Origin of the sequence: Pantoea sp. DY-5 (assembly GCF_019795955.1) — a bacterium.
In the GTDB taxonomy this organism is placed as follows: Bacteria; Pseudomonadota; Gammaproteobacteria; order Enterobacterales; family Enterobacteriaceae; genus Pantoea; species Pantoea leporis.
Genome location: NZ_JAIMIE010000002.1, coordinates 515,207 through 571,872 on the forward strand (window position 1 = coordinate 515,207; position 56,666 = coordinate 571,872).

A 56,666-nucleotide genomic window follows, 5' to 3' on the forward strand; every position below is an offset into this window, starting at 1 on the left:
GCTGGAACGGGGCCGCGTGCTGCTGGAGGCCGCCGATAAGCTCACCACCGATGCCGAAGCGCTGGCGCGCGGTTGGGAAACGCATCTCACCATTGTTGCCGAGGCGCTGGTGCCTTCCGAGCGTTTATTCCCGCTGGTTGAGAAGCTGTCAGAAAAAGCCAATACGCAAATTTCTCTCATCACGGAAGTATTAGCCGGTGCCTGGGAAAGGCTGGAACAGGGCCGCGCCGATATCGTGATTGCCCCGGATATGCACTTCCGCGCCTCAACCGAAATCAACACCCGCAAGCTGTACAGCACGATGAGCGTCTACGTTGCCAGCCCGGATCATCCAATTCATCAGGAAGCTGAGCCGCTGTCAGAAGTGACGCGCGTGAAGTATCGCGGTATCGCGGTGGCGGACACCGCGCGCGAGCGCCCGGTGTTGACGGTGCAGTTGCTGGATAAGCAGCAGCGTCTGACGGTAAGCAGCATGGATGATAAACGCCGCGCGCTGCTGGCCGGTTTGGGTGTGGCGACCATGCCGTATCCGATGGTGGAGCAGGATATCGCCGAAGGTCGTTTACGCGTGGTGAGCGCCGAGTATACGCGCGAAGTGGACATTATTATGGCGTGGCGCCGCGACAGCATGGGCGAAGCCAAAGCCTGGTGTTTGCGTGAGATTCCGAGGTTACTGGCGAAACGCGGGTAGATTGTGCGGGGTTTCCCCCTCCTCGGTCCTCCCCCATAAATGGGGGAGGAAGATGCTGCCACATGTTAGTGATGAAGCTGCATCTCCTTCCCCCGCTTGCGGGGGAAGGCCGGGATGGGGGACAGCACGCACAACCCTTACAGCCGACTCAAACAATCGATCGCTACCGCTTTAAAACTGACAAAATCCGTGCAATCACGCAGCCGCGTCATCGCCCTTTCGCGCAGGAAGGTGACGAACAGATCGTAAATCGCCATCGCCTCTTCGTATTCACTCTTGCTGATCGCCAGCAGGAAAATCACCGATGCTGTCTCCTCGCCCCAGCTTACGCCATGGGGCGCCAGCACCGTGTAGACCACGGTTTTCTGCGCCAGCAGTCCGAGTGAATGCGGCAGCGCGATGCCTTCGCCGAGCAGGGTGCTGACAATCGCTTCGCGCTCCTCAACCGACGGATAGAAATCCGCATCGACAAAACCTTCGCCCTCCAGCTGATCGCACAGCAGACGGAACAGCTCTGACTGCGCCATCGGCTTATCCAGCACCATAAAGTGCTGCGCATCGAAGTACTTCTCCAGCATGTACGGGCGCGTGCGATCCACCAGCACCAGCTTGCCGAGCTGCTCCAGCTGGAACTCAGTTGGGAACGGCGACATCACCGCAATCGGCTTGTTCTTCTCGCTGAGCCGCGCGGTGGAGATCACGAAGTCTTCATCAATATGCTCACGCAGTTCATAGTCGCGCTGCGACAGCCGCGCCGTCACCACCAATTGCGGGTATTTGCGCAGCAGCAGCGCCTCAATCATGCGCAGCGTGGAGTTGCCGCTGTCACACACCAGCAGCACCTGCGGATGGCGCTGATAGCCGACGTCGTAATGCCTCTCCAGCCCGACGCCAATGTGCAGCACCAGAAAACCGATCTCGTTCTCACTGATAGTGTAAGGGGTGTATTTACCCCAGCTGGTCACCGCCGCCAGCGTCACATCGTAGGCCATTGGATAGTGCTGTTTGATGTTGCTCAGCAGCGGATTGGGGATATGGATTTGGTAGCGCACCCGCGTGATCATGGTTTTGATATGGGTGAGCAGATCGGCGCGCAGCTGCTCGTCGTGCTGCAGCCGATAGTTATAATGCGTGTTGATGTAGTTCAGCAGGTAATCGACCAGCGCATCGGCGTCGTCGGCGTTAATGGTGCTCGGTGCCAGCGCCTGAATCTGGCGCGCGGCGATGTTGACCCGCAGCCAGTTCTCTTCCGCCTGTGAAATCGGTTTGCCGACCAGCGGACGCATCAGATTAATCAGGTCGTGCGCCGCTTCGCGCACTTCCTCGCCCACATCTTCCGCACCCGGATCGTTGAGCGGGAAACCTTCGCTGATGCGTCGCACCGCCACCGCGCAGTAGATTTGCAGATAGCGATCGCCCTCATCGCTGAGACGAATGGCGTGCTGGGCAAAGCACTGTTGCAGCAAAGGTTCGAGCTGCGCCAGGATGCCGCTGTGCAGCGCTTCTACCGTCAGCAGCGGGCTGTCCGGCGTCTCCTGATCGATCTGCCACAGCAGGTCGGTTAAGCAGGTGCGGATCGCCGCCTCGCTGCCGAACAGCTTCATGCCGTAATGCGGTTTGGTTTCGATATTGAGGTGATAGCGGCCCAGCCATTCGCGCACCTCCGCCATATCACTTTGCAGCGTGGCGCGACTGACAAACCACTCTTCCGACAGATCTTCCAGCTTGATCGAATACGCCGCAGTAAGAAAGCGCGTCAGCAGATAGCGCACGCGCTCCTGCGAGGTACGCGGCACGCGCAGCGGCGTGGCGCTCTCTTGCTGTAAGCGGCCAAAGCGCGCCGCATCGTCAATTTTGAGTTGATATCCCGCGCCGCGCGCCAGCACAAACTGCGCGCCGTGCTGTTCCAGCAGCGCGTTCAGCGCGGTGATATCGGTGCGCACCGTGCGCGTTGAAACGGAAAAGCGACGTGCCAGCTCATCCTGCGGCAGCGTTTCATTTTGCAGCGCAGCGAAAAGCTGAGTCAGACGCTGATTGGGAAATCTCACGGAGCCTCACCTGTTACTCATTTGTTACAGCAGTTTCTTGCACGTTGCCAGAAGCTGACGTACATCGTCAATGCGCGTGTCGCCGCTTGCGCTATCGATAATCGAACTGTAAACGTGCGGGATCACTTTGCTAACGCCTGCATCGAGCGCAATACGCACAATCTCTTCGAAGTTATTGAGATCGATGCCGCCGGTGGGTTCCAGCCAGAAGTCGTGACGCGCGCAGGCTTCCGCCACCGCGCGATACTCATTTACCGCTTTCAGGCCGCCCATCGGAAAGTATTTCACCGAGCTGCCGCCCATGTCCTGCAACATGGCGATGGCGCTGTCGATCGGTACAATCGCGTCGGCGTTCTTCGAGCTGCGCGGTCCGGTGGAGATTTTCACCAGGCCCGGCGTGCCGGTCGGTGAAATCAAACCATTTACCACGGTTTGATTCTGGCCGAGCAGCGCACGGCTGGTCGCCACGCCGGTGAAGACCTGATTGACGTGCTGCGGTTGCAGCACCGCCGAGATCTCACTCACCATCGCCGACTGGTTGGGATCGCCCGCGCCCAAACCCACGGATAACGCATTGTCGATCAGCGCCGCATACTCGCGCATATCGGCAATGGCTTCTTCGTTGCTGGCGTAGTTTTTTGACAGCACGCCCACCAGCACATGGCCTTCAGCCGCCTGCCAGATCGCTTTGGCGTTCTGCTTCGAACCGGCCAGCACGTTAAGGCACAGGCGATCCTGATAGAAATTCGGGTTCAGACTCATGCGTGTTTTCCTCCGCTGATCAACGCCTGAATAGCGCTAAAGATGATGTGCAGCTGATCGGCGCTAACGCTGCGCACATCGGCTTCGATAATGCCTTCGTTGGCTTTGTAGCCACGGAAATAGATGGCGATGTCGCCAGTTTTCAGCGCCTGCACCAGTTCGCCAGTCGGCCAGCCGGTGACCGCTTCATCAAACTTGATCTCGGCACGCGCAATATCGCGTCCGGCGGCATCCCACACCACGCGGGCGGTGACGCCGTTCAGCTTGTTAAGGTTGTCGATAAACGGCGTCATGTTGGCCACCATCTCGGCACCGGTGGTTTTTGGCTGCACCAGATAGTTTTCAATCGCCTGCGTCAGCCCGAGAATGCCCTCTTTGCCGACTTTCATCGCGCGGCCAATGCCGTTGCTCTGGCGTTTCACCCACTCAACGTATTGCGTACGACCAATCACTAAGCCGCTGGTCGGCCCTTCAATCGCCTTGGCGCCGCTGTAAATCACCAGATCCGCGCCCATTTGGTAGTAGCACTGCAAATCTTCTTCCGCTGCCGCATCAACGATCAGTGGAATGCCGTGCTTGCGCGCCACTACCGCTGCCTGCTCCACGCTAAGATGGCTTTTCTGCACGCAGTGGTGCGATTTGATGTACATCAGCGCCGCTGTGGTCGGCGTGATTGCCGCCGCCAACTGCTCTGGCGAACATTCGTTGCTGTAACCGACTTCGATCAAACGCCCGCCGCCCAGCGCCACCATCGTGCCAACCGGCGCGCCGAAGTTCACGTTGTGCCCTTTTGGCACCACGATATCGTGCGGCACGCTGAGCGGTGCGGCGTGCAGGTTCTCCAGCAGCCAGTCGTTATCTTTAACAATCACCGCCGCCACGCTCTGCGCAATGCCCGCCGAGGCGCACGCCACCACCACCGCGCTCTCCACGTCCAGCAGTTTGGCGATGTAAGCGCCGGTCTTGTTGACCAGATCTTTCATCTCGAAATAGTGATTCAGACCGTAGCTGACGGTATCCACCACATCCGCAGACGGCGTGGAGACGCCGAGAATGGTCATGCGGCCCGAGGCGTTGATGACCTGTTTCAGGTCATATTTTTCATAGATCGAAGACATGATTCGCTTTCCCTTCATCAGTCAGATGCCAGTGACCGGCGATAACCACGGCCAGCGGCAGAATATGTTGTTCACCTAATACCCGTTCGCCTTCAGCATCAACGAACGGGCAGGCTTCCTCTTTGACGGTAAAAATGGTCAGGTCGGCGTCATAACCGGCGGTCAAGCGCCCTTTGCCCGCCAGACGCAGGCCAGCAGCGGCATTAACGGTGACGCACTCGACGATTTGCGGCAGCGTCATGCCAATGCTGAAGAATTTCGACATCACGTGCGCCAGGCTATGCACCGGGCCGTTGATGCGGTTACGACAGTAAATGTCGGAGCTGATGGTGTCGGGCAGAATGCCCTGCGCAATCGCCTGACGCGCCACCTCAAAACTGAAGCTGGCGCCGCCGTGGCCGATATCCAGCTTCACGCCGCGCGCGATGGCATTTTTCACCGCTGCTTTCAGTTCGCCCTGCGGTGACAAGATACGGTTCGGCTTGCCGTTAAAGCAGTGGGTAATGATGTCGCCGGAGGTCAGCAGATCGGCGATCTCTTCCAGCACTGGCGGATTGTTGCCAATGTGCACCATCAGCGGCAAGTTTCCGGCTGCCTGCTGAATCGCCTTGGCCCGCACCAGCGGCTGAATGCCGTTCTCGCCCACCACGCTGCTGCTCATGCGCGCTTTCAGGCCAACGATAAAGTCGGGACGGCGTTTCACCGCCTGCACCACCGCATCGCCATCAATCTGCGCCATATCGGCCAGCTCGTTTTGCGTCACAATGCCGGTGCGTGAAATGTTGATTAGCGCGCGTACTTCGGTGGTAGCCGAACGCGTGAGCTGATAAAAGTCGTCGATGTCGTCAGCGCCGGTGCTGCCGGCATCCACCACCGTGGTGACGCCTTGCGCCATGCCAATGGTGTCGGCGTCGTCGTGATAAATCGGGGATTTGGGATAACAGTGCACGTGGCTGTCAATCCAGCCAGCGCTGACGTAGTAACGTCCCGCGAGATCGCGCTCCTGCTGTGCCGGGCCGCTCACCTCGCCGACGGCGGCAATTTTGCCGTGCTGGATGGCAATATCCACCAGCAGTTCGTCGCACAGACGTGCGCGGCGCAGAATCAGATCAAACATGCTTACTCCTTACTCATTAAGGTGCGCATAAATGCGCACCCTACGAAAATCGCTCCAATCCGCCGTAGAGTCGCCATTCATGGCAACCGTCCAGCATCAGAGTGAGATTGGGAATATCGCACCCAACACCATCGCGCCCAAAATCGCGCCGCCGGTAATAGGCTTATTCCACAGGTAGAACAGCAGCGCGCCCACCAGCGAACCGAGACCAATTGGAATCGACGCCGCCATGGCCGACAGGATAATCAGCGGCCCGAGGAAACGGCCCGATGCGTTACCCGCGCCCATCATCACGTCTGCGCCGTAGGTTGAGTCGCTCTGGTTGATGGTGAACTTACGCGCCAGGATGATCAGATAACCTATCGCCAATCCCACCACCAAACCCGTCGCCAGCGAGGCAGCAAAGTTGGCGACCGGGAACACGATGCCCGCACCAAGCAGCAGCGCAGGCACGCCGAGGCCGACGCCGGTCTGGATCGCGCCGCCAATATCGAGAATCCCCACCAGCGAGCCTTCGATAATGCGTGCAAACAGGAAGCTGGCACCAAACGCCGCCACTGCGCCATACACGCCGGTTTCCATACCGGAGCGCAGCATCGAGACAAACGCCACTTCGTTAAAAGCACCAATGCCGTACAGGTAATACATGTGCGTACCGGCAAATACGCCGGAAGAGAGCAGGCCAACAAAAATCGGGAAAGACCAGTCGGCGTACCAGAACCCTTTGTTTTCGTTCTCGTTCATGCTGATGGCTCCTTATTTGCCGCTGACGCTGTTGTGGATCATATCCAGCCAGCCCGGAATACCCAGCTGGAAGGATTGCAGCAGTTTCAGATCGAAACCGCGGAAGAAGCCGCTCAAGGCAAACAGCAGCACGATGGCAAACATCATCACCTTGGTGACTTTGTTCCAGCCGCTCTCTTCCACACCCTTACCGATCAGGATGCCCAGCACCAAACCCGGTACGGCGTTACCCATGATCAGCTGCGCCAGACCGCCAAAAATGGTGGCCCAGAAGCCAGATTTCTTACCGGCATCAATCGCTGCCAGCCAGAAGATCACTGGCATCACGGTATTCACCAGCAGGTTAGCCGCCGGCACCAGCACTTTTACTGCGGTAACCTGCAGCGCCGCCGGAACTGCAGACGCTGTGCTGTTAAGGAAGGCCACCACAATCATGCCGATGATGCCGCAGGCAATCGCCATGCGTTTCGGGTTGTGCAGCGTTTCCGCCACGTTGCGGTTTTTCACCATCAGTGCCGCCGCGCCCCAGTTCGGCAAAATGCGGTGATCGACGTCCTGCGTGAAGGAACCCGCTGCCACGGATGATGCCCAGGCGTTAAAGAAGAAGCCGAGACCAAAGGAGAAGTGCGATGCCGGATCGCCTTCACAGGAATTGAGTTCTCCCAAGGTACGGAACGCGCCCATACCTTGTGTGGTCGGTGCGTGGAACATGCGCGCTGCGCCCGCTCCCACCCCGACGCCAACCAATCCGCCAATGATTAACGACTTAAACAAAATGATTAAAAACATATTGTTGACCCTTTGTTGTCGTTTTTACCCTACACAGTGCGATGTCGGGCGGTTCTATGGGGTCGCTGCGAATTCCACCTTGTCGGTATCGATCACAGTGACGCTAACAGTAATGTCCAGCTCAACGCTGTAATTCCGTCGCTCACGCGCGAGGAAGAAGAACAGAAACTTCTCCTTTCGCACGCTCTCCTGCGCGCGCAGCACCCGCACATCCATGGGTTCAATGCGCAACAGAATCTTTTGGCTGGTGCGCAGCACTTGCTGCTGCACCTTGCTCAGCGCATCGGCAAAGGCTTTTGCTTTACTGTCGCCTTTGCCCTGCACCGTTACCTGCGTCTCGTATTGCTGTTTCATACTTAGCTGCCGTGTTTTTTAGTCCAGGCCTGCACCAGACGCTCACCCAGCTCTTCTTTATCCATAAAGCCGAAGCCCAGCACGGTGGCACCTTCATTGATGGCGGTAACGCCTTCGTCAATCGAACGCATCCCGTGTTTGGCTTTGTAGCCATATTTGTTCTGCGCGGTAATCGCACCGGCACCGCCGCTGCCGCAGAAGGAGATGCCGAAATCGGCGTTTTCCGCTTTCATCACGTCGCCCAGCTTCATGTCGGCTGCCACGCCCGGCACCACCACCGCACGACCACCGGCTTTCTCGATGCCCGCTGCTACTTTCTGACCTTTACCCAGACGATCGCCAATCACTACAGTTACCATGTTCAATTCCTCGCAATTTATGCTTCGTTCGATTTCGCCACTTCGATATGGACGGACAACAACCAGGCTTCCTCTTTGGGCAGATTGCCAAACAGATCCACCACCTGCTGCGCCAGCGCCATGGTTTCCGGCGAGATATCTTCAAACAGCTCAGCTTCTACTTCCGGTAGCGCTTCACCCGTTAAAGAGCGCGATGCCATCGCCCGGACATGCGAAGCCAGCATCTGCTGCTGCACGGCATTGGCTTCGATGTGATGTGCGGCGTAGATCGCTGCAATTTGGCTTAACACCTTATCCGCCAGCGCCTGAATCGCTTCCGGCGTGCTCTGTTTCAGCGGGACAGCTTCACTCCTCACCTTGTTACTCCTGTTTACAGCGGACAATTACAGATATTTCTCGTTGATAAGAAAGTACGCTTTCGCCTTGAGGCTGTTGAGTCGCAACTTTTCCACCTCAAAGTGGAAATCCCGCGGGCGAGTGTGCGCCAGATCTCAGGACGCACGAAGTGTGCGAAAGCGGTCACAAAATGCGAGAAGTGATGGATTTAGGCGGATTAAAACGGAGAGAAAGCAAAGAGGAATAAGGCCAGCCACGGGGCTGGCCGGGTTATCAGCGGAATTTCTTATGGTTGGCGTTGCGAATATCTTCCAGTTTCTTCGCTTCGGCCTTGGCTTCGTCCAGCTTGTTGGCTTGCGCCAACTGATCAACCACATCGATCTGGGCAATCAGCGAATCCAGACCGGCGTGATAATCCTTGATCTGCGCGCTATCGGCCGCCTGACCTTCCAGTTTTTCCGGCGTGGATTGCTTAGCATCCGTTGCCGCCTGGCGCATCTTACCCAACGCGGTATGCATTTCCTGCGCGTCAGAGGTTTTCTTCACCACGCTCAGACCATCCTTGAGCGTATCCATATCTTTTTCTAAATCGGCTGCAAACACGCTAGCCGAGGAGAACAACAGCGATAACGACAACACTGCAATCACATGCTTATTACGCATTGGTATGTCCTTTTATTATTGTCGGGCCAAAAAAAAAGCAGCCTTGCGGGCTGCTTTCAGAAAGCGATGACTCTTATTGTCCGGCGATTTTCATCTCCGGCAGCAGCACCGATCCGCATTGTATATTGCTGCGGGTTTCAATGTCGTTACCGACGGTTACCATATTGAGCCACATCTCCTTGAGGTTGCCGGCGATTGTGATCTCGCTCACAGGATATTGAATCTCACCGTTTTCCACCCAGAATCCGGATGCGCCGCGTGAATAGTCGCCGGTCATGCCGTTGATGCTGGAGCCCATCATCTCGGTTACCACTAAACCGGTGCCCATCTGCTTCAGCAGGTCGTCAAAGCTGTGGCCCTGACCGGCAATACGCCAGTTGTGGATGCCGCCTGCGTGGCCGGTGCTCTGCAAGCCGAGCTTGCGCGCCGAGTAGCTGGTCAACAGCCAGTTCTGCAGCACGCCATCTTTAATGATGTCACGCGATTGGGTGCGCACGCCTTCGCTGTCGAACGGCGTGGATGCCAGGCCTTTCAGCAGGTGCGGATGCTCTTCAATGGTCAGCCACTCCGGCAGAATCTGCTTACCGAGCGAATCAAGCAGGAAGGTCGATTTGCGGTACACGCTGCTGCCGCTGATCATGCCCACCAGATGACCAAACAAACCGGTCGCCACTTCTGGCGCGAAGATCACCGGCGCTTTCATGGTCGAAAGCTTGCGCGGTGCCAGACGCGACAGCGTGCGGCGGGCGCACTCGGCGCCAACCCATTCCGGGCTTTTCAGATCGTCAAAAGCGCGGCCAATGGTATATGCGTAATCGCGCTCCATATTGCCGTCCTGCTCGGCAATCACACAGCTGGAGAGCGAATGGCGGCTGGAGCAGTAGCTCTGCAACATGCCGTGGCTGTTACCAAACACTTTGATACCAACGTGGCTGTTGAAGCTGCCGCCTTCGGTGTTGGTGATGCGCTTGTCGGCCTGCAACGACGCTTGTTCCGCCTGAGCGGCCAGTTCGATAGCGCGATCGGCATCGATCTCCCACGGATGGTAGAGATCGAGATCCGGCGCGTCAAACGCCAGCAACTCGGGATCGGCCGGTGCGCCAAATGGATCCACCGAGGTGTAGCGCGCAATGTCGATCGCCGCCTGCACGGTGCGTTTGATCGCGTCCGGGCTGAGATCGGTGGAGGAAGCGCTGCCTTTACGGTTTTGATGGTAGACGGTGATGCCGAGCGCACCATCGCTGTTGAATTCGACGTTTTCCACTTCGCCATAGCGGGTACTGACGCCGATGCCGGTGGTTTTCGTGACCGCCACTTCAGCGCCATCGGTGCTGGCTTTTGCCAATTCCAACGCCTGCGCGACAGCCTGTTCCAACACTTTACGTTGTTCTGCAACCTGAGTAGATACGTTCATCGACCTGCCGTCTAATCTTAAGTATGAATGGATTGAGTCTATCAGACTCAGAGAACAATTTCGCAGTCGCCCGATAAACTGGTAGGATTAGCCTCTTTTTTTTAGGGAGCCAAGAGATGACCAAGCAGCCCGAAGACTGGCTCGACGATGTGCCGGATAATAATGACGAAGAAGATGAAGAGATTATCTGGGTCAGCAAAAGCGAAATTAAGCGCGATGCCGAAGAGCTAAAACGCCTTGGCGCCGAGCTCGTTGAGTTGGGAAAAAACTCCCTCGACAAAATCCCTCTCGACGAACAACTGCGCGACGCGATTGAACTGGCGCAGCGCATCAAGAAAGAAGGTCGTCGCCGTCAGCTGCAGCTGATCGGTAAGATGTTGCGTTCACGCGATGAAGATCCGATTCGCCAGGCGCTGGATAAGCTGAAGAACCGTCACAACCAGCAGGTTGCGCTGTTCCATAAGCTGGAGATTTTGCGCGATCGTTTGATCGAGCAAGGTGATGACGCGGTCGCTGAAGTGTTTAACCTCTATCCGCATGCCGATCGTCAGCAACTGCGCAGCATGATCCGTAACGCGCAGAAAGAGAAAGCCACTAACAAGCCACCAAAGTCCGCCCGCCTGATTTTCCAGTATCTGCGCGAGTTGGCAGAAGCTTAAGCTTTCTGCGGACATGAAAAAGGTCGGCATGAATGCCGACCCTACGATGTGCCGTTGTAGGGTGGCCATTGATGGCCACCGCACAATCAACGCCCTAACCGCTCCAGCAGTTTCTGGTGAATCCCACCAAACCCGCCGTTGCTCATCACCAGAATCGAATCGCCTGGCTGGGCTTTCTTCGCCACCATTTCCACCAGCGTATCGATATCCGCGCTCCACTGCGCCGGCTGAATGCACGCCTCGGCCACATCGGAAACCTGCCACGGAATATGGTGCGGCTGGAACAGGAACACTTCATCTGCGCGGCCCAGCGATGGCGCTAACTCGTTCTTGCTCACGCCCATCTTCATGGTATTAGAGCGCGGCTCCAGCACCGCCAGAATGCGTGCCGTGCCGCCCACTTTGCTGCGCAGCGCCGCCAGCGTGGCGAGAATCGCGGTAGGATGGTGAGCAAAATCGTCGTACACCTTGATGGCATTCACTTCACCACGCAGTTCGAGACGACGACGCGCATTGATGAAGCTGCTCAACGCTTCACCGGCATCCACCGGTTTCACCCCAACATGACGCGCCGCCGCAATCGCCATCAGGCCATTGTGCATGTTGTGCTCGCCCACCAGCGCCCAGTTCACTTCGCCGACTTTCTCGCCGTCGAGCCAGATCTCCCAATGTGAAGAGTCCGGCGTCAACTTTTTCGCCTGCCATTGACCGTTATCGCCCACGGTTTCCTGCTCGCTCCAGCAGCCCATCGCCATCACTTGCTTGATGTTGTTGTCGTGCTCCGGCAGCAGGATCTTGCCCTGGCCCGGCACGATACGGATCAAATGATGGAACTGCTTCTGGATGGCGCGCAGATCGTCAAAGATATCCGCGTGATCGAATTCGAGGTTGTTGAGGATCAGCGTGCGCGGGCAGTAATGCACAAACTTGGAACGCTTGTCGAAGAACGCGCTGTCGTACTCATCCGCTTCGATGACGAAGAATGGACTTTTTCCTAATTTTGCCGAAACCTCGAAGTTTCCTGGCACACCACCAATGATAAAGCCCGGTTCCAGGCCGCAGGCCTCGAGAATCCACGCTGCCATGCCGGCTGTGGTGGTTTTGCCGTGGGTTCCCGCCACCGCCAGCACCCAACGATCGCGCAGGACGAAATCGTGCAGCCATTGCGGGCCAGAGAGGTAAGGAATGTTGCGTTCCAGTACCGCTTCGACACAAGGATTGCCGCGCGTCATCGCGTTACCAATGATCACCAGATCCGGTTGCGGATCGAGCTGGCTGGCATCGTAACCTTCAGTCAATTCAATGCCTTGCTGTTCCAGCAACGTGCTCATCGGCGGATAGACATTGGCGTCTGAGCCGGTCACTTCGTGTCCCAGCGAGCGCGCCAGCATCGCCAGTCCGCCCATGAAAGTGCCACAAATCCCGAGGATGTGAATACGCATAAAGAGATCCATTACTCAAAAGTTCGGCGCACAGTGTAACGCCGAGTTGAGAGGGAAGAAACGGATTAGGACTATGGTTTTTAAAGTTCAATCGGCTAAACTGCGCTCATACGTTGGTAGCTTGTTACAGCTGCTGCCACTCCATCGTAGATGCAGGGAATGTGTTATGAAAACGTTAGGCGAATTCATCGTCGAGAAGCAACACGACTTTCCACACGCCACAGGTGAACTGACGGCGCTGATTTCTTCCATTAAGCTTGGCGCTAAAATTATCCACCGCGACATCAACAAAGCGGGTCTGGTGGATATTCTGGGTGCCAGCGGCGTGGAAAACGTGCAGGGTGAGCAGCAGATGAAGCTTGATCTGTTTGCCAACGAAAAGCTGAAAGCCGCCCTGAAAGCACGCGGCGTGGTGGCCGGTATCGCGTCGGAAGAAGAAGACGAGTTCGTTATCTTCGAAGGCTCAGAGAATGGCAAATACGTTGTATTAATGGATCCGCTGGACGGTTCTTCAAACATCGACGTTAACGTTTCCGTCGGCACCATTTTCTCTATCTACCATCGCATCAGCGAGCCGGGCACGCCAATCACCGAAGCCGACTTCATGCAGCCGGGCAACAAGCAGGTTGCTGCGGGTTACGTGGTTTACGGTTCTTCGACCATGATGGTTTACACCACCGGCGTGGGCGTGCATGCGTTTACTTACGATCCGTCGCTCGGCGTATTCTGCCTGAGCCACGAGCGCATGACCTTCCCGGAGAAGGGTTACACCTACTCGATCAACGAAGGTAACTACATTCGCTTCCCGCAGGGTGTGAAGAAATACCTGAAGTTCTGTCAGGAAGAAGATATCGCCACCAAGCGCCCGTATACCTCGCGCTATATTGGTTCACTGGTGGCCGATTTCCACCGTAACCTGCTGAAAGGCGGCATCTATCTCTATCCAAGCACCGCCAGCCACCCGAAAGGCAAGCTGCGTCTGCTGTACGAATGCAACCCAATGGCCTTCCTGGCGGAGCAAGCGGGCGGTAAAGCCAGCGATGGTGCCAATCGGATCCTCGACATCCAGCCAGAAACGCTGCATCAGCGCTGCCCGTTCTTCTGCGGCAACGACGCAATGGTAGGCGACGTTGAACGCTTTATCCGTGAATATCCGGACGACCATTCAGTGTAATACTTTTCCGCTTTACCAAGCCCGCCTTAGTGCGGGCTTTTTGTTTTCATATTTCTGATTTTGGCCTGGCGATCAATTAACGCGCCATCTTCCGCATAATAACGACTCGGCCAAATTTCTGCGGGTGAAATACCAATCGCTTCGGCAATTAATAATTCTCCTTTTGGCCAAGGCCGCACTAATGCATTGGCGAGCGTGGTTGAGCATAATCCAGATTGCCGCGACACCGCCGCCATTGAAGTTCCTTTCTTTCGTAGAGCAGCAATAATATCGGCAGGATGCCAGTCTTGTTTTGCATTATTCACGTAACTCTCCTTAGTCCGCTTATCTGTTCTATTTACGATACTACGTTACTCGTAGTATCTGACAAGCAGTAAATCTACGATTCTCGTAGCCATGAAATCGACCTCCTCTCTCCAGCTAACCTTCCAAAGACGCTTGAAACAAGCACGTCTGGCTAAAGGTTTATCGCAAAAAGGATTGGGGATTGCGGCGGGGATCGATGAGTTTGTTGCCAGCACGCGAATTAATCGTTACGAGAATGGAATTCATCAGGTTGATTTGGATACAGCGCAGCGATTGGCGGACGTATTAGAAATACCCGCAGCCTATTTTTATGCCGAAGACGATGCGCTAGCCGAAATCATTCGCACGCATAAGAATAATTAATTTCCGGCTAAATAATTCACTGCGTCTAAATACGTGCTGCGATAAATTGATTATTGGGTCGCTATTTATAGCGACCCAACTTATTTCACACCTATTAACTTCATTACGCTGCAGATACGCGGAATTGCGCCATCGAATCCTGCAACTGCTGCGACTGCGCTTCCAGCGATTGGGTTGCAGCGCTGGCCTCTTCGACTAATGCGGCGTTCTGCTGCGCGGCTTCATCCATCTGCGTCACCGCCTGATTCACCTGTTCGATACCGCGACTCTGCTCTTCTGAGGCGATAGAAATCTCTTTCATCAGCGTGGTGACGCGCATCACTTCACTGGAGATCTCATCCATGGTTTCGCCAGCGCGCGTAGCCATATCGCTGCCTTCTTGCACCCGCGTCTGCGATTCTGCGATGAGCTCGCGGATCTCTTTGGCGGCGGTGGCGCTGCGACCAGCCAGCGTGCGCACTTCATTAGCGACCACGGCAAAACCGCGCCCTTGTTCACCGGCACGCGCGGCTTCAACCGCAGCGTTCAGTGCCAGGATGTTGGTCTGGAAGGCAATGCCATCAATTACGCTGAGGATGTCGCCAATGCGATTGGCGCTTTGGGTGATCTCCTGCATCTTCTCCATCACGTAGCCGACCACTTCGGCACCGCGATCGGCGCTGTCGGAGACATTGCTGGCGAGCTGATTGGCCTCTTTGGCGTTGCTGGCATTGAGACGCACGGTAGCGGTGAGCTGCTCCATGCTGGCGGCGGTTTGTTCCAGCGAAGCGGCGGACTCTTCGGTACGCTGCGAGAGATGCACGGTGCCTGCCGCTAACTCGCGGCTTCCCACATCAATCTGCAAGCTGGCTTCGCGCACCTGACTTACCGAACTGCTGAGCGCCAGCTGCATATTCCCCAGCGCCTGATTGAGACGGCCTAACTCGTTCTTTCCGGCGGCTGGCAGCGGCTGGGATAAATCGCCCGCCGCAATTTGCTCCAGATGCAGAATCGCGCCGTCGAGTGGACGCAGCAGCAGACGACGCAGCAGTTGCCAGGCAATGACGATCAGCAGTAGCGTCAACGCCATCGCCACACCAATCATGATTTTCATCTGCAGTTCATTGCGTGCAGCTTGCGCCAGGCGCGAAGCTGAGACTTCATCAGCATAAACGCCAAAATCATGCACTGCTTTCGCGTAGTTGCTTGCCAGCGTTGAAAGATTGCCTTCCAAAACCTGATAATATTCATCGGTATACTGCTTTTGTAACGCATCCATCATCGGCACGATGGCGCCCTTGTGATAGGCAGCGAACGAAGTAGCCACGGCATCGGCGAGGATTTTACCCTTAGCCGTTACCGTTCCGGCATCAATAAAGGCTTTCAGATGACGCTGGGAGCTGGTGACATCCTCCTCAGCTTGTTTGGTGACGCTGGCGCCATCATCCAGTAATCCGATTTCGATTTTGCGCACGGCCAATGCGGCGCTGCCGCGCGCGCGCATGAGATCGGCGTTGCTTTGGTACAAACTGTTCAGTTCGATTCCCTGAATGCGGTTTATGGCATCCAGTGATTGATTGCCTGCGTTGATGGCAGAAATGCCCATCGCGCTGACTGCCAGCAGCAGCAGCGTCATAAAAGCCAAAAGCGTGAGTAATGCAGTACGAATTGATAGCTGTTTGAACATGATTATCCCCGTTTGCAAGAAAAGGCAGAAATCCGCTGGCCCTAAAACGGAAAGATTATCGGCAGTTGATCGGGGAAACTTTATCCATTGTTGATGGTCAATTGGCTGACGATCACCCAGACTTCACTTTTACTGAACTCTGCCTCAGCAAAATTTAAGGATTGAAACGATGAAAAAATGGCTCCCGATGGCGTGTTTGTTGGTCAGCGGTTTTGCGGCGGCGCAACAAAACCCTATCGATCAGCAGCTCGATCAGTGTCTGAATAAGGAATCCAGCACCGCCGGTATGTCTCAATGCTACGGCACCGCCAATAAAGCCTGGGATAAAGAGATGAACGCGCAGTACACCCAAGCGATGAAAAAATTAACCGGCGCGCCTAAAGACAAATTGCGCAGTGCTCAGCGAGCGTGGCTGACCTATCGCGACAGTTGGCTGGATGCCAGCCGCAGCTATTTTGTTAGCAGCCAGGGCACGATGGCCGCGTTGTCAGTTGGTGCGCAGGGCGTCAGTCTGGTGCGTAATCAGGCGCTGATGTTGCAATCAATTAACAAAGGCAGTTGCGCCAACCCCGACGATTGTTGATTAATGTAAGCGTTTAATACGCTTAGCGCTGGCATCGGCCAGCGCGCCCATTGATCTGCAGGGAGAAACCATGGCTGCTTATGCCTCCACCATCATTCTTGTTTGCCTCGCCGTCCTCAGCTATTTCGTTCATAACAGCGCCGTTACCATCTCGATTCTGATCCTGCTGGCGATCAAGCTCACCCCGCTGTCGCAATTCTTTCCCTATGTGGAAAAACAGGGCATTCAGATTGGCATCATCATCCTCACCGTTGCGGTGATGGCGCCGCTGGCCAGCGGTACGCTGCCGGCTTCTTCGCTGTTGAAATCGTTCGCCAACTGGCAATCGATTATCGCGATTGTGGTGGGGATTTTCGTTGCCTGGCTGGGCGGACGCGGCGTGAACTTTATGAGCGTGCAGCCGTCGGTGATTGGTGGGCTGTTGATTGGTACGGTGATTGGCGTGGCCTTCTTCCGTGGTGTGCCGGTTGGACCACTGATTGCGGCGGGGATCGTCTCGCTGTTTGTCACGGCGAAGTAGCGGGTTGGAGCATTCCGAAACGCCAAAAAGGGGGCATACTTTCAGAGTCAGTTGGCTATAATAGCCGTCACTCAACATATGACTAATGAAGGAAAGCCAGATGAGTTTGAACCAGGTGCCTGCAGGTAAAGAGTTGCCAGAAGATATCTACGTTGTCATTGAGATCCCGGCTAACGCCGATCCGATCAAATATGAAGTCGACAAAGAGTCTGGCGCCCTGTTTGTAGACCGTTTCATGTCTACCGCCATGTTCTATCCGTGCAACTACGGTTACATCAACCACACGCTGTCTCTGGATGGTGACCCGGTTGACGTGCTGGTGCCAACCCCTTATCCGCTGGTGCCGGGCTCAGTGATCCGCTGCCGTCCCGTTGGCGTGCTGAAAATGACCGATGAGTCTGGCGAAGATGCCAAACTGGTTGCGGTTCCGCACACCAAGCTGAGCAAAGAGTACGATCACATCAAAGATGTGAACGACCTGCCAGAGCTGCTGAAAGCGCAGATCACCCACTTCTTCGAGCACTACAAAGATCTGGAAAAAGGCAAATGGGTGAAGGTTGATGGCTGGGACAACGCAGAAGCGGCTAAAGCTGAAATCATCGCCTCTTACGAGCGTGCGCAGAAGAAATAAGATTCTTTTCTGCCACGCATAAAAAAACACCGTCCAATGGACGGTGTTTTTATTTATGCCTCTGTTTCGCCATCTCGCCTTAACCAGTCACCGCTCGCGATATGCGTGCGACCCGCGACTGAACGCTGATAGACATACAGCCAGGCACTGCCGTAAGGCGTCTGAATAAGCTGGCGTTTGTATTCGCCATTTTTGGTGCGCAAGGCATCCAGTTCGCCGAGCGTGCTGGCGTCAATGCGATACACCTCGCAATAAACGCTGCCTTCTCCTTCCACCACGCCCGGATAGTGACCCAGATTGTAGAGATCAAACCCCACAATCTGATGGTCGCCGAGCCACTGCGCATTCGTCATCCAATGACTGTTTCCCTGTTTGCGCCGTAAACTGCCATAGACAATTATTCGCATTGCTAAAACTCAAACTGATAGAGCAGATCCAGTGCCTGATCGAGACCCGACACGGCTTCTAAATAGAGTTTGGGCATCAGGCGATAACGCAAGGTTAAGGTCGCCAGTGAATCAAATATGCCAACACCGTATTTTACTTGTAGACCCGGCAACACGTAACCACTCACCTGCACCTGCTGGCTATCGCCTACGCCAGCGGTATCAACCGCGAGATTACTGACACCGAAGGTCTCGCCGATTTTACCCACAACCTGACCACTTTGCGCAACCCCCAATCCCACCAGCGCGGAAGTTAATGCGTTGCTGTCGCCATCGCTGTTGAGTCCCTGACCACGTAACAGGTAAGAAAGCGCTTCCTGCTGTGACATCGCCGGATCGGAGAACACTTCCACTTTCGGCTCATCCGCCAGCCCGGTTACCCGTAATCCGGCGGTGACATCGTCTTCAGTGGCCTCAGGATTACGGATCGCCTCGAGATTGACGTAAGGCTGGTCCGGCGGTCCGGCGAATTGCAACTCACCTTTACGTACCAGCAGATCCTGACCATAAGCGTGGAAGCGGCCGGATGGGATGTTGATCTGGCCATTCAAGCCGAGGCCGTTTTTATCCTGCACCAGTTTGAGATCGCCATTCAGCTTAGCTTTTAGGCCAAATGCCGAGAGCCGAACATCATTACCGACGTGGATCACCAGATTGCTGTTGATCGGAATCGCCGCCGTTTTCGGCTGAATCGGCTTGAGATTTTGATCCAGCATCACTTCATCAGAGGAGACGCCGGTGGCGCTTTCCGGCACTTCCTGCACGGTAATGCGTGCCCACGGAATATCCACTTTGCCGTCGAGACTGAACGCGGCCGGCGTGGCTTCAAACACCAGATCCGGCGAGACATCCATGCGCACCATTGGCGGCACGGTAACGCGGATGCGGCTACCTTGCGCAGCCACGCGCGCGCGCCAGTTATCCAGCTGGCTCCAGTCGGCGTTACCGCTCAGGTTAAGATTGCCCTGCGCCGTCTGAATCATGCCGTTGAGCGTTGAGCTCATGCCGTTGAACACCATGTTGAGGTTGGCAGCGGTGAGATCAACCGGCATAAAGCTGCCGTCGACATCCACATCGCTCAGCCCCAACTGACCAAACACCTGCGGCTGCTGCAGCGTGCCGCCAAGGCGCAGGTTGCTGTTCAGGTTGCCTTTGATCTTCTCGCCCTGCATCAGCGCCGGATTCAGCATCGCCAGCGAAATATTGCTGATGCCGATGTTGCCCGACAGCTGACGCCGATTCTCAGGATCGGCGATCTGCACATTGCCGCTCAGCTGGCCGTTGTTGACGATATGGATCAACCAATCAAGCTGGGCGCGACCGTTACGCAGCGCCGCATTCAGGTTCAGCGTGTCGAAGGCGATAGGCAAACTGTTGCCCTGCACGTCTTGCTCCACTTTCACGCCGCTGCCTTTCAGCGCTAAGGTGCCGGTTGGCAGCGCGCCGTCGGCGGTCCAGTTAACGCGCGCATCACCACTGAACACACCGTTCAGTTTGGTGGCATCGGTGAGGAACGGTTTGATCATCGCCAGATCGAAGCGATTGAGCACCACATGCGCATGTCCGCTGGCACCGGCTTCAATCGGTTCCGGTACGCACAGCTGCGCGTTCGGGTTCTGCCAGCAGTGCGGCCCAATGGTGGCGGTCTGCTTGCTGTTGAGGTAATCAATCGCCATCGCCCGCGTCAGTCGCCATTCGCCTATCGGCGTGTCGAAACGCGTGTTGTTGAGATTGCCCTGCCAGCGCTCGGTTTTGCGATCGAAGCTGCCGTTCAGCGCCAGCTGACCGGAAACCGGTTCGCCCTGCACGTCGAGCTTCAGCTGATGCTGCTTTTCGTTGCCGTCAGCGTTCAGCGTTAACAGATTCACTTTCAGCGCGTCCTGCTGCAGCTGTTCCACACGCAGTTGCAGCTTACCGGCGATCTGATCGCTGGATTTCACATCGCCCTGCAACGCCACGCGACGGATTTGCAGCTGCTGCCAGCGCAAACCGGTAGCCGTGAGATCGGCCAGCAGCTGCGGCGCCTGTAAGGTGCCGCGCGCTTTAATGGTGCCTTTGGCGACGCCGCCCAGGCCCGGCAGCGCGTTATCCAGATATGGCGCATCAATGTTAGCGTCGAGATTGAGCGTGTCACCCAGCTCGCCCTTCACGTCCAGATGGTTGCGACCCAGCGCAATGTTAAGGCCGGGCACTTTCCACTGGTTGTAGCTGTTGCCGGTCAACGTACCTTTGGCGCTCACCGCGTTCTGCTTAACATTTCCTTTCAGCTCCAGCTGCGGCACGCTCAGCTGCCAGGTTCCGCCGTACAAGCTGCCGCGCGTGGCAATTTTGCCCTCCAGCTTCGCTGGCCAATCCGGATACTGTTTGGCGGTGTTGATGCCGGACAGCGTCAATTCGCTGCGCCAGCTGATGGCTTTGCTCCAGTCCACCAGCGCCGTCAGATCGATATTGCCCTGCAGCGCCGCCACGCGCAGCTTATCAAGATTGAACTGCTGCTCGTTGCCTTTGCCGTCCAGCGCAATGCTGGCAGGCGGCACGCCTTCGCCTTTTACCGCAGTGCGCAGCGACATCACGTAATCGGTGGCTTTGCCTTTGAACTGATAATCGAGATTATCCGCCTGATACTGCACCGCGCCGGTGAGCGGCCAGCGCAGCTGCGGGCTGGTGAGTTTTAGCGCCAGCGGCAAACCGGCGACCGCAGGCTGCATGGTCGCATCCAGCTGCGCACGCACCGGACCGGAAAGATTCAGCCCGAGCTTCAGCTCGTCACGCATCGCGCCTGCAAGGTTCATTTTGATCTTCTCGCCCTTGATCGGGTCGAGATTGAGCGTGCCGTTCAGCGCAAAATTCACCGGCCAGTTATCGGCCAACGTTGCTTCACCGCTGGCATTCACCTGCCCTTGCGGCGAATCGACATCGAAGGTTTCCAGTTGGAGATGACGATCGGCGGTTTTGGCTTTTAACAGCAGACGCGTGATTGAGATGTCGGTATCGCCGGTGATGCGCAGCTGCTCACCCAGCAGTTCCTGCACGGTGATATCCAGCGGCAGCTGGAAGTCCGGCATCTCTGGTAATAGCGGCTTAGCGAACATCGCCTGCAGCGTTTCGCCCAGCGGCTGTTCATCCGGCTGCGGCTGCTGCACTTTTGGCTGCACCACTTGCTCATCAACCACTTTGGCCGCTTTCGGCAGCGCGATCAGCAGGCTTTGGATATGGGTTGGCGTCAGCGTCAGTGCGCGATCCTGCCACTGCAGGCCGCTGGTGAAGTCGAGCAGGGAAATTGCGGTGTCATCCACTTTTACGTTGATGTTATGCAGGCCGACTTTGCTGAGCGTGATGGGATACGGCGTGCTGAGATTGGTGCTGCCGCTCTCCTCTTCCGGCGGCGGTGCGCTGGCCGGTGCCATTTTTTTGCTATCGACCACCACGCTGACATCCTGCAGCGCGATGTCATCGACACACACCGACGAATGCAGCAGGCAGTTGAGATTCAGCGCCAGGTGGAAACGTCCGGCATCCACACTGACGCCCGGCATTTCATACTTCACGCCGCTTAGCGTTAGATCGCGCCAGCCACCTTCCACCTGTTTGATCGACAAACCTGGCACCCAGCGATCGGCGCCTTTCAGCAGCAGATGCAAACCCGGCGTGGTGCCCACCAGAAACGCGATGCTGCCCAACAGCAGCACCAGAAAAATACCGATGCCAATCAGGACCTTTTTCCACAGCTTCATAGTTCAGGCCCCAATCCTACATAAAATTGCAATCCATGCTCCTTGTCGTCGCCAATCGGCCGCGCGATATCAAACTTGATCGGCCCGACCGGAGAAGACCAGCGCACGCCGAAGCCGGCGCCGGTTTTCAGGTTGCTCTGCTTGATGTCGTTGACCGCTTCACCGGAATCGACGAACACCGCGCCCCACCATTTGCCGGTCACGTTGTATTGATATTCAAGCGAGCCGGTGGCCATTTTCGAGGCGCCGGTCAGCTTGCCGTTATCATCACGTGGCGATACGTCTTTGTATTTGTAGCCGCGAATACTGCGATCGCCACCGGCGAAGAAGCGCAGATCCGGCGGCACTTTGTCGAAGTCGTTGGTTTCGATCCAGCCCACATTGCCGCGCGCCACAAAGCGATGCTTATCGGCGAGCGTGCGAATCCAGACGTTTTGCGCCTGCATGATGACGAAATCAACGTCCGAACCCCATGTGGTATCCGACACGTCGACCGAGTAGCGCTGCGAATCGCCCCACGTCGGCATCAGACCGCCGCGCGAACGGGTGCGGTTCAGGCTAACGCCCGGATAGAGCAGCATAGTGGTGTTGGTCACGCTGGCCTGGGTAAAGTGATCGAGGCTCCAGCGCAGGTTGATTGCCTTCTGCCAGCCGCTGCTGCTGTCCCAGTTTCGCGACATCGCCAGCGTGGTGGTATCGGCTTTGGTGTCGTTGAGATCGGTACGCTTCACGCCGCCGGAGAAGGTGTAATACTGCTCCAGCGGACTTTTCAGCAGCGGGACTTTGTAGCTGAGATCGAGCTGCTGCTCCGGCGCAGAAACGTAGGCGCTGGCGGCCAGGCTGTGGCCGCTGCTGTTAATCCACGGTTTTTTCCACGTGCCTTTAATGCGCGGCCCGACATCGGTGGAGTAACCGACGCCGGTTTCAATGGTGTTTTCCACGCGTGGCGATACCACCGCATTCAGCGGCAGCACTTTGCTTTGACGGCCTTTATCAAACTCAGGCGCGACCACCACCGAGTTGAACCAGCCGGTCGCCGACAAACGGCGGTTAAGTTCGGCCAGATCGCGCGAGCTGTAGTAATCGCCCTTTTTGAACGGCACCAGATTTTGCAGATAGGCTTCGTCGATTTGCGAGCCCTGGAAACCGACATCACCAAAACGGTAGCGCGGGCCGCTGTCGTAATTGATGTCCCAGAAGGCTTCGCGCCGTTCAACCGAAACGCCAAGCTGGCTTTGCTTAAAGTCACCGTCGAAGTAACCATTACGCAATGCCAGGCTGGAGAAGCCGTTTTTAAATTTGTCATAGGCGCCGTGATTCAGCTGGGTGCCGACTTTCGGCGTGCCCTGTTTGACCCAGGCTTGATAATCCTTGTCGGTGCGGGCTTCACCTTCGATCACAATGGTGCTGCCGCCGATCTTGACCGGTTCGCCGGGCTTAACGTGTGCGATCAATACCGGACGACCACCTTGCGGCGGTGCCGGGCGCGATTCAAAATCGATCTCCGGTTCGTAATAACCCAGCGCCCGCAGGCCTTCTTTGATCGCTTCCGCAACGCGCGCGCGGAAACGGCCGTCGTTCGACACCTCGTCACTGCCGATGGTGGACAAGCGTGCCCTGACGTTCTTTTGCAAATCCCCGCTAAGACCGTCCAGCTGCAAGCGCACTTTGGCTGCCTCAACGGCAGGTGCAGCAAGCAACAGGCTGGCCAAACAATAAATATGAAATCGTGGCACACGTACTCCTGTTAATAATGCCGGCCCCTATTCCGCAGGGGCGTTTATTCTCTGGAAGGGTATCACCAGCGCGCGTTTACCCATCAGCATAGCCGCTCTTTTCCCCCCACTGGCGCAAATTCAGCGACTAAGCCAAATTGTGACCTATTGTGGGTAAATGTGCTAAACGATACAACAACCAAGGCGATTCTTAAGCTCGCGAATGACGCTCACTCAGATTAATCCGACCCCCTAATGCGCGCCTATAGCGGCATGATAAGCGCTGCTGCTATAATCAGCGACCAGCAGGCCTCGCCTGCACCCTTTTCTGCCCCGACGTTAACCTTATCTTGTCGAAATGGCGCAGACATTTTTGGCACGGATAGCCTGTTTGACTGGCAAGTACCGGACGTACGCCCATTCCCGCGCTGCCCAGGCCAAAAATGACAAGTGATTAACCCAACGGACCTTTTATGCTCGATAGCTTGCTTGTCATTCTTTTACTGATAGTCATCAGTTCATTTTTCTCCCTTTCGGAGATCTCGCTGGCCGCCGCCCGTAAGATCAAACTGAAGCTGCTGGCTGACGAAGGCAATATCAATGCCCAGCGCGTGCTGAAGATGCAGGAACAACCTGGCATGTTCTTCACCGTGGTGCAGATTGGCCTGAATGCCGTGGCGATCCTCGGCGGTATCGTCGGCGATGCGGCGTTTTCGCCCGCCTTTAATAGCTTATTCAGCCGCATCATGGCACCCGAATTGGCTGAACAGCTCAGTTTTATCTGCTCCTTCACCATCGTGACCAGCCTGTTCATTCTGTTTGCTGACCTGACGCCAAAACGCGTCGGCATGATTGCACCGGAAGCGGTAGCGCTGCGCATCATCAACCCGATGCGCTTCTGCTTAGTAGTGCTGCGTCCGCTGGTGTGGCTGTTCAACGGCCTGGCGAACGTCTTCTTCCGTCTGTTCAAACTGCCGATGGTGCGCAAAGACGACATCACCTCCGACGATATTTATGCGGTGGTAGAAGCCGGTGCGCTGGCGGGTGTGCTGCGTAAGCAGGAACATGAGCTGATTGAGAACGTGTTTGAGCTGGAATCGCGTACCGTGCCGTCATCAATGACCTCGCGCGAGAACGTGGTGTGGTTCGATTTACACGAGGATGAAACCACGCTGAAAACCAAAATCGCCCAGCATCCGCACTCGAAATTCATCGTCTGCGATGGCGACATCGACCACATCGTGGGCTATGTCGATTCCAAAGAGCTGCTGCTGCGCGTGCTCGGTAATCAAAGCCTGACGCTGAACAGCGGCGTGCAGATTCGTTCTGCGCTGATTGTGCCGGATACGCTGACGCTCTCCGAAGCGCTGGAGAGTTTCAAAACCGCCGGTGAAGACTTCGCGGTGATCATGAACGAATACGCGCTGGTGGTAGGCATCATTACGCTGAATGACGTAATGACCACGCTGATGGGCGATTTGGTGGGTCAAGGTCAGGAAGAGCAGATTGTCGCGCGTGATGAGAACTCATGGCTGGTGGAAGGCGGCACGCCAATTGATGATGTGATGCGCGTGCTGGATATTGATGATTTCCCGCAGTCTGGCAATTACGAAACCATCGGCGGCTTCATGATGTACATGCTGCGCAAGATTCCGAAGCGTACCGACTTTGTGAAGTTTTCCGGCTACAAGTTTGAAGTGGTGGATATTGATAGCTACCGTATCGACCAGCTGCTGGTTACGCGCATTGATGAGCGCCCGCCGGTGCTGAATGTAACGAAGAATGCGCTGGATGAAACAGAATCATCGTAGGGTCGCCCTTCATGGCGACCAAGCCAGGAATCGCACCAAAAACTGAGGGCGCCATCGGCGCCCTTTCTTATGCTTACTTAGTTGTACTCGGCTTGCAGCCGCAGCACCTGGCGATTGATTTCTGACATCACGCTGAGATGCTGTTTATCTTTGACACGCGGCAACATCACTTTGCCCTTATCAAACTCGAACGCGCCAACATCCTTGATGTACAACCTTCCTCTAAATAGCGTTTTTACATATTTCGCGATTTGCAGCGGATTATAGCGCTGGAAGATCTTCATGCTGTTTAACTCCTGAAAATGTTTAATACGCTCCGTCGTGACCAAATTTGGTACGAACCCATGAAGCGCAAATGAGGCATAACTATAGAGCATCCTTTCTTACCAATGTTCCGAAAAGGTGAATTATTTACTGAATTGACACATCATTACAGAATACTCTGTTATCAGCCTCACGAAACCCAGTATAAACCTTCACTCATTATGGAATTGTGGCATAGGTTGCAAACCTGTTAACTCATTGCGACAGACGCATCATCCATGCCTAATATTGCAGGAACATGAACAACTGGTCGGATCACCAAGGAGAATAATAAATGCGTTTGAGACACACTGTGATAGCACTGGCACTCTTGCTGCCGGGCCTGGCTGCGGCACATGCCTTCAAACTGGGTGAACGCGTGCCAGCCGTTGGCGTTAACGACAAAGGAGAGCTGGTTTATCAACAAGATGAAGATAAGTTTAGCTACAAATCCTGGAATAGCGCGCAGCTAAGCGGAAAAGTTCGCGTTATCCTGCATATTGCCGGGCGCTCTTCTGCTAAAGAGCAGAATGCGGCGTTAATTGAAGCCATCAAAGCTGCGCATCTGCCGCACGATCGTTATCAAACCACCACTATCGTCAATACCGACGATGCGATTCCGGGCACCGGCATGTTCGTGCGCAGCAGCCTTGAGAGCAATAAGCAGCAGTTTCCATGGTCGCAGTTTATCGTCGATAGCAACGGCAGCGCGCGTCAGGCCTGGCAGCTGGAGAAAGGCGGATCCGCGATTGTGGTGCTGGATAACACCGCACATGTGCGCTACGTCAAAGATGGTCCGCTGACGCAGGACGAAGTGCAGCAGGCGATGAAGTTAATTCATGAGTTGTTGCAGAAGTGAACGGAAGTTGCCGTGGACGGCCAATACGGATGCATCCATGCATTGCACGTTCTTTAGCGGCGCGATTTATTGCGTACTAAATTGCGCCGCTGAAAGCTTAAAACAATGAAACGCGGAAACCGGGATTGAGGAACGATTCGCGTGGGGTGTAATCGAGGGTTTTGCCCTGCCAATCGTGGACATGCGCACCGGCGGCAATCGCCACCGCATGGCCTGCGCCGGTATCCCAGATGTTAGTGGGCCCGAAGCGCGGATAGAGTTGCGCGCTGCCTTCAGCTACCAGACAGAACTTCAGCGATGAACCAATCGCGGTGGTTTGATGCTCGCCGAGCTGGTGCAAATACTCCTGCAACTCGGTATCGCTCTCAAAATGCGAACGGCTAACCACCACTAACGGTGGACGCGCTTCACGCGCATGAATTTGCGTCTGCTGGCCGTTCTCTTCTTTCCAGGCTTTACCCTCAGCCGCCGAGTACATCACGCCTAGCACGGGCGCATACACCACGCCCAATACCGGTTTGCCATTTTCGATCAGCGCAATGTTGACCGTAAACTCGCCGTTGCGCTTGATGAACTCTTTGGTGCCATCGAGCGGATCGACCAGCCAGTATTTCTGCCAGTGCTGACGCACGTCCCAGCTCGGGGGATCCTCTTCAGATAGCACTGGCACCCCCGGCGAAAGCGCCGTCAGACCTTGCACAATCACGCGATGCGCCGCGAGATCGGCCGCGGTAACGGGAGAATCATCCGACTTACGGGTCACGTCAACCGGCTCTGCGCCGTTATATACCTGCATAATGGCATCGCCCGCATCACGCGCCAGCTGACAAATTTTATCTAACATTCTTTACCTCTTTTCCGCTGATTCTGCCTGTCAGACACCAACTGCCAATCTGTCCTTATTTTAGCAGTTGTCATTCAACAGCCTGCGACTGTGCTGTCTGCTACGGCAATCTATTTGAATATCAATACCATAGTTCATCATCGGCGGCTATGGCGGGATGCTGAATGCGCTTTTGGCGCGGCCCGGCGGGAGATATTGGATGAAAGTCCGAGCTTTATCACAAATTGAAATGATAATTCGTCATGGTTTTACATTATTTTGAGAGGCCCATTGGACCGAACAAGGAGCAAGCGATGTTTAAAGCGAGCATGTCGTTATTGGCACTCTGTATAACTGCCGCCACGGTACAGGCTGCTACGGTGGATCTGCGCATTCTGGAAACCACCGATCTGCACAGCAACATGATGGATTTCGATTATTACAAAGATACGCCGACGGAGAAATTTGGCATGGTACGGACCGCCACCTTAATTCAGCAGGCCCGCGCGCAAGCGAAGAACAGCGTGCTGGTCGATAACGGCGATATCATTCAGGGCAGTCCGCTGGGCGATTACATGGCGGCGAAAGGGCTAAAACCGGGCGAAGTTCATCCGGTATATAAGGCGATGAATACGTTGGATTACGCGGTCGGAAACCTCGGTAATCATGAGTTCAATTACGGTTTACCTTATCTGCAAAAAGCGCTGGCCGGCGCGCGTTTCCCTTACGTCAACGCCAACATTATCGATGAAAAGAGCGGAAAACCGCTGTTTACGCCCTACTTAATCAAGGAAACCACCGTTACAGACCGTGACGGTAAGCCGCATACGCTGAAAATTGGTTACATCGGCTTCGTTCCCCCGCAGATTATGGTTTGGGATCGCAACAATCTGCAGGGAAAAGTGCGGGTTGATGACATCACTGAAACAGCGAAGCGCTATGTGCCGGAAATGCGCGCAAAAGGTGCTGAAATAATCATCGCTATTCCGCACTCCGGTTTGAGCAGTGAACCCTACCATGCCATGGCCGAAAATTCGGTCTATTACCTCAGCCAGGTTGCTGGCATCAACGCCATCATGTTCGGTCACGCTCACGCGGTCTTCCCGAGCAAAGAGTTTGCGGCAATTAAAGGCGCTGATATCGCCCAAGGCACACTTAACGGTATTCCGGCGGTGATGCCCGGTATGTGGGGCGATCATCTGGGCGTGGTCGACCTGGTGCTGAATAACGAGGGCGGCAAATGGCAGGTTGCGCAGGGCAAAGCCGAGGCACGTCCAATTTATGACAGCGCGGCGAAAAAATCGCTGGCTGCCGAAGATGCCGATCTGGTGAAAGTGCTGAAGCAGGATCACCGCGCCACGCGCGATTTTGTTGCCAAACCGATCGGTAAATCCGCCGACGTGATGTACAGCTACTTGTCGCTGGTGCAGGACGATCCCACGGTGCAGATCGTTAACAACGCGCAGCGCGCTTACGTCGAGCACTTTATTCAGGGCGATCCTGATCTTGGCCGCTTGCCAGTGCTCTCCGCCGCCGCGCCGTTTAAAGCTGGCGGCCGCAAAAACGATCCCGCCAGCTATGTCGAAGTGGAGAAAGGTAATCTCACCTTCCGTAACGCCGCCGATCTCTATCTCTATCCCAATACGCTGGTGGTGATGAAAGTCAGCGGTGCACAGGTGAAAGAGTGGCTGGAGTGTTCAGCCGCGCAGTTTAATCAAATCGATCCGCACAGCAGCAAACCGCAAGCGCTGATTAACTGGGATTTCCGTACCTATAACTTCGATGTGATCGATGGCGTGCAGTATCAAATCGATGTCACGCAGCCGGCGCGCTATGACGCAGAGTGCTCGCTGATCAACAAGGCGGCTTCGCGCATTAAGGATCTCAGTTGGCAAGGCAAACCTATTGATCCTCAGGCCAGTTTCCTGGTCGCCACCAATAACTATCGCGCTTATGGCGGCAAGTTTGCCGGCACCGGCGATAAGTATGTCGCCTTCGCGTCGCCGGATGAGAACCGCTCGGTGGTTGCCGCTTATATCAGCAGCGAAACCAAAGCGCATGGCGAAGTGAAACCGCAGGCCGATCACAACTGGCGGTTAGCGCCGATTAACAGCAGTACGCCGCTGGATATCCGTTTTGAGACCGCGCCTGGCGCGAAAGCAACGAAGTTTATCGAGCGGCACGCCGATTACCCGATGAAAGCGGTGGGCAGCGATGAGATAGGTTTTGCGTTGTGGCAGATGGATTTGCAGAAGAAATGATGAATAAGGGCGGCGATGGCCGCCCTTTTGCGACTTACAGAATTTCCAGCAGCTCAACTTCGAAGATCAGGGTGCTGAATGGCGGGATGGAGGCGCCAGCACCGCGTTCGCCGTAAGCGAGGTTGTGTGGAATCGCCAGTTCCCACTTGGAACCGACTGGCATCAGCGTCAGCGCTTCGATCCAACCGGCGATTACGCCGCTAACCGGGAATTCTGCGGGTTCGCCACGCGCGACTGAGCTGTCGAATACCGTGCCATCGATCAGTTTGCCGGTGTAATGCACGCGCACACGATCCTGACGTGAAGGAATTGGACCTTCGCCCTGCGTGATGACGCTGAACTGCAGACCGGTTTCAGTGCTGCTAACGCCTTCGCGCTGTGCGTTCTGCTCAAGGAAAGTCTGACCCTCTGCCGCCATCGCTTCTACACGCTCACGACGCACGCCTTCAGCGCGCTCGTGCACTTCACGCAGTGCGCGATGTACCACGTCAACCGGGACGGCCGGTGAGTTCCCTTCCAGCGCGTCGCGCAGGCCGGCGAGCAGTGCTTCTGGCTGCAGACCCTGCAGTCCAGACTCTTGCAGCTGCTGGCCTACCTGTAAACCGATACCGTAACTTGCTTGTGATTCGACGCTGTCGAATGAAGGGGTCGTCATCTTGATTCCTTAATCCCGGAGAAAAATAGAACCGGCAGCATACCAGCGCGGGCGGCTGGCGTAAAATCTCACGCGCCGCAGATGACATTTCCCGGCGAAACGGAAACAATACAGCGGTCAAATTTTTCAATGCTGCCAGGCACTTCCTGTCAGCATTGCTCATACTATAGCTGTGGCGAGGTTTTCACCCGCCACCGTCGGAACAAGAGAGAATACATGGGCCAGATCGCCCCACGACGTCGCAGGACGCGCGCACCGCGTACTTTATTACCTTGGTTGCAACGTTGGCTGCCGCGCATTCCGCGCCAGGCCGCCAGCGAGGAGGATTCACGAATGGCTTCCGATCACCCTTCCCGCGTTCCCGCCGCACTACAGCGCGTCTGGCATTTGCTGGATGATGTGCGCTGGATGGATCCGCTACCCGCTTTGCATCGTCGCGGCATCGTCATTGCCCTGCTGGTGCTGCTGCTGGCGTTTCTCTGGCCGAGCAGCACGCCGCAATATCCGGTTGAGCGTCCGGCGGACACTGGCGCTAAAGAAGTGCCGATGCAGGCGGAGATTTACGACAATAATCAACAGCAAAACACGCCGGCGAAAACCGATTCGCAGGGCGAGTGGCGCACCTATAATGTGGCATCAGGTCAGACGCTGGCACAGCTGTTCCGCGACAATAATTTGCCGGTGAATGATGTGTTTGCCATGGCGCGAGTCGAAGGTGATGGGCAGCCGCTGAGTGCGTTACAGAATGGTCAGCAGGTGAAGATTCGTCAGAACGCGCAAGGCGTAGTAACCGGTTTAACGGTGGATGGCAGTAACGGTCCGGTGCTGTTTACGCGCCAGCCAGATGGCAGCTTTATCCGCGCTCAGTAAAACGCAGAAACAAAAACGCCGGCACATGGCCGGCGTTTTCGCATTACCGAGTAAACTTACTCAGCAACTACATTCACAACCAGTTTAGCGAAGACTTCGCTATGGATCTGGAAGTCAACTTCGTGCTCACCGGTGGTGCGCAGTACGCCTTCTGGAAGACGAACTTCGCTTTTAGCCACTTCAACGCCAGCTGCAGTTACTGCATCAGCGATGTCACGGGTACCGATGGAACCGAACAGCTTACCAGCGTCGCCTGATTTAGACGCGATGGTTACGTTGCCCAGTGCGTTGATTTTCTCTGCACGTGCGTTAGCAGCAGCCAGAACGTCAGCCAGTTTGGCTTCCAGTTCAGCGCGACGTGTTTCGAAGAACTCAACGTTTTTCTTGGTAGCAGGAACAGCTTTACCCTGTGGAACCAGGAAGTTACGAGCGTAGCCCGCTTTAACGTTAACCTGATCACCCAGGCTGCCCAGGTTTGCTACTTTATCAAGCAGAATAACTTGCATTACCTTATCCTCTTAAAGTCGTTAATGGACAACTACCGATTACTGATGACGATCAGTGTACGGAAGCAGGGACAGGTAGCGAGCGCGCTTGATGCAACGAGCGAGCTGGCGCTGGTATTTTGCACGAGTACCGGTAATACGGCTCGGGACAATTTTACCGCTTTCGGTAATGTAGTTTTTCAGTGTAGCGATATCTTTGTAATCAATCTCTACAACGCCTTCCGCGGTGAAACGGCAGAACTTGCGACGACGGAAATAACGTGCCATTTGGCTAGTCTCCAGAATCTATCAAATCAATCTGCTCGGCATGTAACACCATTCTGCTCTGACCATTGCGTGCCTGATGGCAGCTAATAAAGCCTTCGAGAGTGAGTTGCGTGCCGACCGTTATATGTTGAGTAATCACCTGATGGGTGCTGCCGCTGATAATCACCGGCATTTGACACCAGGCTTGCCGGTGGAAACCGGCTTCCTCTTGCACAGAACGATGCTCAAGCACGAACTGGCAATGAGGAATCCCTGACGGACTGACTTTTCGAACCGGCGTCTTGCACACAGTGCCAGACAGGCGCAGTCGATTTGCCGTCATGTCGGATTACTCTTCAGAATCCCCAGCATCTGAGTCATCAGCCGATTCGTTAGCAAAGTCTTCGCGGCGATCACGACGCTCATCTTTAGCTTTAACCATCGGAGATGCTTCAGTTACCGCGTGCTTAACGCGCATAACCATGCTGCGGATAACGGCGTCGTTGAAGCGGAAGTTAGTTTCCAGCTCGTCAATCACTTCCTGCGGCGCTTCTACGTTCATCAGAACATAGTGAGCTTTGTGCAGTTTGTTGATTGGGTAAGCCAGCTGACGGCGGCCCCAGTCTTCCAGACGGTGAATCGTGCCCTGTGCACCGGTGATAGCACCAGTGTAACGCTCGATCATACCTGGAACCTGTTCGCTCTGGTCAGGGTGGACCATAAATACGATTTCGTAATGACGCATCGATAGCTCCTTACGGATTATTCAGCCTCCTGTCAGGGTCAGCTGCGGCCCACGGAAGCAAGGAACGTTATAGGTTGCGAATCATTTAAAAAATGAAACACACCTCTGAATGCAGCTGAAAAATTGACGCGTAATCATACTGGCGTCCTTGCGGAAACTCAAGCGCACAATTCATCAAATGGCGACTATCGTGCCAGCTGATGCGGCTTTTCGTGCTAAGTGAAATGCATCAGTGAGTTAGAGAAGGTTTTATCAAATTCTCTGAAGAAGGCGTTCAAAGGGACGATCTGGTGGCAAATTGGTTAAGAACTACACTGTTTACAGGCGCAACGAATTCCGCTTTTCGCCGCGTCTGAGAGTGCAATCCCTGGAGTGAGGAGTCGATAATGAAAAAGATCATTTTCGCCACTTTACTGGGTCTCTTCCTGTCTACACCCGCTCTTGCCAGCTCCGCTGACTTCGCGCAGCAGATGAGAAGTCACAGCAGCAACGCGGCATCAGGCTATGTCTACGTCAATCGGCTGGATGCGCCTGCAAGCAGTAACCCAGTCAGTGCCAATACCAGCGCCGCCGAACGGTTGTCATCACAACTCTGATTCGGCAACCTAAACGGGCTGGCGCCAATCACGCCAGCCCGCATTTTTATAAATGATGTTTAAAGAAACTGACCAGCGCCGTCAGGGCCGCAGGCGTGATTTTATGGCCGATGTTTTTTTCAGATAGCGTGGTCACATGGTGATCGAGTTCTGCCTCGCCTAAGGCTTTCTGCAAACGCGCCGTTTCAGCAAAGGGCACCACTTCATCCGCTTCGCCGTGCCACAACAGCAAAGGTCGATTCGCCAGTTTCTCCAGCTGTTCGCTGGGATCGTAAGGCGCCAGCGGTGCTAAACGCGCGGCAAAAGCCTCTTTCTGCTCTGGCGTGCGCGCCACCAGCGGCGGAAACAGCGTATGACTCAGCTGCATGAAATAGCCGGAACCCATCAAACACGCCACGCTGTGAATCTGTGGATAGCGTGCCATCGCGCCCAGCGCGGTCATGCCGCCCATTGAGGCGCCTGCCACGGCAAAACGCTCATCCGCAATCCAGTCGTTATCGCGCAGCGCCTTTTCCAGCAACGGCACTTCATCGATGTTCTGTTTAAGGATCTCCCAGAAGTGGGTCATCCGCGCGTCGGTATCACCGTTGTAACGTGCGCCGTGCATGTCCGCATCGGGCATGATCACGCGGAAACCTGCCTGCGCCAGCGCCACGGCAAAGTAGCTGTAAACCTCTTTCGATGAGGTAAAACCGTGATAGAACAACACCGTCGGCAAGCGCGCCTGGCGCTGCCCGGCCGGTGATGCGTGGATACATTCAATGCCTGCCAGATTCTCCGTTGCCAACTCGATCATACCGCCTCCATTGAGAATGATTATCACTGGACTCAGTGTAAGTGCTGCCTGACAAAATGCGAGCCACTTCACATTAAGTTTGAATAATTTCTGCCCTAAACATTTAGCCCACTTTGCCGTTGATCTTGTACCCCTTCAATAATCTCAAAAGGTACTTTATGAAGCGTCTTTCTCTCAGCGCCATGGGTCTCGGAATCAAGCTGTCTGTATTGACGTCTTTGAGCGTGGCAATTGTGCTATTTACTCTGACCTTAACCCTGAGCCATAACGCGGCACGTCAGCTGGAGCAGCTGGCAACCGATGATATGCAGAATCAGGTGCAGGGCATAAATGAAATGGCCACCATGTTCAACGCCACGCTGTCGGAAGAGGTGGCGAATTACACCAAACTGTTCCAAAGCTTCCTGCCAAAACGTTTTAGTCGAGACGACAGCGAACGTGTGCAGGTAGGTGAATTCAGCACGCCAACGCTGCGAGCGGGATTGAAAACCCTCAACCTCGATCAGATCGCGGTTGATGATTTTCTCGATCGCACCGGTGCGGTATCCACCATCTTCGTGCGTGATGGCGAAGATTACATTCGTATCGCCACCTCGCTGAAAAAAGAGGATGGCAGCCGCGCGGTGGGCACCAAACTGGATCGCAGCAGCGCCGCCTGGCGCAGCGTCAATCAGGGCACGGTGTATCGCGGCCTGGCGACGCTGTTTGGCCATCGTTACATTACGCAGTATCAGCCGGTGCAGGATAGCAGCGGCGCGGTGATCGCTATTCTGTTCGTCGGGGTACAGATCGACGCGCAATACGCGCTGATGCGTGACAAAGTGCTGGCGCGCCATCTTGGTGACAGCGGCACCTTCTCGGTGTTGAATGGGACGCCGGGCAGCAGCCAGGGCCAATATCTGTTTGATCGTCACGCTGAAGGCAAACTGCCGCGCTGGAATAACGCCACGCAACAGCAATTGCTTAGCCAGCCGAAGGGATTAGTGGCGGTTGAGCTGGATGGCGAAACCAAACTGCTGGCGTGGCAGCAGCTGCCGGGCTGGAACTGGATTATCGCCGGTGAAGTGAGCCGTGCCAGCCTGCTGGCGCCAATCACGCACAGCCGTAACCTGTTTATGGCGATTGGCATGGCGCTGGTGATCGCGTTTGCCATTGGCTTTATGTGGTACAGCCGCCGTGCCATCACGCGTCCGCTGCAGCAGGTGATCCATCTGGCAGAACAGTACGCCGCTGGTAATCTGCAGGCACATCTCGACTCTTCACGTCGTGATGAGATTGGTCAGTTGGTCAGCGCGATCAACGGCATTGGCGATGGACTGGAGAAAGTCGTCAGTCAGGTACGTTCGGCGGCGCGGGAAATCAGCAGCGGCACCGATACCATCGCCGCCAGCAGCTCCAGCATCAGCGAGCAGATTGGCCGTCAGGCCAGCAGCGTGGAAGAAACCTCGGCCAGCATGGAGCAGTTTGGCGCCACCGTGGCACAAACCGCTGCCAACGTGCGGCAGGCGATGGCGCTGGTCGGTGAAGCGGCTAATACCGTGAATCACGGCGGCAGCACCGTGGCACGTTCGGTGGAAACCATGTCGGAGATTCGCGTGGCGTCGCAGAGCATCGCCGATATTACCCATGTGATTGAGTCGATCGCCTTCCAGACCAACATTTTGGCGCTCAATGCCGCGGTTGAAGCTGCTCGCGCCGGTGAACACGGCAAAGGCTTTGCGGTGGTCGCGGCGGAAGTGCGCGCGCTGGCACAGCGCAGTGCTACGGCCGCCAAAGAGATTGATGGGTTGATTGCCAGCTCCATCGATAAAGTGGCGGCCGGCCATACGTTATCTGAGCAGACGCGCGATGCGATGAGCCATATCGTCAATCACATCGAGCAGGTTAAAACGCTGATGGGTGAGATCAATATTGCCGCGCAGGAACAGGCGGCGGGCATTGGTCAGGTGAATCTGGCGATGAATCACATCAGCCAGGCCACGCATCAAAGCAGCGATATGATTAACCAGTCAGAAACCACCGCCAATCATCTGAGTAAGAAAGGGCATCATCTGACGCAGCTGGTGAGCATTTTTCATTTGAAAGACTAAAAGCCACAGGAAGATGGCTTACACTTGAGCCATCTTACTGCTTCAGGAGTTGCTATGCGTACTCTCTATTTGGCCTTAACGCTGCTGCTCAGCGGCTGCGCCGCTTTCACCACTACGCCACAAGCTCCGCCGCCGCCCACGCAGCACGCGCAGGAGATTTCACGCGCGCAGAGTATTGGCCTGCCGAAGCTCGGCACTATCACTACCACCACACGCGGCTCGCCGGATGATGCACAGCGCGCTATCGCCGCGAAAGCCAACCAGGCGGGCGCGGTTTACTATCAAATTCTGATGCTGGATGAGACCACCATCCCCAGCTTCTGGTACGCCACTGCCATTCTGTATGGCGCGCCGTCAACCGGCGCTGCAGCGCAACAGTAAGCGCGTGCAGAGATCGTCGCTTAATGCCCGTGTGCCGCGCAGATCAAGCTGCTGCTGACACCAGCCATCGGCCAGCGGCGGCTCTGCCACTTTCAGCAGAATCGCGGCACTTGCCAGCTGCAGTAACTCGCGCGTGATTTCTCGCGCCTGCCCTTCACGCGGGTTCGCGAGCTGCAAGCGTAATTGCCGCCAGCGGCGATCAAAGTGACGATTACTGCCCTTCACCGCCTCAAACTCATCGTGCAGCATGGTCATCACCTCGGCGTGACGACCGAGCACCCGCATGACATCCAGGCACATCACATTGCCGGCGCCTTCCCAGATACTATTCACTGGCATCTCACGATAAAGACGCGGCAGCTCGCTCTCTTCGCAATAGCCAATGCCGCCCAACACTTCCATCGCTTCTGCCACAAAAGGCATGCCCGCCTGGCAGATCACAAATTTGGCGGCGGGTGTGAACAGACGTGCGTATAAGCGCTCATGATCGCTGGCCGGTGTTGACCAGGCGCGCGCCAGCCGCAGCAGCAGTGCGGTTTGCCCTTCCAGCTGCAGCGCCTGTTGCGCCAGCACCGCGCGCATCAGCGGCTGATCGATAAGGTTCTTGCCCATCACCTGACGCTGCTGCGCATGGTGTACGGCAATCGACAGCGCACGACGCATCTGTCCGTGGCTGGCCAGCGCGCAGTCGAAGCGCGTCATGCCGCCCATCTTGAGGATCAGCCGAACGCCGTCGCCCTCTTCGCCCATCAGCCAGCCGAATGCATCCTGAAATTCCACTTCAGCGCTGGCGTTGGAACGATTGCCGAGCTTGTCTTTCAGTCGTTCGATGCGAATGGCGTTGCGCGAGCCATCCGGCAGCAAGCGGGGCATGAAGAAGCAACTTAGTCCTTGAGAAGTCTGCGCCAGAATCAGATGCGCATCGCTTTGCGGGACCGAGAAAAACCATTTATGGCCGGTGATCCGATACGCTTCGCCCGCCCCGCGCACGCCAAGCGGTTCGGCGCGTGTGGTGTTGCTCAACACATCGGTGCCGCCCTGTTTTTCCGTCATGCCCATGCCAATCAGCAGGCCGCGTTTCTTATTGCCCGGCAGATGATGCGCATCGTAACGATCGCTGAGCAGCGCTTCGCGCCAGTCAGCGTAGGGTTCGGGCAGATGATTTTGCAGCAACGGAATGGCGGCGTGCGTCATGGTCACCGGACAGAGCGAGCCGGCTTCCACTTGGGCATGCAGGATAAATCGTGCGGCACGCGCCACCATCGCCTGTGGCTGCACGTCGGGCTGCCAGCTGAGATTGTGTAGCCGGCTGGCGCACAATCCCTGCATCAGCAGATGCCAGGCGGGATGAAAACGCACCTCGTCGAGGCGTTCGCCGCGCGCGTTGTAGCGCAGCAGTTCCGGCGCTTCGATGTTAGCTAAGCGGCCTAACTCAAGGGATTCGGCGCTGCCGAGTTGCAAGCCAACGGAAGCCAGCCATTCGCGATCCCAGCTGGCACCTTCGCGTGCAACGGCCTCGCACAGGGCGATATCGCGCGTGAACAGGTTGCTGTTGCTGAGCGGATCGGGCTGATTGAATACGGTGTGAGTGGTCCAAATCATATAACGTCCTCCTCATACTCATTTTTCAAGTATGAAGAGGATGTGCAGTTATGCCTGGCCTGGAAAATTTTTTGCGGCGGGGATCACGCCTGACGCTGACGTACGGCTTCGAACAAGCACACGCCGGTGGCAACTGACACGTTGAGTGACGAGACGCTGCCTGCCATTGGGATGCTGATCAGCTCATCGCAATGTTCACGCGTTAAACGACGCATGCCTTCACCTTCTGCGCCCATCACCAGCGCCATTGGGCCGGTCATTTTGCTTTGGTAAACGGTGTGATCGGCTTCGCCTGCGGTGCCAACCACCCAGACGTGGTATTCCTGCAGCAAGCGCAAGGTGCGCGCCAGGTTGGTGACGCGAATCAACGGCACGTTTTCCGCTGCGCCGCTGGCCACTTTCTTCGCGGTGGCATTCAACGGTGCTGCACGGTCTTTTGGCACGATGACCGCATGCACGCCCGCGGCATCCGCGCTGCGCAGGCAAGCACCAAGGTTGTGCGGATCGGTAACGCCATCCAGCACCAGCAGGAACGGCTTCTCAAGGCTCTGCAGCAGATCCGGTAAATCACCTTCCTGATACTGCTTGCCCGGCTTCACGCGCGCCACGATGCCCTGATGCACACCGCCTTCAACCTGGCTATCGAGCCATTGACGGTTCGCCACCTGCACCGGGATTCCCTGAGCTTCCAGTGCGAGGATCAGCGGCTGCAGGCGACGATCTTCGCGGCCTTTAAGGATAAAGACTTCCTGAAAACGCTGAGGATCACGCTCCAGCAGCGCCTGCACGCTATGAATACCAAAAATTATTTCACTCATTACTTTGCTCAAGGTTGGATTTAGATCGTTGAATACGGAGATTCAGGTGCGCAGGAATGCGCACCCTACAACGGTTTCGTCAGGTCGCCCTGCAAGGCGACCAAACTATCAGGCTTCGTCAGGCTGCTTCTTCGACGCGCGCTTAGACTTGGTGGCGGCGGCGATTTTACGGGTTTTCTCGGAGACTTTTTTGCCTTTTTTCTCGGTTTTAGCCGGTTTTTCAGCAACCGCAGGCTTTTTCTTCTCGCTGCGGAACGCTGAATCAGGTTCGAAAGTGCCCTTCTTGCCGGCATCACGACGACGCTTGGCTGGCGGTTTGCCACCGCGTTTCTCACGCTCACGTTCGGTTTTGCCTTCGCCGCGCGGTACACGCTTGCTGGAGATCAGCGCGAAGTCGATTTTACGCTCGTCCATATGCACGGCTTCAACCCGCACTTCCACCGCATCGCCCAGACGATAAGTACGGCCGCCGGATTCACCAATCAGACGCTGACCCACCGCATCGAAGCGATAATAGTCGTTATCCAGCGAGGAGACGTGCACCAAACCATCGATAAACAGTTCGTTAAGACGCACGAAGAAACCAAAGCCGGTCACACTGGAGATCACGCCGTTGAACACGTTGCCAACCTGATCCTGCATGAAGTCACACTTCAGCCAATCGGCAACATCGCGCGTGGCTTCATCAGCACGGCGCTCGGTCAGTGAACAGTGCTGGCCCAGCTGCAGCATCTGCTGCATGTCGTAGTGATAGCCGCCGGTCGGCGTGGTGATGCCATCCACTTCGCCGCGCTCTTTTGCCAGCAGATATTTGATGGCGCGATGCAGCAGCAAATCCGGGTAGCGGCGAATCGGCGAGGTGAAGTGCGCGTACGACGCCAGCGCCAGGCCGAAGTGACCCCGGTTTTCAGGATCGTAAACCGCCTGTTTCATCGAACGCAGCAGCATGGTTTGCAGCATTTCTGCGTCTGGGCGATCGGCCACTTGCTTCAGCAAGGCGGCATAATCGGTCGGGTGTGGCTTAGTGCCACCCGGCAGGCTTAAGCCCAGCTCGTTCAATACGGTACGGAAGCTTTTGATGCTGTCTTCGCTTGGACGATCGTGATCGCGGAACAGCGCAGGCTCTTCATTTTTCTCAACAAAACGCGCCGAGGCGATGTTGGCGAGAATCATACACTCTTCAATCAGCTTATGCGCATCATTGCGTGAGGTGCGCTCAACGCGCTCAATGCGACGCTCGGCGTTGAAGATGAACTTGGGTTCATCGGTCTCAAACGAAATGCCGCCACGCTGCTCACGCGCGGTTTCAAGCACCTGATACATGTTGTGCAACTCGTGCAGATGAGGAACCTGCGCCGCGTAGTGTTCACAAAGATCGGCATCACCTTGCAGAATGTTCCACACTTTGTTGTAGGTCAGTCGCGCATGGGAATTCATCACCGCTTCATAGTGTTTGAAACCGGTAAGTTTGCCGCTGGAGGAGATGGTCATCTCACACACCATGCACAAACGATCAACTTGCGGATTCAGCGAGCATAAGCCGTTGGAGAGAATCTCCGGCAGCATCGGGATAACCTGCGACGGGAAATAGACCGAGGTGCCGCGCTGATGCGCTTCATCGTCCAGCGGCGTGCCCGGACGTACGTAATAGCTGACGTCGGCAATGGCCACCCATAAACGCCAGCCACCGCCGCGCTTCTTCTCGCAGAAAACCGCATCATCAAAGTCACGCGCATCTTCACCATCAATGGTGACCAGCGGCAACTTACGTAAATCAACACGTCCCAGCTTCGCTTCTTCCGGTACTTCTTCTTTCAGCTTAGCGATCTGCTTCTCAACTTCTTCCGGCCATGTGTGCGGGATTTCATGGGTGCGCACCGCCATATCGACCGCAAGGCTGGTGCCCATATCGTCACCCAGCAGCTCGGTCACTTTACCGATCGCTTTGGTGCGACGCGTCGCACGTTGGGTGATTTCAACCACCACCACTGAACCCATACGCGCGTTAAGCGTTTCTTCTTGCGGGATCAGGATGTCGAAACTCAGGCGGCTGTCATCCGGCACCACAAAACCGGTACCTGCATCGGTAAAGTAGCGGCCGACGATCTGGCTGTTACGTGGCTCAAGCACGCGCACCACGCGCGCTTCACGACGACCTTTACGATCGGCGCTGCCTGGCTGCGCCAGAATCACGTCGCCGTGCAGGCAGAATTTCATCTGCTCAGCAGAGAGATAGAAATCATCTTTCTGACCTTCTACGCGCAGGAAGCCATAGCCATCGCGATGGCCAATCACTTTACCGCGAAGCAGATCAAGACGTTCTGGCAGGGCGTAACATTGACGGCGAGTAAACACCAGCTGGCCATCGCGCTCCATGGCGCGCAGACGACGACGCAGCGCTTCCAGCTGCTCTTCGCTGGTGATATTCAATTCCTGCGCGATGTCATCGCGGCTGGTCGGCTTTTCGCGTTTTTCCAGCAGTGCCAGAATAAATTCGCGGCTTGGAATTGGGTTTTCGTATTTTTCAGCTTCTCTATCCTGATAAGGATCTTTTGACATTACGGTTCCTCCGATGTCATTTAATTTGGATTGCCACCGGCGGTTCGGACAATAAAAGTTGGTACAGCGAATCGTTATCTTTGACCAAATCGGCCAGCGTATACTTGTCCAGTTCCTTGAGGAATAGCTGGACCGCATCGTGCAATGCTTTACGCAAACGACAGGCTGGCGTGATCACACACTCGTCGCAGTTCACGAGCTGCAATGGCTCCATTCTTCGCACCACATCGCCAATGACGATTTTTTCCGGGTCCATGCCTAAACGAATTCCGCCGTTTTTACCGCGTGTTGCGGCGACAAAGCCAGCCCGGCTAAGTTGATTGATGATTTTAACCATATGGTTACGCGACACCCCGTAGGTATCGGTGACTTCGGTAATGTTGGTCTGCTTACCTTCCGGTAACGTCGCCATGTAAATCAGGGCACGCAGACCATAATCGGTAAAACTTGTTAGCTGCACATATACCTCAGTGAATCATCGAACGTTATGGTTATGCGCCGGTCGGCGTGATGTATAAATATGATGATAAACCAGAGCGTGGTGGCCGGTGCGTTTTTTTCCGGCAAGTATCGATATTTGCAAGAAAAAATAGAGTGAGTGGAGTCAAAGATTAGAAATACAAAGGCCGGACAGAGTCCGGCCTGAGGAGATTATGCGTCGAACGGGTCGCGCAGAATCATGGTCTCACTGCGGTCTGGGCCGGTAGAAATAATATCAATCGGCACACCGGTCACTTCTTCTACACGTTTGATGTAGTCACGTGCAGCTTGCGGCAAACCTTCCAGCGTCTTAACGCCGAATGTGGTCTCGCTCCAGCCTGGCATGGTTTCGTAAATCGGCTCAATGCCTTCCCAGCCTTCAGCTGCCAGCGGCGTGGTGGTCATTTCGCGGCCATCTGGCATGCGATAAGCGACACAGATTTTCACTTCTTTCAGGCCATCCAGCACGTCCAGTTTGGTCATGCAGAAACCTGACAGGGAGTTGATCTGTACGGCACGGCGAACGGCAACCGCATCCAGCCAGCCGGTACGACGACGACGACCGGTGGTCGCGCCAAACTCGTTACCTTGCGCACACAGGAACTCGCCGGTTTCGTCGAACAGTTCGGTCGGAAATGGACCGGCACCCACGCGCGTTGAGTAGGCTTTCACGATACCCAGCACATAATCAACATAGCGTGGACCAATACCTGAACCCGTCGCTACGCCACCGGCGGTGGTGTTTGAGGAGGTCACGTACGGATAGGTTCCGTGGTCGATATCCAGCAGCGTACCCTGCGCACCTTCGAACATGATCAGGTCGCCACGCTTGCGCGCGCCGTCCAGCAGATCGGACACATCAACCACCATGCTGGTAATGATATCGGCAACCGCCAGCGTATCACTCAGCACTTTTTCGTAGTCAACTGCGTCGGTTTTGTAATAGTTAACCAGCTGGAAGTTGTAGAAATCGACGATCTCTTTCAGCTTCACCGCAAAGGTTTCTTTGTTGAAGAGATCGCTCACGCGCAGACCGCGACGTGCCACTTTATCTTCATAGGCAGGACCGATACCGCGACCGGTGGTGCCGATAGCTTTAGCGCCACGCGCTTTTTCGCGCGCCACATCCATTGCTACGTGGTACTGCAGAATCAATGGGCAGGCTTCAGAGATCAACAGACGTTCACGTACCGGCACACCGCGCTCTTCCAGGCCTTTCATCTCTTTCATCAGCGCTTCAGGCGACAGTACAACGCCATTACCAATGATGCTGGTGACGTTTTCACGCAGGATGCCAGATGGAATTAAGTGGAGGACGGTTTTTTCACCGTTGATGACAAGTGTGTGGCCTGCATTATGGCCACCTTGGTAACGCACGACGTAATTCGCGCGCTCTGTCAGAAGGTCTACGATCTTACCTTTACCTTCGTCACCCCATTGGGTGCCCAGTACGACGACGTTCTTACCCATTTTTTCAAAATCACCGATTGCTTAAAAATGGATTCTACCACCTGACTTTTACTCTTTCAGCACTTTTAGCATACGATTGCGCTGTTTTTTGCCTGAGTTTTGCTCAGCTCACAACATGTTGGGGGAACAACGACCAACAGACACAATTGAGTCGGGCGGCCTCACACAAATTTACGAAGATTAGCGCGCATGCATGCTGATCATGGCGTAAATCACCACGCCGGCCACTACTAAACCGCCACCAAAACGATGTAAGAGACGATCGGGCAACTGCGTCATCGCCAGAATCATCCGCCGCCATGCGCGTGGCATAAACATCGGTCCAAGTCCTTCCAGCACCAAAACCAAAGCCAGCGCCATCCAGATGGTTGAATTCATGATTTTTTCCCAAAAAAAAGGCCGACAACATTGTCGGCCTGGACTTTATATCAGTTCTTAACGCGTGGCGTTAGAGGGTGCTTTCATATAGCGGAAGAAATCGCTATCCGGGCTCAGCACCAGCACATCCTGATTGTCTGAGAAGCTATTCTCATAGGCACGCAGGCTGCGGATAAAAGCATAGAAATCCGGATCCTGGCTGAAGGCATCAGCAAACAGTTTTGCCGCTTCACCATCACCTTCACCGCGCGAAATCAGCGCTTCACGCTGTGCTTCTGCCAGCGTACGCGTGACCTGATAATCGGCCTGTGCACGCAGTTTCTCTGCCTCTTCCTGACCTTGTGAACGCTGACTACGCGCTACCGCTTCACGCTCAGCACGCATACGGTTGTAGATCGCGTCAGAGACTTCAGTCGGCAGGTTGATCTGCTTGATGCGCACGTCGACAACTTCAATACCTAACGCAGCCATGCTGTTCGGGTTTGGTGCCGGCTCACTACTGTTGGTTTCACGTTCTACACGTGCTGCCGCACTCGCAATCGCATCATCCGCTGCTGGCGTCTGAACGTCATCATCATTGCCAGCGCTGCCGGTGTTCAGGGCATCACGCACGTCGGTGGTTAAACGGCCACGCGAATCGGTCACGATGTCTTTCACATCCAGACGACCCATTTCAGAACGCAGACGGTCACTGAACTTACGTTTCAGCAGCACTTCTGCCTGAGAAACGTCGCCACCACCGGTTGCCAGGTAGTAACGGCTGAAGTCACTGATGCGCCACTTGATGTAAGAATCAACGATCAGGTCTTTCTTCTCTTTGGTAACAAAGCGGTCAGCCTGGTTATCCATGGTCTGAATGCGCGCATCCAGTGATTTCATGGTTTCGATAAACGGAATTTTGAAATGCAGACCCGGTGCGTACACCAGCGGTTTGTTTTCGTCATCACGCAGAACCTTACCAAAGCGCAGCACGATGCCGCGTTGGCCTTCCTGCACCACGAACAGTGACGCGTAAAGCACCACCAGCACTACAATAATTACGGCGATGATTGGCTTACGCATCGATTACTCCCTCCCCTGGCGCTGGGTATCGTTGCGCAGCGCATTGGCGCGACGCTGATCCATGATGCTGTCTGGACTGTAAGATGAAGAATCTCCACGGCTCGCATTACTATCGGACGACGAAGGAGACTTCATTAAATTAGTCATTTTCTGACCGCCCTGGCCAGATGCCTGACCACCACGCATCAGTTGATCCAATGGCAGAACCGTCAAATTATTACCACGATCGCTGATCAACACCTTGCGGGTATGACTCAGCACACGTTCCATGGTTTCAATGTAGAGACGCTCTTTCGTGATTTCTGGTGCAGCTTTATATTCAGGCAACAAGCGAGCAAAACGTGCTACTTCACCCTGCGCTTCTAACACCGTACGTTCTTTGTAAGCACGCCCCTCTTCGAGGATACGTTGCGCCTGACCATTAGCACGCGGCTGAACTTCGTTCGAATAAGCTTCAGCTTCACGAACGTACTGTTCACGGTTTTCACGCGCGGCAATCGCATCATCAAATGAGGCTTTTACTTCTTCCGGTGGACGCGCCGCCTGGAAGTTGACGTCCAGCAGGGTAATACCCATGTTGTACGGACGAATGGTCTCATCGAGCTCACGCTGAGTTTCGCTACGCACCACGGTACGACCTTCCGTCAGGATGCGGTCCATGGTTGAGCGACCAATAACGCCACGCAAGGCGCTGTCGGTGGCCTGACGCAGGCTGTCATCGGCACTGGTCACGGCATACAGATAACGCTCAGGATCGGTCACGCGGTACTGCACGTTCATCTCAACGCGCACTACGTTCTCATCCGACGTCAACATCACTCCAGACGCAGCCAGTTCACGTACGGCTTCTACGTTTACGGCGCGAACCTGATCGACGAAAGTCGGTTTCCAGTTGAGGCCTGGCTCAACCAGATGGCTAAATTTGCCAAAGCGCGTGACGACGCCACGTTCCGCTTCTTTGATGGTGTAGAAACCGCTAGCCGCCCAGATAACGACTGCCGCTACGGCAACAATGCCAACCACTTTGCCACCGCTACCGCCGCTGCGCTGGCCATTGTCATTCTGTTTGCCACCGCCCAGTCCGCCGAGTTTTTTACTCAACTTTCGGAAGATATCATCCAGATCAGGTGGTCCCTGATCGCGACCTCCTTTATTTCCCCCAGAGTTGCCGCCTTGATTATTGCTGCTTCCCCACGGGTCGCGGTCCTGTCCGTTATTTCCGGGCTGATTCCACGCCATGTTTCTACTCCATTTATTGTATTTACGTTTTTTACCCTTCATCTTTCGGATTGCAGCTTCGTTGGCTGCCTTCGTTCACCCCAGTCACTTACTGATGTAAGCTCCTGGGATTCACTCAGTTGCCGCCTTGCTGGAATCCGAAATATTCGGGTAAATCCTGCACATACGGCCTGCAACGATAATGACGACAATCTAAAAGATATTGAGTAAAGGCGTTTGGGCAATTTCAAACAATATAACTGGCTAGCGACGGCTCTTGTTTACACAGACGACGCCAATCAACTATCGGCATACGCACGTGCAAACTCACACAACCATCATCTTCATTCCATTCTTTTTCTATAGCATGCAACTGATAAAAACGACTGCGCAAACGGCCCGCTTCCGGCGGCAGACGTAAATCGTACTGCGCGATTTCACCGGCTAAACGCTCAGAGAGCGCCTGCCACAGCAACGGCAGACCCACGCCGCTCTGTGCAGATAACCACACACGAATCGGCTGGTTCTCTTCGTTGCGATCGATACGCGGCACAAAGTCCTCAAGCATATCGATTTTGTTCATGATCAACAGCGCCGGAATTTCGTCGGCTTCAATCTCTTCCAGAACTTCATTTACCGCATCAATGTTGTCATTCACGCGCAAATCGGCAGCGTCAATCACATGCAGCAGCAATGTCGCCTGACGCGTTTCCTGCAGCGTGGCTTTAAACGCCGCGACTAAGTCGTGCGGCAAATGACGGATAAAACCAACGGTGTCTGCTAAAACCACTTCACCCACATCCGCCACATTCAAACGGCGCAATGTCGGATCCAGTGTCGCGAACAGTTGATCCGCTACGTACACATCCGCAGTGGTAATCGCGTTGAACAGGGTGGATTTACCGGCGTTGGTGTAACCCACCAGCGAAACGGTTGGCACGTCAGCTTTGGCACGCGCTTGTCTGCCCTGATCGCGCTGTTTTTCGACGCGTTCAAGACGGGAGAGAATCTGACTGATACGGCCACGCAGCAAGCGTCGGTCCGTTTCCAGCTGAGTTTCACCCGGACCACGTAAACCGATACCGCCTTTCTGGCGTTCAAGGTGTGTCCATCCGCGAACCAAACGGGTTGCTAAATGGCGTAGTTGTGCCAGCTCGACCTGCAATTTACCCTCATGGGTGCGGGCGCGCTGGGCGAATATATCGAGAATTAAGCCGGTGCGATCGATTACGCGACATTCGCACAGCCGTTCAAGATTACGTTCCTGAGCAGGAGTTAAGGCATGATCGAATAAAACGACCGATGCTCCACTCGCTTTTACCGCATCGGCAATTTCAACTGCCTTTCCTTCACCGACAAAATATTTGGGATGTGGCGCTTTACGGCTGCCCGTAATGACTTGCAGCGCTTCAACGCCCGCAGAAGAGACAAGAGTTTCAAACTCCTGCAAATCTTCCAGCTCTTTGTCTTGGGAGAACCAGATGTGTACCAGTACGGCCTGCTCACCGGCATCATAACGGTCAAACAAGCTATAACCTCGCTAAAATAAAATAACCAGGACAGGAAAACGTGCTCGTTCTCCAGCCCTGGCTTTACGGCAGCGCAAAATTATTCTGCGTTATCGCCGTCTTGTTGTGGCTGCGACTGAGCGCTTTGATTGCTTCCGCTGTGATGATAGTTGCTGCTACCACCGCTGCCGCCCGCGTTATTGCTATGGTGCGACACTGGACGAGAAGGAACCACTGTAGAGATGGCGTGCTTATACACCATCTGGCTGACCGTGTTTTTTAACAGAATGACGAACTGATCAAAGGATTCAATTTGCCCTTGCAGCTTAATACCATTCACCAAATAGATCGAAACCGGTACACGTTCACGACGCAATGCGTTCAAAAACGGGTCTTGTAAAGATTGCCCCTTAGCCATTCTATCTTTTCCTTATATGCTTGTTGTTTGTTGCTTTAAGAACCGTGGTTCAGAAAAACTGCGTAAAAATTTGCGCACGATAACGGACCAATTGTACACAATCATCCCTGCTACGCACTAACTACCTTAAGCACCGCATTACGCGCTAACTCTGGCTCATCACTGTTTAACCAGTGTACTTCAGGCCAGCCACGTAACCAGGTCATCTGGCGTTTAGCGAGCTGCCGAGTGGCGCAAATTCCCCGATAAACCATTTCGTCGTAATCGATTTCACCTGACAAATAAGACCACATCTGGCGATAACCTACACAGCGAATGGAAGGCATGTCCGTATGCAAATCACCTCGCGCAAACAGTGCACGAGCCTCCGCTTCAAATCCTGACGCTAGCATCTGGTCGTAACGCAACGCAATGCGTTGATGTATCAGTTCACGACTCGCAGGTGCGATAGCAAACTGGTACACGTCGTAGGGTAACGCTTCGCCGGAGGTTTTTGTCAGTTCCGTTAAAGTTTTACCCGAAATAAAAAAAACTTCCAGTGCTCGCGAAAGTCTCTGCGGATCATTCGGATGAATACGACTACCGGCGACCGGATCGATTTCACACAGCTGACGGTGCAAGGCTTCCCACCCTTTCTCCGCCGCCATTTGCTCTATTCGCTGACGCACCTCGGGATCGGCCGAGGGCAACGGCGACAATCCTTCAAGTAATGCCTTGAAGTAGAGCATGGTTCCACCAACAAGCAACGGAATCTTCCCCTTCCGGGTGATATCCGCCATTTCTGCCAACGCATCGCGACGAAATTCTGCGGCGGAATACGCTTCCGCCGGATCGCGAATGTCCAGCAAACGATGGGGCGCCAGTGCTAACTCTTCTGCCGACGGTTTCGCCGTGCCAATATCCATCCCGCGATAGATTAAGGCAGAGTCAACGCTAATAAGTTCCACCGGAAGTTGCTGACGCAGCGAAATCGCTAATGCCGTCTTACCGGAGGCGGTAGGCCCCATCAAAAAAATTGCCTTTGGCCGGCTAGCCTGGTTTAGTTCACTCATGCTTCAACGCGTTTAGCGCGCTCTCAATCTCAATGGTCTGTAACAGACCTGAAGGCGGCGACTTCAGCAGTTGCGGACAAAGCCTTTCCAGCTCTGCCAGCAGTGCAATCGCCTGCGAGTGATTCCAGTGAGTGTCTTCTGCATCATCTCGACGCGCCAGCCATTGGGCCAACGTGGATGCAGAAACCTCTTGCTGCCGGGCCAGGTAGCCTAACAGTTCTGGAATCAAGATTTGTAAATTTTGTGTTCGTAACGGTAAAGGCACCGCGCGCAACGTCACGTGTTGCCCTTCTCGTTGTAAATCAATGCCCATCTGGCTCAGCAGCGCGGCATGATCGGCGATGGCAGCCAGCTCGGGCGCAGCAATTTTCAGGCGCACCGGGATCAGCAGCGGCTGCGGTTTTAAACCTTCTTCCCTTGGTTCAAGCTGGGCCTGTTTTAGCCAGCGCGCCGCCACGGCCAGCGATAACAATTGCAATGCGCTACCACGTTCCAGCAGCGCATATCGATCCTGCAAAACACTCAACACACGGCCGAAGCTTTGCGCATGGGCGGCCAGCGGCGCTTCACGCTTTTCCGGCAGACGTACCGGAGCCGCGGCAGGAACTGGCGCAGCGCGCGGCGTTTCTACCATCGGCGTTTTCATCAACTGCTTATAGGCATTACCTTCACGCGCACTGTAAACCGGCTCTTTGTTCTGCCAGTTCGCGGCCGCAGAAGCGCCGCCGCTGCGTGGCGTGTTGCTGGGTTGTGCAAAGTGGTTCGCGCCTGCCGCCTGACGGTTTTCTGGCTGCCACTTTGGCGCTGGTTCTTCGGCGTGGGCGATGGGCAATTCCGGCGCGCGGCTGGCTTGCAGCGCACTCATCACACCTTGCCAGATAAAATCATGTACCAGACGCGACTGATGAAAACGCACCTCGTGCTTAGCCGGATGGACGTTGACATCCACCTGATGCGGGTCGATCTCCAGATAGAGCACGTAAGCCGGCTGTTGCTCGTCACCAAGCTGCGTTTGATAAGCCTGACGAATCGCGTGATTGATGAGCTTGTCGCGCATCATGCGTCCGTTGACGTAGCAATATTGCAGATCGGTAACCTGGCGCGAACCGTGAGGATCGGCGACCCAACCGCGCAGCGCTAAATCATCGTGCTGCCACTCAATGCGTAAAGCGTGCTGCATAAACGTGGTGCCGCAAATGGCCCCTAAACGCCGCTCCCGCTGCGCATCTTCACTGACCGCGCGATACTGACGCATTAACTTACCGTTGTGGCTAAGCGAAATAGCGACGTCAAAGCGTGCCAGCGCAATACGACGAATCACCTCATCGATATGGGTAAACTCGGTCTTTTCAGTGCGCATGAATTTGCGGCGAGCGGGCGTGTTATAGAACAGGTCGAGCACTTCCAGCGAGGTACCTACCGGATGCGCAGCCGGTTTCACCGTCACATCCATGTCGCGCCCTTCCGCGTAGGCTTGCCAGGCTTCGCTTTGGTCGGCGGTGCGTGAAGTCAGCGTTAAACGAGAAACGGAACTGATACTAGCGAGCGCTTCGCCACGAAAGCCGAGGCTCATGATCGCCTCAAGGTCATCAAGCGAAGCAATTTTGCTGGTCGCATGCCGCGCCAATGCCATTGCAAGCTCGGCTTTGGCGATGCCGCAGCCGTTGTCGCGAATGCGGATGAGCTTCGCGCCACCTTTCTCAATATCGACATCAATGCGCGTGGCACCGGCATCAAGGCTGTTTTCCACCAGCTCTTTTACGACCGACGCCGGGCGCTCAACCACTTCGCCTGCGGCAATCTGGTTCGCCAGCTGCGGCGGTAAAATCTGTATTGGCATGGTGGTGATCCTTCTGGCTGGTTGGCTCACAGGGAGCCAACAATCAGGATTGCGGAATTTTTAAGTTTTGCCCCAGCATCACATTGCTCGACTTCATATTATTCGCCTGCATGATGGCTTTTGAACTCACGCCATAGTGCGCGGCAATCGCCGTGAGGGAATCACCGCGCACCACTTTATGCCGGGTTGGACGACTCGCCGCCACGCTGACGCTGGATTTCGCGGGCACCTTCAGGCGCTGTCCCACCCAAACCACATCGCGTTTCAGGCTATTCATCTCACGTAACGTCGCCATGCTCACGCCATATTTTGCCGCGATGCCCGACAGCGTTTCGCCACGCGTGACGGTATGACGCTGCGTTGCACCGGTATATTGCACCGTGCCGGTCGCCGGGTTGCTGGCGACGCTAACCGCTGGTGCGCTGTCCAGCGGCCGGTTTTCCTCCTTTGGGATCGATTGCAGCGGATGCGTAAGGAAATAATTGCGCAGGCCTTTATAAATCGACTGAGCAATCTTCTCCTGATACGCGCTGCTGCCAAGCAGCCGCTCCTCCGCGGCATTACTAATAAAGCCGGTTTCAACCAGTAAAGAGGGAATATCCGGGGAACGTAAAACGCCAAGGCTGGCATGTTCCGGCAGACGCTTATGCAGCGGCGTAATACCGCGCAACTGCTGCAGGACTTTGACGGCGACGTCATAACCTACACGCTGTGAATGACCAAACTGCAAATCCAGCACTGCCTGGCTAAGATAGGGATCGGCCTGGCTGTTCGCCAGCAGATCCCCTGCGCCGCCCAGCAGCTCAGATTGTTTTTCTTTCTGTTCCAGCCAGTTCGCCATTTCGTTATTGGCGCGGCGGTTAGACAGCACCCAAACCGATGCGCCAGTGGCTGAGTGATTTGGCGCGGCGTCGGCGTGAATGGATACCAGCAGGTTCGCGTTCTCTTTACGCGCCACTTCTGAGCGGCCCATTACCGAGATGAAATAGTCGCCGTTACGCGTCAGCACCGGTTTGAACATCGGATCCTGATCCATCAGCGCTTTCAACTTACGCGCAATTGAGATGGTGACATTTTTCTCGTGCAAACCGTGCTGGCCGGATGCGCCGGGATCCTGACCGCCGTGCCCGGCATCAATCGCCACAATTACCACATCGTTGCGACTAACCGAGTTGCCGGGACGCACGGTGGTATTGCTGCTGGTCACCGCTGTCACCTGATTGGCGTTGAACGGATTGCCCTGGCTGCTGCTGCTCGGCTGGCTTTCACGCGCGGTGGTAACAGGCGCGGCTGCGGCCGGGCGCTTCGCTGGCTGCGTCCCACGAATGGTGAACACCACGCGATAATTATTGCCATCGCGCTGCGTGCTGGCGCGCGTCTGCGCGGGCTGCGTCAGTTCGAACACCAAACGCAGGCTTTGCTTATCCTTCGGCTGGCTATGGCGAATGCGCTGCACAATATTTTCGCCACTAAAATTGAGCGGCAAACCTTTAATCGCGCCGCTTTGACGAATATCCAGCACCACACGATTGGGATTGTGCAGCGGAAAAAAGCCATATACGGGCTGACCGTTAAAGCTCAGCGTGACGGTAGCCTGGCTATCGCCATTTTCGACTTTGATATCCGATAACGTGGCAGACAACGCCGAGGCAGAAAACAGGCACAGCAAGCCCAGTACAATGATTTTCATCCGTGACATCATGCCGGATCCCTGCCTTGCTGGAATTGGGTTAACAGCGCTTCGCCCGTGGCGGAAATCGCGCTTATTTCGGCTTCACGCGCCGCATCCACGTAGCGCAACGTCAGCGCTAAATCGGGCTCAGGCAGCACGCCGGTGCCCCTCTGCGGCCACTCCACCAGACAGAGCGCATCGCCGGTGAAATAGTCGCGGATGCCTATGAACTCCAGCTCCTCGGGATCGGCAAGACGATAGAGATCGAAATGGTACAGCGTGCGAGAGCCGAGCTCGTAGGGTTCGACCAGCGTATACGTTGGGCTTTTTACATTGCCTTGATGGCCGAGCGCCTGCAGAAAACCACGGCTAAAGGTGGTCTTACCGGCACCCAAATCGCCATAAAGATAGATCACCAGCGCGCTGTTGCAGACGCGCGCCAATTGCGCACCCAGATTCAGGGTTGCCGCCTCATCGGGCAAAGGGATAACACAGGTCTTCATGCTTTATTGTTGGATCATCTCTGGATTAACAAACTGCCACAGCAGCTCGAACAAATCAGTGGCTAACATGCCGCGAGTACCGCGCTGACGCGCGACGGCATCGGCTGTTGCCCCATGCGCGACACAGCCTGCGCAGGCTGCATCAAGTAATGTAAGTTTCTGGCCGAGCAGAGCGGCAATAATCCCGCTCAGCACATCGCCCATGCCGCCAGACGCCATGCCCGCGTTGCCCACATCGGCAATGGCGATGTCACCCGCCGCGCTGGCAATCACCGTGCCCGCGCCTTTCAGAACCACCACGCCGCCGTAGCGTTTCGCCAAGGCGCGCGCAGCGTGTAAGCGGTCACTCTCAATCTCGCTAGTTTTCACCCCCAGCAAGCGCGCAGCTTCGCCGGGATGCGGCGTAATGATGCGATTCTGACGGTTATCCTGCTTGATTGCCAGCAGGTTAAGCGCATCCGCATCCCAAAGCATCGGCTTTTCACTGACCGCGATCTTTTTCAGTGCCTTCTGAGCCCAATCGCGCTGGCCGAGCCCCGGTCCAACGGCGATCACATCCGCCCACTCCAGCGCCTGATCCAGCCGTTCATCGCTCAGCGCATCAACCATTAACTCCGGTCGCGCGGTGAGAATCGGGCCAATATTATCTTCATGTGTCAGCACGCGCACAAGTCCGGCGCCGGTTCGCAGGGCGGCTTCACCGGTCATGCGAATCGCGCCCGCCGTGCCGCTGTCGCCGCCGACCACCAATAGCCGCCCCTGATCACCTTTATGAGAGGTAGCGCGACGTGGTTTCAGCCAGCACGTTAAATCCCCGGCGTCATAGCGTGAAATCGGTGCCTGCTCAGCGGCAAGATATGCCGACAAGCCCAACTCATGGTTGTGCAGAACGCCAACGTAATCGCGCGCCTTGCCGGTCAGTTGGCCGGGTTTCAGCGTAATCATGCTCAACGTGTGATCGGCGATGACCGTTTTGCCCGGCGCCGTGCCATTAGCCGCCAGCAAACCAGAGGGAATATCGATCGCCAGCACCGGTGCGGCATGCGCGTTGATGAGTGTGATCAGGCGATCGTAAGGATCGGCGGGCGCGCGATTCAGGCCGGTGCCGAGCAGCGCATCGACAATCACCTCAACCTGCTCCGGCCAGGGCGCATCCGCCGCGTGAATCACACCGCCCGCCGCCAGCCATGCGTCTTGCGCCTGCTGCGCCTCTTCTGGCAGAGCTTTACTGCCCGCACACGCCAGCAGCGTCACGTTCAATCCTGCTGCCTGCGCCAGTCGCGCCACCACATAACCATCGCCGCCATTGTTGCCGTGCCCGCACAGGATCAACCAATGCTGCGCCTGCGGCCACAGCTGGCGGCCTAATTCATAGCTGGCCTGGCCCGCACGTTGCATCAGCTCAAACAGCGTTAAGCCCAGGCTATCGGCGGCATCGCGTTCCAGTTGCGCCATCGCCTGCGCAGGCCAGACAGAGTGTGTTAAACTGCGCGCGTTTGCTTCAATTGCCTGGTTTCTCATGTCATATCCTCTCGATCTTCAACAGCTCGCTGAACAAATTAAACAGTGGGGACGCGACCTCGGCTTCCAACAGGTCGGTATTTGCGATACCGATCTGAGCGCCGAAGAGCCCAAACTGCAGGCGTGGCTGGATAAGCAATATCATGGCGAGATGGATTGGATGGCGCGCCACGGCATGATGCGTGCGCGGCCGCATGAGCTGCTGCCTGGCACGCTGCGCGTGATTAGCGTACGCATGAATTACCTTCCAGCTAAAGCCGCCTTTGCCAGCACCTTAAAAAATCCGCAGCTGGGCTATGTAAGCCGCTATGCGCTGGGCCGCGACTACCACAAAGTATTGCGCAATCGACTGAAAAAGCTTGGAGAAATGATTCAGGCGCACTGTGGCGAACGCAATTTTCGCCCGTTCGTCGATTCCGCACCGATTCTCGAACGCCCGATTGCCGCTAAAGCCGGTTTAGGCTGGACCGGCAAACATTCGTTGATCCTGAACCGTGAAGCGGGTTCGTGGTTCTTCCTTGGCGAACTGCTGATTGATCTGCCGTTACCGGTCGATCAGCCCCAGGAAGAGCAGTGTGGACGCTGTGTCGCCTGTATCACTATCTGCCCCACTTCCGCTATCGTCGAACCTTACGTGGTCGATGCGCGTCGCTGCATCTCCTATCTCACCATCGAGTTGGAAGGCGCAATTCCTGAAGAGTTCCGTCCGCTGATTGGTAATCGAATTTATGGCTGCGATGATTGCCAGCTGATCTGCCCGTGGAATCGTTACGGCCAGTTAACCGATGAAGATGATTTCTCGCCGCGCGCGGTGCTGCATGCGCCGCCGCTCACCGATCTGTTCAAATGGGATGAAGCCAAATTTCTGCGTATCACCGAAGGTTCAGCGATTCGGCGTATTGGGCATTTGCGCTGGTTGCGAAATATTGCGGTGGCATTGGGCAATGCGCCCTGGGCAGAAGAAAATATGGCGGCATTAGCATTGCGCAGCGGCGAACATCCCCTGCTTGATGAGCATATTGAATGGGCGATTGCACAGCAGTTGCAGAAACGCGCGGCGCAAGCGGTAGAAGTGCAGCCAGCGAAGAAACAGCGGCTGGTGCGCGCGGTCGAAAAAGGCCTGCCACGTGATGCGTGATTGAGCAGTCGCACAGGATAAAACGCTTTTCCACATGCTGTGAATAAAATTATCCCACTGAATCGTGACGGAGATCGTAATTTCGTCTTAAGGGCAAGATCACAGTCTGAAATAGTTATAACCACTTAAAAATCAATCAATTAAGCGATTATTGTAAATATTCACGTCGTATTTAGCGCGCAGGGGGTTTGTCCAGAGCTTGTGGATAACTCTGTTCAAAACAGTTTTAAACATCGGGGAAAACGCCGTCAGAAGCTTGCAGGCACATTGTGGATAACCTGTAAGATAACTGCATCAGACAACAAGCATTATCGCTGCTAGCGAGGCGTGCAAAATTTCCAGAAAAAAACGGTGTCGCATGCGATCAAAAAAGATCTGCAGCTGTTTTAATTCTGATTGCGCCTAAGGGCAAATAACATTAGTGAATATGAAAATCTGGAGCGGGAAACGAGACTCGAACTCGCGACCCCGACCTTGGCAAGGTCGTGCTCTACCAACTGAGCTATTCCCGCATAATCTTCGTATTTTAGTCTGCTACTGCGTTGGCTGCCTTCACTCACCCAGGTCACTTACTCATGTAAGCTCCCAGGGATTCGTTCAGTTGCCGCCTTGTTGCAAACTAAAATACTCGATTCTGACTCTTCGTATTTTTGTCACAACAATCACGCTAACGACTAAATCCGTGATTTGGATGGTTTACTACAAACTCTGGAGCGGGAAACGAGACTCGAACTCGCGACCCCGACCTTGGCAAGGTCGTGCTCTACCAACTGAGCTATTCCCGCATTAGAGGTTTACTACTCAACGAAAGTTTGGAGCGGGAAACGAGACTCGAACTCGCGACCCCGACC

General features: G+C 55.4%; 55 protein-coding genes and 3 tRNA genes (2 of these 58 running past the window's edge). 15 read left to right on the forward strand and 43 right to left on the reverse strand.

The window, feature by feature from the left end:
• A protein-coding gene (locus tag K5Y30_RS10610; protein WP_101762897.1) for a LysR family transcriptional regulator crosses the window boundary here: on the forward strand, positions 1–691 show its 3' portion. It extends 209 nt beyond the left edge of the window; 691 of the gene's 900 nt are visible here — the last part of the coding sequence; its start codon lies beyond the left edge, outside the window; the stop codon is at positions 689–691.
• Between the two features lie 137 nt (positions 692–828).
• Here the strand turns inward: K5Y30_RS10610 and K5Y30_RS10615 are convergent, their stop codons facing one another.
• The 11 genes from K5Y30_RS10615 to pmbA all read right to left on the reverse strand — a co-directional run bounded on the left by K5Y30_RS10615 (position 829) and on the right by pmbA (position 10,395).
• Positions 829–2,739, reverse strand: coding sequence for a PRD domain-containing protein (locus tag K5Y30_RS10615; RefSeq protein ID WP_222211353.1), 1,911 nt, complete (start codon positions 2,737–2,739; stop codon positions 829–831).
• Between the two features lie 24 nt (positions 2,740–2,763).
• Entirely contained in the window at positions 2,764–3,501 is a 738-nt protein-coding gene (locus K5Y30_RS10620) for a KDGP aldolase family protein (protein ID WP_101762895.1), read from the reverse strand.
• On the reverse strand, positions 3,498–4,619 hold the full coding sequence (locus tag K5Y30_RS10625) for a DgaE family pyridoxal phosphate-dependent ammonia lyase (RefSeq protein WP_222211355.1): 1,122 nt from the start codon (positions 4,617–4,619) through the stop codon (positions 3,498–3,500). Before K5Y30_RS10625 ends, K5Y30_RS10620 begins: the two co-directional genes overlap by 4 nt.
• The gene (locus K5Y30_RS10630; RefSeq protein ID WP_222211357.1) at positions 4,603–5,736 is read right to left on the reverse strand and encodes an amidohydrolase/deacetylase family metallohydrolase; all 1,134 of its coding nucleotides are present in this window, start codon (positions 5,734–5,736) and stop codon (positions 4,603–4,605) included. Before K5Y30_RS10630 ends, K5Y30_RS10625 begins: the two co-directional genes overlap by 17 nt.
• Before the next feature lie 96 nt (positions 5,737–5,832).
• Positions 5,833–6,480, reverse strand: a complete 648-nt coding sequence (locus K5Y30_RS10635) for a DUF4310 family protein (RefSeq protein WP_222211359.1) — start codon at positions 6,478–6,480, stop codon at positions 5,833–5,835.
• A 12-nt stretch (positions 6,481–6,492) separates the two neighbouring features.
• On the reverse strand, positions 6,493–7,269 hold the full coding sequence (locus K5Y30_RS10640; RefSeq protein WP_101762892.1) for a DUF4311 domain-containing protein: 777 nt from the start codon (positions 7,267–7,269) through the stop codon (positions 6,493–6,495).
• A 54-nt stretch (positions 7,270–7,323) separates the two neighbouring features.
• Entirely contained in the window at positions 7,324–7,623 is a 300-nt protein-coding gene (locus K5Y30_RS10645) for a DUF4312 family protein (RefSeq protein ID WP_222211361.1), read from the reverse strand.
• 2 nt (positions 7,624–7,625) lie between these two features.
• Complete coding sequence (locus K5Y30_RS10650; RefSeq protein ID WP_008103553.1) at positions 7,626–7,982, reverse strand: SFCGS family glycine-rich protein; 357 nt, start codon at positions 7,980–7,982, stop codon at positions 7,626–7,628.
• A gap of 17 nt (positions 7,983–7,999) precedes the next feature.
• Positions 8,000–8,338, reverse strand: a complete 339-nt coding sequence (locus tag K5Y30_RS10655; RefSeq protein ID WP_007892186.1) for a glycine dehydrogenase — start codon at positions 8,336–8,338, stop codon at positions 8,000–8,002.
• Between the two features lie 253 nt (positions 8,339–8,591).
• Positions 8,592–8,981: a cytochrome b562 gene (gene cybC / locus K5Y30_RS10660; protein WP_110867416.1), complete on the reverse strand. Its 390-nt coding sequence runs from the start codon at positions 8,979–8,981 to the stop codon at positions 8,592–8,594.
• Positions 8,982–9,054: 73 nt separating this feature from the next.
• Positions 9,055–10,395, reverse strand: coding sequence for a metalloprotease PmbA (pmbA, locus tag K5Y30_RS10665; RefSeq protein ID WP_110867418.1), 1,341 nt, complete (start codon positions 10,393–10,395; stop codon positions 9,055–9,057).
• Positions 10,396–10,511: 116 nt separating this feature from the next.
• Between pmbA and yjgA the strand changes: the two genes are divergently transcribed.
• Positions 10,512–11,054, forward strand: a complete 543-nt coding sequence (yjgA, locus tag K5Y30_RS10670) for a ribosome biogenesis factor YjgA (protein ID WP_179452057.1) — start codon at positions 10,512–10,514, stop codon at positions 11,052–11,054.
• 86 nt (positions 11,055–11,140) lie between these two features.
• Here yjgA and mpl read toward each other — a convergent pair whose 3' ends face one another.
• Positions 11,141–12,496: a UDP-N-acetylmuramate:L-alanyl-gamma-D-glutamyl-meso-diaminopimelate ligase gene (mpl, locus tag K5Y30_RS10675; RefSeq protein WP_222185347.1), complete on the reverse strand. Its 1,356-nt coding sequence runs from the start codon at positions 12,494–12,496 to the stop codon at positions 11,141–11,143.
• A gap of 166 nt (positions 12,497–12,662) precedes the next feature.
• Between mpl and fbp the strand changes: the two genes are divergently transcribed.
• A complete protein-coding gene (gene fbp / locus K5Y30_RS10680) occupies positions 12,663–13,670 on the forward strand; it encodes a class 1 fructose-bisphosphatase (protein ID WP_222211363.1) in 1,008 nt (335 codons plus the stop codon).
• Between the two features lie 26 nt (positions 13,671–13,696).
• Here the strand turns inward: fbp and K5Y30_RS10685 are convergent, their stop codons facing one another.
• Complete coding sequence (locus K5Y30_RS10685) at positions 13,697–13,975, reverse strand: helix-turn-helix transcriptional regulator (protein WP_036648151.1); 279 nt, start codon at positions 13,973–13,975, stop codon at positions 13,697–13,699.
• 91 nt (positions 13,976–14,066) lie between these two features.
• On the opposite strand from K5Y30_RS10685, the gene K5Y30_RS10690 reads away from it, so the two are divergent.
• Positions 14,067–14,339, forward strand: a complete 273-nt coding sequence (locus tag K5Y30_RS10690; protein ID WP_222211365.1) for a helix-turn-helix domain-containing protein — start codon at positions 14,067–14,069, stop codon at positions 14,337–14,339.
• Positions 14,340–14,442: 103 nt separating this feature from the next.
• Here K5Y30_RS10690 and K5Y30_RS10695 read toward each other — a convergent pair whose 3' ends face one another.
• Complete coding sequence (locus tag K5Y30_RS10695; protein ID WP_222211367.1) at positions 14,443–16,005, reverse strand: methyl-accepting chemotaxis protein; 1,563 nt, start codon at positions 16,003–16,005, stop codon at positions 14,443–14,445.
• Positions 16,006–16,174: 169 nt separating this feature from the next.
• Between K5Y30_RS10695 and K5Y30_RS10700 the strand changes: the two genes are divergently transcribed.
• The 3 genes from K5Y30_RS10700 to ppa all read left to right on the forward strand — a co-directional run bounded on the left by K5Y30_RS10700 (position 16,175) and on the right by ppa (position 17,739).
• Complete coding sequence (locus K5Y30_RS10700; protein ID WP_101762885.1) at positions 16,175–16,588, forward strand: lysozyme inhibitor LprI family protein; 414 nt, start codon at positions 16,175–16,177, stop codon at positions 16,586–16,588.
• Between the two features lie 70 nt (positions 16,589–16,658).
• Positions 16,659–17,108, forward strand: a complete 450-nt coding sequence (locus K5Y30_RS10705; RefSeq protein WP_064738397.1) for a DUF441 domain-containing protein — start codon at positions 16,659–16,661, stop codon at positions 17,106–17,108.
• A gap of 100 nt (positions 17,109–17,208) precedes the next feature.
• Complete coding sequence (gene ppa / locus K5Y30_RS10710; protein WP_007892166.1) at positions 17,209–17,739, forward strand: inorganic diphosphatase; 531 nt, start codon at positions 17,209–17,211, stop codon at positions 17,737–17,739.
• A 53-nt stretch (positions 17,740–17,792) separates the two neighbouring features.
• Here the strand turns inward: ppa and K5Y30_RS10715 are convergent, their stop codons facing one another.
• The 3 genes from K5Y30_RS10715 to K5Y30_RS10725 are packed head-to-tail and all read right to left on the reverse strand — an operon-like array spanning position 17,793 to position 23,655.
• On the reverse strand, positions 17,793–18,146 hold the full coding sequence (locus tag K5Y30_RS10715; protein ID WP_101762883.1) for a gamma-glutamylcyclotransferase: 354 nt from the start codon (positions 18,144–18,146) through the stop codon (positions 17,793–17,795).
• Positions 18,147–18,148: 2 nt separating this feature from the next.
• Complete coding sequence (locus K5Y30_RS10720) at positions 18,149–21,919, reverse strand: translocation/assembly module TamB domain-containing protein (RefSeq protein ID WP_222211369.1); 3,771 nt, start codon at positions 21,917–21,919, stop codon at positions 18,149–18,151.
• A complete protein-coding gene (locus K5Y30_RS10725; protein ID WP_192236143.1) occupies positions 21,916–23,655 on the reverse strand; it encodes an autotransporter assembly complex family protein in 1,740 nt (579 codons plus the stop codon). The genes K5Y30_RS10720 and K5Y30_RS10725 overlap by 4 nt, the downstream gene beginning before the upstream one ends.
• A 452-nt stretch (positions 23,656–24,107) precedes the next feature.
• Between K5Y30_RS10725 and K5Y30_RS10730 the strand changes: the two genes are divergently transcribed.
• Complete coding sequence (locus K5Y30_RS10730; RefSeq protein WP_222185343.1) at positions 24,108–25,445, forward strand: hemolysin family protein; 1,338 nt, start codon at positions 24,108–24,110, stop codon at positions 25,443–25,445.
• A 77-nt stretch (positions 25,446–25,522) separates the two neighbouring features.
• Here the strand turns inward: K5Y30_RS10730 and K5Y30_RS10735 are convergent, their stop codons facing one another.
• Complete coding sequence (locus K5Y30_RS10735) at positions 25,523–25,729, reverse strand: DUF1107 domain-containing protein (protein ID WP_007892150.1); 207 nt, start codon at positions 25,727–25,729, stop codon at positions 25,523–25,525.
• A gap of 314 nt (positions 25,730–26,043) precedes the next feature.
• On the opposite strand from K5Y30_RS10735, the gene K5Y30_RS10740 reads away from it, so the two are divergent.
• Complete coding sequence (locus K5Y30_RS10740) at positions 26,044–26,607, forward strand: YtfJ family protein (protein WP_101762879.1); 564 nt, start codon at positions 26,044–26,046, stop codon at positions 26,605–26,607.
• 97 nt (positions 26,608–26,704) lie between these two features.
• Here K5Y30_RS10740 and cysQ read toward each other — a convergent pair whose 3' ends face one another.
• Positions 26,705–27,451, reverse strand: coding sequence for a 3'(2'),5'-bisphosphate nucleotidase CysQ (gene cysQ, locus K5Y30_RS10745; RefSeq protein WP_101762878.1), 747 nt, complete (start codon positions 27,449–27,451; stop codon positions 26,705–26,707).
• 293 nt (positions 27,452–27,744) lie between these two features.
• On the opposite strand from cysQ, the gene K5Y30_RS10750 reads away from it, so the two are divergent.
• Entirely contained in the window at positions 27,745–29,691 is a 1,947-nt protein-coding gene (locus K5Y30_RS10750) for a bifunctional 2',3'-cyclic-nucleotide 2'-phosphodiesterase/3'-nucleotidase (RefSeq protein WP_222211371.1), read from the forward strand.
• A 34-nt stretch (positions 29,692–29,725) separates the two neighbouring features.
• Here K5Y30_RS10750 and fklB read toward each other — a convergent pair whose 3' ends face one another.
• The gene (fklB, locus tag K5Y30_RS10755) at positions 29,726–30,346 is read right to left on the reverse strand and encodes an FKBP-type peptidyl-prolyl cis-trans isomerase (protein ID WP_008103590.1); all 621 of its coding nucleotides are present in this window, start codon (positions 30,344–30,346) and stop codon (positions 29,726–29,728) included.
• A 216-nt stretch (positions 30,347–30,562) separates the two neighbouring features.
• On the opposite strand from fklB, the gene K5Y30_RS10760 reads away from it, so the two are divergent.
• The gene (locus K5Y30_RS10760; RefSeq protein WP_158238609.1) at positions 30,563–31,216 is read left to right on the forward strand and encodes a LysM-like peptidoglycan-binding domain-containing protein; all 654 of its coding nucleotides are present in this window, start codon (positions 30,563–30,565) and stop codon (positions 31,214–31,216) included.
• Between the two features lie 56 nt (positions 31,217–31,272).
• Here the strand turns inward: K5Y30_RS10760 and rplI are convergent, their stop codons facing one another.
• The 4 genes from rplI to rpsF are packed head-to-tail and all read right to left on the reverse strand — an operon-like array spanning position 31,273 to position 32,713.
• On the reverse strand, positions 31,273–31,722 hold the full coding sequence (rplI, locus tag K5Y30_RS10765; protein ID WP_008103594.1) for a 50S ribosomal protein L9: 450 nt from the start codon (positions 31,720–31,722) through the stop codon (positions 31,273–31,275).
• 39 nt (positions 31,723–31,761) lie between these two features.
• On the reverse strand, positions 31,762–31,989 hold the full coding sequence (rpsR, locus tag K5Y30_RS10770) for a 30S ribosomal protein S18 (RefSeq protein ID WP_002210155.1): 228 nt from the start codon (positions 31,987–31,989) through the stop codon (positions 31,762–31,764).
• A gap of 4 nt (positions 31,990–31,993) precedes the next feature.
• A complete protein-coding gene (gene priB, locus K5Y30_RS10775) occupies positions 31,994–32,311 on the reverse strand; it encodes a primosomal replication protein N (RefSeq protein ID WP_007892027.1) in 318 nt (105 codons plus the stop codon).
• A 6-nt stretch (positions 32,312–32,317) separates the two neighbouring features.
• The gene (rpsF, locus tag K5Y30_RS10780; protein WP_101762874.1) at positions 32,318–32,713 is read right to left on the reverse strand and encodes a 30S ribosomal protein S6; all 396 of its coding nucleotides are present in this window, start codon (positions 32,711–32,713) and stop codon (positions 32,318–32,320) included.
• Between the two features lie 386 nt (positions 32,714–33,099).
• Between rpsF and K5Y30_RS10785 the strand changes: the two genes are divergently transcribed.
• Entirely contained in the window at positions 33,100–33,309 is a 210-nt protein-coding gene (locus K5Y30_RS10785; RefSeq protein ID WP_192412255.1) for a hypothetical protein, read from the forward strand.
• Between the two features lie 46 nt (positions 33,310–33,355).
• Here K5Y30_RS10785 and yjfP read toward each other — a convergent pair whose 3' ends face one another.
• On the reverse strand, positions 33,356–34,105 hold the full coding sequence (yjfP, locus tag K5Y30_RS10790) for an esterase (protein WP_110867431.1): 750 nt from the start codon (positions 34,103–34,105) through the stop codon (positions 33,356–33,358).
• A 158-nt stretch (positions 34,106–34,263) separates the two neighbouring features.
• On the opposite strand from yjfP, the gene K5Y30_RS10795 reads away from it, so the two are divergent.
• Both K5Y30_RS10795 and bsmA read left to right on the forward strand, forming a co-directional pair.
• A complete protein-coding gene (locus K5Y30_RS10795; RefSeq protein WP_222211373.1) occupies positions 34,264–36,195 on the forward strand; it encodes a methyl-accepting chemotaxis protein in 1,932 nt (643 codons plus the stop codon).
• Positions 36,196–36,249: 54 nt separating this feature from the next.
• Positions 36,250–36,576: a biofilm peroxide resistance protein BsmA gene (gene bsmA, locus K5Y30_RS10800; RefSeq protein ID WP_222185339.1), complete on the forward strand. Its 327-nt coding sequence runs from the start codon at positions 36,250–36,252 to the stop codon at positions 36,574–36,576.
• Here the strand turns inward: bsmA and K5Y30_RS10805 are convergent.
• The 15 genes from K5Y30_RS10805 to nnr all read right to left on the reverse strand — a co-directional run bounded on the left by K5Y30_RS10805 (position 36,550) and on the right by nnr (position 54,677).
• Complete coding sequence (locus tag K5Y30_RS10805; RefSeq protein WP_222211380.1) at positions 36,550–38,178, reverse strand: isovaleryl-CoA dehydrogenase; 1,629 nt, start codon at positions 38,176–38,178, stop codon at positions 36,550–36,552. The genes bsmA and K5Y30_RS10805 overlap by 27 nt on opposite strands.
• An 83-nt stretch (positions 38,179–38,261) precedes the next feature.
• Complete coding sequence (gene rlmB / locus K5Y30_RS10810; protein ID WP_222185337.1) at positions 38,262–38,996, reverse strand: 23S rRNA (guanosine(2251)-2'-O)-methyltransferase RlmB; 735 nt, start codon at positions 38,994–38,996, stop codon at positions 38,262–38,264.
• A 108-nt stretch (positions 38,997–39,104) separates the two neighbouring features.
• Positions 39,105–41,555 (reverse strand): ribonuclease R, encoded by a 2,451-nt coding sequence (rnr, locus tag K5Y30_RS10815; RefSeq protein ID WP_222211382.1) that lies wholly within the window; start codon positions 41,553–41,555, stop codon positions 39,105–39,107.
• A gap of 16 nt (positions 41,556–41,571) precedes the next feature.
• A complete protein-coding gene (gene nsrR, locus K5Y30_RS10820) occupies positions 41,572–42,015 on the reverse strand; it encodes a nitric oxide-sensing transcriptional repressor NsrR (RefSeq protein WP_008103609.1) in 444 nt (147 codons plus the stop codon).
• Between the two features lie 191 nt (positions 42,016–42,206).
• Positions 42,207–43,505: an adenylosuccinate synthase gene (locus K5Y30_RS10825; protein WP_008103611.1), complete on the reverse strand. Its 1,299-nt coding sequence runs from the start codon at positions 43,503–43,505 to the stop codon at positions 42,207–42,209.
• A gap of 180 nt (positions 43,506–43,685) precedes the next feature.
• Complete coding sequence (locus K5Y30_RS10830; protein WP_008103612.1) at positions 43,686–43,883, reverse strand: DUF2065 family protein; 198 nt, start codon at positions 43,881–43,883, stop codon at positions 43,686–43,688.
• 57 nt (positions 43,884–43,940) lie between these two features.
• Positions 43,941–44,945 (reverse strand): protease modulator HflC, encoded by a 1,005-nt coding sequence (gene hflC / locus K5Y30_RS10835; RefSeq protein WP_101762865.1) that lies wholly within the window; start codon positions 44,943–44,945, stop codon positions 43,941–43,943.
• Positions 44,946–44,948: 3 nt separating this feature from the next.
• Positions 44,949–46,184, reverse strand: a complete 1,236-nt coding sequence (hflK, locus tag K5Y30_RS10840) for an FtsH protease activity modulator HflK (RefSeq protein WP_176970566.1) — start codon at positions 46,182–46,184, stop codon at positions 44,949–44,951.
• A 226-nt stretch (positions 46,185–46,410) separates the two neighbouring features.
• Positions 46,411–47,691, reverse strand: coding sequence for a ribosome rescue GTPase HflX (gene hflX, locus K5Y30_RS10845; protein WP_222211384.1), 1,281 nt, complete (start codon positions 47,689–47,691; stop codon positions 46,411–46,413).
• An 80-nt stretch (positions 47,692–47,771) separates the two neighbouring features.
• Positions 47,772–48,089, reverse strand: a complete 318-nt coding sequence (gene hfq, locus K5Y30_RS10850) for an RNA chaperone Hfq (protein ID WP_101762863.1) — start codon at positions 48,087–48,089, stop codon at positions 47,772–47,774.
• A 110-nt stretch (positions 48,090–48,199) separates the two neighbouring features.
• Positions 48,200–49,141, reverse strand: coding sequence for a tRNA (adenosine(37)-N6)-dimethylallyltransferase MiaA (miaA, locus tag K5Y30_RS10855; protein ID WP_110867436.1), 942 nt, complete (start codon positions 49,139–49,141; stop codon positions 48,200–48,202).
• Positions 49,134–50,981 (reverse strand): DNA mismatch repair endonuclease MutL, encoded by a 1,848-nt coding sequence (gene mutL, locus K5Y30_RS10860; protein ID WP_222211385.1) that lies wholly within the window; start codon positions 50,979–50,981, stop codon positions 49,134–49,136. Before mutL ends, miaA begins: the two co-directional genes overlap by 8 nt.
• A gap of 43 nt (positions 50,982–51,024) precedes the next feature.
• Positions 51,025–52,683, reverse strand: a complete 1,659-nt coding sequence (gene amiB, locus K5Y30_RS10865; protein ID WP_192236119.1) for an N-acetylmuramoyl-L-alanine amidase AmiB — start codon at positions 52,681–52,683, stop codon at positions 51,025–51,027.
• Positions 52,680–53,156, reverse strand: a complete 477-nt coding sequence (gene tsaE, locus K5Y30_RS10870; protein ID WP_222211386.1) for a tRNA (adenosine(37)-N6)-threonylcarbamoyltransferase complex ATPase subunit type 1 TsaE — start codon at positions 53,154–53,156, stop codon at positions 52,680–52,682. The genes amiB and tsaE overlap by 4 nt, the downstream gene beginning before the upstream one ends.
• Before the next feature lie 3 nt (positions 53,157–53,159).
• On the reverse strand, positions 53,160–54,677 hold the full coding sequence (nnr, locus tag K5Y30_RS10875; protein ID WP_137386611.1) for a bifunctional ADP-dependent NAD(P)H-hydrate dehydratase/NAD(P)H-hydrate epimerase: 1,518 nt from the start codon (positions 54,675–54,677) through the stop codon (positions 53,160–53,162).
• Between nnr and queG the strand changes: the two genes are divergently transcribed.
• Complete coding sequence (queG, locus tag K5Y30_RS10880; RefSeq protein ID WP_101762857.1) at positions 54,676–55,815, forward strand: tRNA epoxyqueuosine(34) reductase QueG; 1,140 nt, start codon at positions 54,676–54,678, stop codon at positions 55,813–55,815. The genes nnr and queG overlap by 2 nt on opposite strands.
• Before the next feature lie 436 nt (positions 55,816–56,251).
• On the opposite strand, the gene K5Y30_RS10885 is transcribed toward queG, so the two are convergent.
• The 3 genes from K5Y30_RS10885 to K5Y30_RS10895 all read right to left on the reverse strand — a co-directional run.
• Positions 56,252–56,327, reverse strand: a tRNA-Gly gene (locus K5Y30_RS10885).
• A gap of 197 nt (positions 56,328–56,524) precedes the next feature.
• Positions 56,525–56,600, reverse strand: a tRNA-Gly gene (locus K5Y30_RS10890).
• A 28-nt stretch (positions 56,601–56,628) separates the two neighbouring features.
• Positions 56,629–56,666, reverse strand: a tRNA-Gly gene (locus tag K5Y30_RS10895) (it continues 38 nt past the right edge of the window).

Coding starts and splice junctions, on each gene's coding strand:
- K5Y30_RS10620 (WP_101762895.1), bottom strand. CDS start 3,501: ATGAGTCTGAACCCGAATTTCTATCAGGATCGCCTGTGCCTTAACGTG.
- K5Y30_RS10625 (WP_222211355.1), bottom strand. CDS start 4,619: ATGTCTTCGATCTATGAAAAATATGACCTGAAACAGGTCATCAACGCC.
- K5Y30_RS10630 (WP_222211357.1), bottom strand. CDS start 5,736: ATGTTTGATCTGATTCTGCGCCGCGCACGTCTGTGCGACGAACTGCTG.
- K5Y30_RS10635 (WP_222211359.1), bottom strand. CDS start 6,480: ATGAACGAGAACGAAAACAAAGGGTTCTGGTACGCCGACTGGTCTTTC.
- K5Y30_RS10640 (WP_101762892.1), bottom strand. CDS start 7,269: ATGTTTTTAATCATTTTGTTTAAGTCGTTAATCATTGGCGGATTGGTT.
- K5Y30_RS10645 (WP_222211361.1), bottom strand. CDS start 7,623: ATGAAACAGCAATACGAGACGCAGGTAACGGTGCAGGGCAAAGGCGAC.
- K5Y30_RS10650 (WP_008103553.1), bottom strand. CDS start 7,982: ATGGTAACTGTAGTGATTGGCGATCGTCTGGGTAAAGGTCAGAAAGTA.
- cybC (WP_110867416.1), bottom strand. CDS start 8,981: ATGCGTAATAAGCATGTGATTGCAGTGTTGTCGTTATCGCTGTTGTTC.
- pmbA (WP_110867418.1), bottom strand. CDS start 10,395: ATGAACGTATCTACTCAGGTTGCAGAACAACGTAAAGTGTTGGAACAG.
- yjgA (WP_179452057.1), top strand. CDS start 10,512: ATGACCAAGCAGCCCGAAGACTGGCTCGACGATGTGCCGGATAATAAT.
- mpl (WP_222185347.1), bottom strand. CDS start 12,496: ATGCGTATTCACATCCTCGGGATTTGTGGCACTTTCATGGGCGGACTG.
- fbp (WP_222211363.1), top strand. CDS start 12,663: ATGAAAACGTTAGGCGAATTCATCGTCGAGAAGCAACACGACTTTCCA.
- K5Y30_RS10690 (WP_222211365.1), top strand. CDS start 14,067: ATGAAATCGACCTCCTCTCTCCAGCTAACCTTCCAAAGACGCTTGAAA.
- K5Y30_RS10695 (WP_222211367.1), bottom strand. CDS start 16,005: ATGTTCAAACAGCTATCAATTCGTACTGCATTACTCACGCTTTTGGCT.
- K5Y30_RS10700 (WP_101762885.1), top strand. CDS start 16,175: ATGAAAAAATGGCTCCCGATGGCGTGTTTGTTGGTCAGCGGTTTTGCG.
- K5Y30_RS10705 (WP_064738397.1), top strand. CDS start 16,659: ATGGCTGCTTATGCCTCCACCATCATTCTTGTTTGCCTCGCCGTCCTC.
- ppa (WP_007892166.1), top strand. CDS start 17,209: ATGAGTTTGAACCAGGTGCCTGCAGGTAAAGAGTTGCCAGAAGATATC.
- K5Y30_RS10715 (WP_101762883.1), bottom strand. CDS start 18,146: ATGCGAATAATTGTCTATGGCAGTTTACGGCGCAAACAGGGAAACAGT.
- K5Y30_RS10720 (WP_222211369.1), bottom strand. CDS start 21,919: ATGAAGCTGTGGAAAAAGGTCCTGATTGGCATCGGTATTTTTCTGGTG.
- K5Y30_RS10730 (WP_222185343.1), top strand. CDS start 24,108: ATGCTCGATAGCTTGCTTGTCATTCTTTTACTGATAGTCATCAGTTCA.
- K5Y30_RS10735 (WP_007892150.1), bottom strand. CDS start 25,729: ATGAAGATCTTCCAGCGCTATAATCCGCTGCAAATCGCGAAATATGTA.
- K5Y30_RS10740 (WP_101762879.1), top strand. CDS start 26,044: ATGCGTTTGAGACACACTGTGATAGCACTGGCACTCTTGCTGCCGGGC.
- cysQ (WP_101762878.1), bottom strand. CDS start 27,451: ATGTTAGATAAAATTTGTCAGCTGGCGCGTGATGCGGGCGATGCCATT.
- K5Y30_RS10750 (WP_222211371.1), top strand. CDS start 27,745: ATGTTTAAAGCGAGCATGTCGTTATTGGCACTCTGTATAACTGCCGCC.
- fklB (WP_008103590.1), bottom strand. CDS start 30,346: ATGACGACCCCTTCATTCGACAGCGTCGAATCACAAGCAAGTTACGGT.
- K5Y30_RS10760 (WP_158238609.1), top strand. CDS start 30,563: ATGGGCCAGATCGCCCCACGACGTCGCAGGACGCGCGCACCGCGTACT.
- rplI (WP_008103594.1), bottom strand. CDS start 31,722: ATGCAAGTTATTCTGCTTGATAAAGTAGCAAACCTGGGCAGCCTGGGT.
- rpsR (WP_002210155.1), bottom strand. CDS start 31,989: ATGGCACGTTATTTCCGTCGTCGCAAGTTCTGCCGTTTCACCGCGGAA.
- priB (WP_007892027.1), bottom strand. CDS start 32,311: ATGACGGCAAATCGACTGCGCCTGTCTGGCACTGTGTGCAAGACGCCG.
- rpsF (WP_101762874.1), bottom strand. CDS start 32,713: ATGCGTCATTACGAAATCGTATTTATGGTCCACCCTGACCAGAGCGAA.
- K5Y30_RS10785 (WP_192412255.1), top strand. CDS start 33,100: ATGAAAAAGATCATTTTCGCCACTTTACTGGGTCTCTTCCTGTCTACA.
- yjfP (WP_110867431.1), bottom strand. CDS start 34,105: ATGATCGAGTTGGCAACGGAGAATCTGGCAGGCATTGAATGTATCCAC.
- K5Y30_RS10795 (WP_222211373.1), top strand. CDS start 34,264: ATGAAGCGTCTTTCTCTCAGCGCCATGGGTCTCGGAATCAAGCTGTCT.
- bsmA (WP_222185339.1), top strand. CDS start 36,250: ATGCGTACTCTCTATTTGGCCTTAACGCTGCTGCTCAGCGGCTGCGCC.
- K5Y30_RS10805 (WP_222211380.1), bottom strand. CDS start 38,178: ATGATTTGGACCACTCACACCGTATTCAATCAGCCCGATCCGCTCAGC.
- rlmB (WP_222185337.1), bottom strand. CDS start 38,996: ATGAGTGAAATAATTTTTGGTATTCATAGCGTGCAGGCGCTGCTGGAG.
- rnr (WP_222211382.1), bottom strand. CDS start 41,555: ATGTCAAAAGATCCTTATCAGGATAGAGAAGCTGAAAAATACGAAAAC.
- K5Y30_RS10825 (WP_008103611.1), bottom strand. CDS start 43,505: ATGGGTAAGAACGTCGTCGTACTGGGCACCCAATGGGGTGACGAAGGT.
- K5Y30_RS10830 (WP_008103612.1), bottom strand. CDS start 43,883: ATGAATTCAACCATCTGGATGGCGCTGGCTTTGGTTTTGGTGCTGGAA.
- hflC (WP_101762865.1), bottom strand. CDS start 44,945: ATGCGTAAGCCAATCATCGCCGTAATTATTGTAGTGCTGGTGGTGCTT.
- hflK (WP_176970566.1), bottom strand. CDS start 46,184: ATGGCGTGGAATCAGCCCGGAAATAACGGACAGGACCGCGACCCGTGG.
- hfq (WP_101762863.1), bottom strand. CDS start 48,089: ATGGCTAAGGGGCAATCTTTACAAGACCCGTTTTTGAACGCATTGCGT.
- miaA (WP_110867436.1), bottom strand. CDS start 49,141: ATGAGTGAACTAAACCAGGCTAGCCGGCCAAAGGCAATTTTTTTGATG.
- mutL (WP_222211385.1), bottom strand. CDS start 50,981: ATGCCAATACAGATTTTACCGCCGCAGCTGGCGAACCAGATTGCCGCA.
- amiB (WP_192236119.1), bottom strand. CDS start 52,683: ATGATGTCACGGATGAAAATCATTGTACTGGGCTTGCTGTGCCTGTTT.
- tsaE (WP_222211386.1), bottom strand. CDS start 53,156: ATGAAGACCTGTGTTATCCCTTTGCCCGATGAGGCGGCAACCCTGAAT.
- queG (WP_101762857.1), top strand. CDS start 54,676: ATGTCATATCCTCTCGATCTTCAACAGCTCGCTGAACAAATTAAACAG.
- nnr (WP_137386611.1), bottom strand. CDS start 54,677: ATGAGAAACCAGGCAATTGAAGCAAACGCGCGCAGTTTAACACACTCT.